We start from the raw sequence: 49,909 nt of genomic DNA, 5'->3' as shown, positions 1-49,909 counted from the left end.
CTATGACGCCGACTGGTTTCGCGCTGCCTTAGCCGAGCGCAAGATCGACGCCTGCATCCCTTCAAGGTCCAACCGGAAAGTGCCCGTCCCGCACGATCCTGTTCTCTACAGGAAACGCCACAAAATCGAGAACATGTTCGGCAAGCTAAAGGACTGGAGGCGCATCCACACACGTTACGATCGCTGCGCACATACCTTCTTCTCAAGCATTTGCATCGCCGCCGCTGTTATCTTCTGGCTCTGATTTTATGAGTCCTGAGCCTAGTATTGGCACCAGTCGCCACGAAAACGATATCATTGCCATTCTTGCCCGCCTTCAGCGCATCGGTCTTCCAGACAACCCGATCGCCTTATATGGCTCCTCCTCATTTCGGATCTGGAGCTCAGTCGCCGAGGATCTTGGCTCGCTGGATATCGTCAATCTCGGATTTGGCGGCGGCACGTACCTTTCTGCCAGCCACTACCTGCACCAAGTCCTTGTTCCACTGAAGCCAGCCAAAGTGCTGCTTTATTTCGGTGAGAACGATATTGCCAGCGACGGCCTCAAGGCTGAAACAACCCTTCGGCACCTGCAGGATTTGCGTGATCGCATCTCTCAAGCGTTACCACGCGCGGATGTGGTTGTTCTGGCGATCAAGCAAAGTCCAGCGCGCTGGATTTACCGCCATGAATTCGACCTCTTTAACCAAGAGGCGCGCGACTGGTGTAACAGTTGCGAACACACGATGTGGCTTGACCCGAACGCCGGCCTCATCGGAGAAAACGGACTGCCCATGTTCCGTTATTATTTGCCAGATCTGGTTCATCTAAATGGAGCAGGATATGCGGTTTGGTCGGAAGCGCTCAGAAAAACCTGGGGTTTGCTGAACTGAGGCAAGCGGCAAACCTATTGTAGGCTCTTGAAAGAATATGATCCCGTAGCCCTCTGGTGAGCGATGAACTTGTAATGGAATATGCCCATAATTTCTTCAGGTTAGAGAAAGAAATCGAACCGATTTTTCGATCATTTTGATATTTGTGGGTGAGAGTTGCACGGGTGCCTTGCGTGCATCATAGTTTGTTACTTTCACCTTGAGAGGAATCGAACCGGCGACCCGGCCAAGGTCGCTTCGCTCAACCAAAAACTATCTCACAAAAACAGTAATTTGAAACAACGTCAGCGACTGGTCTAAGTCACGGAGGCGAACGTGCGGTTTGGGGCCGCATTGACGGATATTGGACTGCGCCAGACGACCGCATGATCGGCTACTTCGACCAACCGTCGCTTGTTGTCTGACTAACCTTCGATCCCCAAAGGTGCTGTTCGCTAAATGGGGCAAGACGCTGCTTCCACGGCCAGTTATGGGCCAGCAAAACGCCTGAAGGATGGGTTCAAGCTTGAAGTGCTACCTGCGTTGAATACCGCGCAAAACTACCGCAGTTTTTCGTTTCTAACAAATCCGTCGTGTCGAGAAACAGGCTACCGAGATTGCGTAGTAAGGTGTCCGCTTTCTCGAAGTCAGCAAATGAGAAGATTTACGATTTACGTGCGTCGGCGTATGTAGGGTGCCATAGACTGCAAGTGAGTGTTTTAGGATGATTGGTAACCGTTTTAAAGAAGGACTTAGCAGGAGTGATCCGCAACTAGGCCTGTGGGTAAGCCTGTGCAACGCAGCCTCGGCGGAAATCGCGGCCGGTTCCGGGGCAGACTGGCTTCTAGTTGATATGGAGCACGCGCCGAACGAGATCTCGACTGTTGCGGATCAGTTACGAGCAGTTGGTGAAGCCGCCTCTGTCATAGTTCGCCCACCGACCTCAGAACCGGTAATTACAAAGCGTTTGTTAGATATCGGCGTTAAAACGTTGATGTTTCCTATGATAGATACCGCAGCGCAGGCCCGTGCAGCGGTAAGTTGGACTCGATATCCTCCGGAAGGGAAAAGGGGCATATCGAGTGTGGTCCGAGCCTCAAATTATGGTCGAGACACGGGCTATGTCGGGCGTACATCTACCGAAATATGCGTGATAGTGCAGGCTGAGACGCCGCTGGCCTTGGAAAACATTGAGGAGATTGCTGCGGTTGAGGGAATTGACGCGATCTTCATCGGACCCGGCGATTTGGCTGCATCAATGGGCTATCTCGGTCAGACTAATGCAGAGCCCGTCCAGCGCGCGATCGGCGAAGCGATAACGCGCATAAACAACGCAGGCAAAGGTTCTGGCGTGCTCGCCTACGGCCACGCGGCGACGACTAGAGCCATTGGCCAGGGGGCGGGTTTTGTCGCTGTAGGCGCGGACACATGGATACTCGCGCGCGAAACAAGTGCTCTGGTGGAGAGCTGCCGGTCGGGTTTTCCGGCCCGAAAGCCTAAGCCTTGACGTAGGGTATTTGCGGTGGAGGAGAACATGCCACGAAACTGTTAGTCTGCACATAGGAAGTACTGCTGGTCTTTTAGCCGTCCGTCACCTTTCGAATATTTGGATGGGACTTGCTCGATACTAACAGATGTGGAATCTGTTCCTTACATAAAATGATATGAAAGCATCACAGAAACGCGATGCCCCGCGCGATAGCTTCAAATGGCAATCTCTATATTTTTAGGCCACTAGATTAAACTGCGTAAACAGCAAGTGAGACGATGGCGGCAGCATATTTTTTCAGAAATTAGTTGGCTTATGATAGGGTAACGAAGGCCTGCAAGCGCAGTTGCCTATGTTTGCCTGAACAGTTTGTGGCATTTCGCCACGCCAAATTCCGCGTTGATTATGTCGCGATCGGCACTCATTCCAGCGCGTCGAAGCAGGCTCGATGGGACGCCTGCCGGTGAAGGATTGGTCCGATTTTCACTGCCAGCTATCCAATCAGAACAAAACAGAAAGATCTCGAGAGGTGTGGCTGTGGTAGAAGTGAATTTATTCTAAGAAGATAAACAGCCACTGTCGATCAGTGGCTGTTTGTGCAAAACATCACGCAGCGAACTTATGCCGTTGATTACCTTTGCTCGTCCGGAAACGGCGCATCATTTCGGATAGACTTTCCGTTTCCTGAGTCAAGTTTTGTGCCGCGGCTGTCGTCTCTTCCACCATCGCGGCGTTCTGTTGGGTTACCTTGTCCATTTGATCGGCGGCACCGGTGACCTCTTTCAGGCTCATTGCCTGCTCGCGGGCTGAGTCAGCGATTTCGGTGATTGTCGAACTCATCTTCACAACTTGGTCAACAATGTCGCTCAATGAAGAGCCAGTGGCGCTGACCAGATCAACACCTGTCTGTACCTGCGCACTTGACGTAGAGATCAATGTTTTGATCTCCTTGGCTGCGTTTGCGGAGCGTTGCGCCAGTTCGCGCACTTCCTGCGCGACAACCGCAAAGCCCTTGCCCGCCTCACCCGCACGCGCGGCCTCGACACCGGCGTTCAAAGCCAGAAGGTTGGTCTGGAAGGCGATTTCATCGATGACACCGATGATGTTGCCGATCTTCGTGGAAGAGTCCTGGATAGCGGTCATCGCCTGCACGGCACGTGCCACGATCTCGCCTCCCCTGGTGGCGTTGTCACGGGCAGCAGCGACTGTTTGTTGCGCAAGTCCAGCCCCCTCTGCTGTTACGTGGACGCGGTGCGATACGTCACCCAGAGCAGCGACAGTTTCTTCCAAAGACGCAGCCTGCTGTTCTGTACGACGAGCCAGATCGTTGGAGGCAGACGAGATTTCTTCAAGACCGGAACGGATCGTGCTGACGGCTGTCGCTACCGTACCGATGGTTTCTTCCAACGAGGCAACCGACGTATTGAAGTGGTCGCGTATTTGCTCGTACCGCTCGTCAACGGTTCCGATACGCACTGTAAGATCGCCGCGCGAGAGGGCATCGAGACCAAGCGATATCTGTTCGAACGCGTGTGCCATTCGCACAGCCTCTTCTGCCTTGTCACGCTCTTGCGCCAAGCGCTCGTTTTCAGCAGCAAGCCGCGTTCTTTCAGCCGCCAGCTCGGCTGCGACCTTGCCGCGCCCCGTTTCCTGGAACACGAGCAACGAACGCGCCATGGCGCCAAGCTCATGCCGATATTCGGTTCCTTGGATCGACACATTGTCATTCCCGTGGGCGAGTTGCTCCATGGTGACGGCCATCCGGCTTACGGCGGCGGATATAAGACGGCCGATAACATACGCTAGTACAAGGCCGATAACGATGAGAATTGCCGATATTATGAAGGTCTTGGACGCAGTGTCACTTGCGGTCGCCTTCGCTGTTTCACCCAAACTGTTCTGATTGCCCGTCACCTTGGCAAGCAGGGCATCGAATGACGATGCAATCTTCGGACCCAGAACGTCTATCTGTGTCGATCGTATCTCGTTGCTCTGAAGCCAAGCATCGCGAACTTCATCAAGGCGATTGGTGTAGTTGCGCATCAAACGTCGTGCGGCATCAGCACGCCCTGCCTGAGACTTATCGGAGCTGGACGCCACCACGGCATCCGCGCCCTTGAGCGCGTCATTCAGGGTAGTCTGGGCCGAGCCATATGCCGAGAGATCACCGGAGTGAACAAAGCGTTCGGAATAATACAGGCTCTGGTTCATAAGGTTGATGACCTCGCCGGTTTTATAAAGCGCGTTCGTGTCGTTCTTGCGCCACGCCGAACGCTGGATATCTTTCAGCGCGATGATGGTCCACGGGCCGAATTCGGTGACCTTGCCAAGAAGAACTTCTTTTTTCTTCTGGAGATCGACCAGCTTTCCGAAGGCAGTGTTGTAATCTGCAACATCGCGACGCACTACATTCAAACCAGACTGAAGGTCAGCGTCAGACGCCATGCGCGGATCGTCTATCGCAAACGCTTTCACGGCGTCCTGAAGCTGTGATGCGATTGAGTCGGACGGATTAGAGCGATAAGCCTCTGCCGCGAGACGGATACGTTGCAGCTGTACGTTATAGTCAAAAATGGCCAGGCTCTGCGCTGCTGTGTAGCGGAAGCTGGAGAACACGTTCGACAAGCGTCCCAGTCCATCATTTCCCACGAAGGTGAGAGCGCTCATAAGCAAGATGAGCGGAAGAAAGCCGAGGGTGATTTGCGTCCTGATTCCTGATTTTTTCCAGAAAGTCATCTTAGTCCCTTCCAATATCTTTGTTTGCGCGGATCACTGGCTTTTAACCAAGTAGGATTTCAGATTGACCGGAGTAACCAGCTCGAAAGGCACCTTAATAAAAGCAGGTACGGTTCCGCCATCCATAAGCTTAATGGCCGCCTCGACGCCCTTGGAACCCTGTTGAGGGGCATTTTGAAGGACACTGACATCGAGGTCGCCCGCAGCCATCGCGTCAAGCGCATCCGACGTCGCATCGATGCCGCTCACCACAACCTTATCCATTTGCATGTTGTTTCGCTTCATGGCCCGGATCGCACCAAGAGCCATTTCATCGTTATTTGCGATAACGGCATCGAACTTCACGCCAGCGGTCAGCCATTCTTGCATCAGATTGTCAGCCTGGTCACGTGACCAGTTCGCCGATTGCCTCTCTAGTATGGAAATTCCCTTGCATGCATCGGTGGACAAAACGCTATCGATGTCCTTAGTGCGTGTGCGTGCCGCAGGATGGAAATACTCTCCGATCAAAACGACAGCTTTGCCTTTGCCTCCTAGAAGGCGACAAACCTCCTGGGTTTCCATCGTTCCGCTTTCAACTTCATCTGAGGCGACCACGGTTTGATGAGCGGGAAGCTCGGCGGAATTGACTGGAACGTTGTTGACATAGACAACGGGTATGCTGGCGGTGGTGCCAATCTGCGAAATCTTTGCTCCAAGGTCGCCGTCCGAAAGGATGACGATCATTGCATCGACGCGGTCGGCCGCCAGCTTATTGATCTGCTCCATTTGACGCGAAGGATCGCCACCAGCGTCTTCGACATGCAATTTCATGTCTGGAATCTTATCGGCGGCATTCTTGATGCCACCTAGCAGGCTGTGAAGAAAAGCGTCATTCGCGTTTGCGATCGACACTCCGAGTGTCTTTGCCTGAACACAGCTCGTCCCCAACAATAGGATTGATGTAACAACTACAGATAATCGCATTTATGTAAGCCCCCTTTATTCAAGGGTAATTTAGGCTATGCATGGTTAATTTCCCCTTATAATTTCACGAGGATAATCATTACCAGGAACAATAAATTGAATATATAATGATGTTTCGGAATAATAATGCCGATATTTTATTTTGGAGAATTCTTATTCCGCCGAAGTGCCCAATAATAGATTTTGGTGACAAGTAATGAAGTCCTAATCTGCTCGGACGGCAAGCACGGTCTACTGTCCAGCAACATCTATAGGGATTTGGAGAATTGTGACGCACATTGATAAACGACGAAAACCGCACTTTAGCGATTTACTGTTTGCTCTCATTTAGAAAAATCGGCCGAGCAGACCGTCATTTTGGCGAGGTAGAAGAGAGGTCTTAGCGGTGTTGACCTGCACCTAAGTCAAGGTTTTTACCCTTAAACGAATGCCTCTAGCTGTTCTCAATCATATGTATCTGTATGGGAGTGATAAGGGACAGAAGGCACTTTTCCGATCTTCCAAAATAAGCGGCGAGCGCTTCTACCGCAGTCCGCACCTCAGTCTCTGGATCCTGATCGATGATTGCGTCAATCATTCCATTTCGCATCAAATGACGACGGTCTTTCGTGAGCTCATGGGTGATGAAAATCACGTCTTTGTTCTTGCCAAGCTTCGTCATGGCGTTGACCACCGTTTGAGCGCCCGCAGACGCATTATAGATGCCTCGTATAGCTGGATTTTTTCTCAACGCGTTGAAAACGAGGTCACCTGCCACATCTCCGCGCTCCATGCTTTCGAGCACCTCGGTCACCTTGCACTGGGGATAGCGCTCACGCAGAACGGTCCGGAACCCCATCTCGCGCTCCTCATGGCCTATCATGCTGATCAGACCCGCGATGACGACAATTTCCCCGCCGTCCCTGCCGAGCAAACGTCCCATTAAATCGCCCGCGACACGGCCCGCTTTCCTGTTGTCTGGTCCGACATAGGCATATCTTTCAGCATCGCGAAGATCGGTTACCATGGTGACGACGGGCTTTCCACCTTGACCAAATGCCCTCAACGCCGCCGCGACTGCCGCATTTTGCGGACTGATTATGGCAAGTGCATCGCAGCGTGAAGATAGGGAATTTATCAACTGTGCCGTCACAGCAGGACGGAGGGGGTTGATGTGATGCACTTGGAACTGAAGATTATAGAAAGCGAAATTCCGGTTTGCTGCCTCAAAATGATCTTGAACCAAGGCATGAAAAGGGTTTGATCTCGGCTGGAGCAGAACCGCGATGCGAAGGGTGCGTGCTGCCCGCTGGTTCAGCGCCCTGTCGATCTTGAGCTTGCGCGCATGCTCGAGCACACGGCGTTCTCTGTCCTCGCTCACGCCGCCACGATTGTTAAGAACACGGTCGACGGTCGACAGCGACACGCCTGCTGCAGATGCTAGATCCTGAGCAGTAGGCTTGCTCATCGTTCATCTCCATTTGAAGATATCTCTTCAAAAATTGACGTTTTCCATCAGTAACACCAGGCTAGTCTGCCCACAACCCGGATGAAGCCATAACAACACCGGGAAGGAATGGGAGGCTATCAATGATCAATCTCGCTGTCTTCGGCGCGGGTCGTATCGGGCATGTGCACGCGATAAATGCGAGCGGCCTGGGCTCGGTGCAGATCAAATATCTTGTCGACCCGATTGCTGGTGAGCATCAGGCACTTCTTGCGGCTCGGCTCGGTGCAGAAAGCGTTTCGGCAGACACGGTGTTCTCAGACTCTTCAATCGACGGTGTCATCATCGCCAGTTCGACCGATACACATGCCGAACTGCTACTGAAAGCGGCTAAATCCGGCAAGGCCATCTTTTGCGAAAAGCCTGTCAGCCTGAATTTTGCGACAGTGGAGGCGGTCACCAATGCTGTAGAGGTATCCGGCGTGGCCTGCTTTCTTGCTTTCCAGCGCCGCTATGACCCCGACTTTCGCTTTGTGCGTGATCGCGTCGTGAGTGGCGACGCAGGTACTCTCGAACATATCGTCATGCACACCCGCGATCCATCGCCACCAGCTGTAGCGTATATCAGCCATTCCGGCGGCATGTTCCGTGATCAGGCGATCCACGATTTCGACATGGCACGTTATCTTCTCGGCGAGGAGATCGTCACCGTTTATGCGGTCGGCAATTGCCTGATCGACAAGGAGATCGGCGATGCCGGAGATATCGATACGGCCATGGTGACGCTGACATCTGCATCTGGCCGGTTTGTGCAGATGATAAACTGCCGCCGCGCACCCTTCGGCTACGATCAGCGGCTAGAGGTGCTTTGCTCGAAAGAGGTGCTGTATGTGGAGAACCGCCCGCAGCGTGGCGTCACGATTGCAGACGTCAGCGGCTTTCGCGCCTCGCCACCGATGAATTATTTCATCGAACGTTTTGCGGCTGCCTACCGCGATGAGATGGTGGCCTTCGTTGATATGATCGAGACGGGGCGCGAACCTCTTGCCGGCATTCGAGACGGACTTGAAGCGCAGAGGATTGCAGAGGCGGCGATTGTTTCCATGCAGACCGAAATGCCCATTCACATCGGACCAGACTGGCGACCTTAGTTGCAGCGTTTTCCGCAGGAGATTATCATGAACGAAAAACTATCACACCTGCCGAAAGGCGTTCGTCTTGCGGTAAGCCCGCTTTCCTGGGCCAACGACGTGCTGGAAGATTTGGGTGCCGACATATCACTTGAAACCTGCCTGGATGATGCAACAAGTGTCGGTTATCAGGGCGTCGAACTCGGGCGCAAGCTGCCCCGCGACTCCAAGATATTGGCACCGCTTCTGAGTGACCGCGGACTGGCTTTGGCCTCCGGCTGGCACTCTGGAAGCCTGGCGGAACACGGTGTCGATGCAGAGATGGCAGCCGTGGCAGATCACGCCAAGTTGCTGCGCGACATGGGCTCGACAGTCATGGTCTATGGCGAAGTGGCCATGATGACGCCCGGTGCTCCTCTGGATGCACAGATGTCCGCGCGACGTTTGATGCCGAAGGAAGAAGTTGCTGCCTATGGAGCGCGGCTGACAGATTTCGGTATGCGACTGAGGGGGGAATATGGTCTGGCGCTGGCCTATCACCATCACCTGATGATGGTGGCCGAAACATTTGACGAGATTTCCTCCCTGTTTGACAAATCGGGCGCGTCCGTCGGACTTCTTCTCGACACTGGCCACGCCACTGCCGCAGGGTTCGACTACACCCGTCTGATTGAACGGTTTGACGACCGCATCGCTCATATTCACCTGAAAGATGTGCGTGGGCCAGTGATGGCCGAAGTCCGCAGCGGAGATCTGAGTTTTAATGCCGGCGTGCGGAAAGGCATGTTCACTGTGCCGGGCGACGGAATCATCGATTTTGCCCCGCTGGCCACCTTCGTTCGGCAAAGCGGCTATCGTGGATGGCTGGTCGTCGAAGCGGAACAGGATCCGGCACTTACCCCGCCACTCCCCGCCGTCACCGCTGCCTTCAACCACGTCCTTGACACTTTTGCCAATACCCCCGTTCATCAGGATGAAAATCATGAATAAGAAAACCCTCAATATTGGCCTGATCGGATCCGGCTTCATGGGTCAGGCGCACTCGGATGCCTATCGCCGTGCAGGTATGCTGTATCGCGATCTGCCTGCCGTTCCTCGCCTCTGCCTTCTGGCGGATGCGACGGAAGAGCTGGCCGCTGATGCCGCCGCTCGATTCGGCTTCGAGAGAAGCACGGGAGACTGGCGCAAGCTGGTCGAAGACCCGGAAATCGACGTTGTCGACATCACCTCGCCAAATTCCATGCACCATGAAATGGCAATGGCAGCAATCGCCGCCGGCAAACACGTCTATTGCGAAAAGCCCCTTTCGGTAACGCTGGAGGAGGCTGAAGAAATGGCCGCCGCCGCCAGAAGCAAGGGCGTTAAGACCATGGTGGCCTTCAACAACATCAAGACGCCTGCCGCTATGCTGGCCAAGCAGTTGATCAACAAGGGTGACATCGGCACGCCGATGCGCTTCCGTGGTTGGTTCGACCAGGGCTTCTTCTCCGATCCTGAGCTGCCGTTTTCCTGGCGTTGCACACGCAAGGACGCAGGCTCCGGCGCTCTTGGCGATCTCGGCAGCCATGTGATCTCCGTCGCACAATATTTGATGGGCGATTTTGAAAGCGTCATCGCTCAAACGCAGACGTTTTTCCCAACACGGCCCGTTCCACAGGGCGGATCGGGTTATGGTGCAAAGGCTGGCAGCGAAGCTCCGCGTGCGGTGGTCGAAAACGAGGACCAAATACAGACGCTTGTTCGCTTCGCAAACGGCGCTGGCGGAACAATCGAAGCATCACGCGTTGCCGCCGGAAAGGTCTTCGGCATTTACTGGGAGGTGTCTGGCACGGAAGGCACCATCCTGATGGACGGAGAGCGTTTCAACGAACTGAAAATCTCGCGCTTCAACGATCCCAAGCCGGACCGTGGCTTCAAGACGATCTATGCCGGAAGCCAGGTCTCGCAGTTCTCCGCTTTCTTCGGCTTCGATTTCGCGGGTGGTGGCCTTGGTTACTTCGACGTCAAGGTGATTGAGGTGCGAGATCTGATCGAAGGCATCGTCAACGACGAAGACTGCTTTCCAAATTTCGAATTCGGCCTTGCCAACGAGCGCATCATCGATGCCATGGAACTGTCTCTGGAAACAAAGACATGGCAGACGATCGCCCGTTAAGCGACGGGCATTCGCCCATCATGGAAGGATAAAAACTGATGTCGTTTCCCCAAACCCTGCCCGCCGCGCGAATCCGCCCCGTCATGGAAGCTCCGCCCCTGCGGTGGGGCATACTGGGTTCAGGCTGGATTGCTGACAAGTTCGTGGAATCCGTCAAGGCGCACACACGGCAGGACATCGCTGCCGTGGGGTCTAGATCCCGCGCATCGGCACACGCCTTTGCTGCACGTTGGAATATTTCGGGCGTCTACGATAGCTATGAAGCGCTTGTAACAGCAGACGACATCGACATCATCTATGTCGCATCGCCGCACAACATGCATTGCGATCACGCATTGCTCGCCATCGAGGCGGGCAAACATGTGCTTGTCGAAAAGCCGATGGCACTCAACCTCGCGCAAGCGCAGTCCATGGTGACGGCTGCCCGCCGCAAGGGCGTCTTTCTCGCGGAAGCGCTCTGGACCTATTTTTTGCCGAAATTCGATGTGCTCCAGCAGGTTCTGGATGCGGGCAGTATAGGTGAAGTACGGTCTGTCTACACAGAATATGGCGAATATCTGCCACGCGATCACCGAATTTTCGACGCCAGTCTTGCCGGTGGCCCGTTGCTCGATCTAGGCACTTATCCGGTTTCCCTCCTGGCAAAACTTCTTGGCGTGCCGGATAAGGTTGTCGGTCTCGGTGAAACTGATCCTGCTGGCGTGAATGGCCAGCTATCTGTCGTTCTCGCCAACGCCAGCGGAGCGCTTGGCACCATGTCGACAACGCTCTACGGTTTCACCTCCACAAATGCCGCCATCGTAGGAACGAAGGGGTCGATCCGTTTCGAGACGGAATTCCACCTGCCCGGTGCGTTTGAGGTCTGGTCACTGGATGGGTTAGTCCGGCTTCGCTACGAAGAACCGAGAGGCGCGCATTTCGAGGGACTGTTCTATGAGGCGGCGGACGTAGCCTTGGCGATTTTCGAAGGACGATTGGAAAGCACATGTCGGCCGCTACAGGAGACGCTTGCCACGATGGAGACGCTTGATTCCATCCGCACTGCGATCAATATTTCATTTGCGCAAGCAGGGCTAGTCGAATGAATGTGGGCATGCTGTCAATTAGGCGGCATTCATGCGTGCCTCTGCTTCAACCGTTTTACCAATACCTCGGTGAGTGCGATCGCCAGTGTCGGCATTAGGAAATTCGTATCATCCGGCCTACCAAGCTTGAAGCTGATCGATGCGACATCCGTATATGGGCTGAGACTGGAATCCACGATGGCGATGATCGGAACGCCCTTTGCCGCCAGAGGTAAGGCATGAAACACACGTTCGGCATCAGCGGATCGTGAGATGAAGATTACGGCATCGTCATTCGTTGCTAGCGCGAGAACGTCATCTCCGCCAGTGAGGTCCATCGATAACGTGCATCGAATACCTTTTCGCGTCAGTGCTTGCTGAAGCGCAACCGTCATCGGAAAGGTCGAACGTGATCCCTGAATAAACACGCAGCGGGCCCGTGACAGGATTTCGACAGCGCCGTCGATCTCTATCGTTGTAACCATGTTGGTCAGCCCAGACAGAGCGTTGCAGCAGGCGTTAATTGTCTGACTGAGCGGGTGACTTGGCGATGACCTCTCGGGAGATTTCCAGCCTGTCGCGTCGTCGTTTAAGGAGAGTTTTGCCCGAATGTTTCTTCGGAATATTTCCTGCAGCGCGGTAAAGCCGTCATAGCCGAGAAGCTGCGCGAACCGCATCACGGTTGAAGGAGTCACTTGCGCAGCTTCGGCTATAGAACCGACTGAGCCGAGGGCAGTTTCGTCCGGATTATCGATCAGATAGCGTGCCACCTGGGACAGGCGTTTGGGAAACGACGTGTGTTTCGCCTTGATCAGTGCGCGCAGGCTGTCGAAATCGACTGGAGGATCTGGCTGTTGGTGGACCATTTTATCGGCAGGCACCGTTCATTCGCTCGCGTTGCGCCTCACGTTCAAAGCTCACCCGTAACGAATTGGGCAACCCCTCCCCCAAAAGACCAATCATCGTCCGTATTTTCCACGAACGACACCATGATATCAGACGCTGCGATTGAACACTCCGACTCCAAACCCGCCGCAAGGTTTCGATAAAAAGCCAACTTCTCGCTTTGCTTCCTGGGGCGCGAGACGACCTCGATGAGCACAAATTTATCCGTTCGCTCGAAACCGAGACCCGTGTCCAGAGCATGCATGTGTGAAGACTTATGTTCATAGACGATCTGATATCGATCACGCTCTGGAACATTGAAAGCAGCCACCATGACCTCGTGTATCGTGTCGAGCAACGATCTCAGCTCGGCTTTTGAACGACCTTTCCTCAAATTAACTTTGATCAGCGGCATAGATAGTCTCCCATTTGAGCCAGGACAGCCATATTGTCACCCTGGTCTTCCATTTAGCGAGCATCGCGGTCCATGATCCACTGGACGACTGGATCGGCCACGAAACGCCATTTTCGCAAGGGACCTGCCATGACGTTGAGGTAATAAAGCTCGAACCCATGCGGTGCACCGCACGGGTGATGACCGCGCGGAACCAGCACCACATCGTGGTTCTTCACTGCGATCGTCTCGTTGAGCGAGGCATCATCCGTGTAGACCCGTTGCAAGGCAAAACCCTGCTCGGGATTGATGCGATGATAATAGGTTTCCTCCAAATAGGTGATCCGGGGGAAATCGTCCTCGTCGTGACGGTGGCTTGGATAGGAAGACCAATTGCCCGCGGGTGTGAACACCTCCGTGACCAACAGGCTGTCGCAATAATCCTCGTTCTCCATAGCGATATTATTGATGAACCGCTGATTGGAACCGATACCTCGCGGAGTCAGCGTAATACCGTCCGGGCCGATACGTCTTGCCTCATGCCCGCTGATACCTGGAGCGAGGCAGACACCGATGGTGCAATCGGTCGTCGCAGTTGCTTCCCACTGCTCACCATTGGGCACATAGAGGCAATGTGGCGGAGTTTTCTCGAAGACGTTCATCCGCTCGCCGAGTTCGCCCCAGTCCTTGCCAGCGGCATTGAATCGGGCTTTTCCCTCTACCATGACGATGATGACCTCCGAGTTCCCTGTCGGCTCGCCAATATTCTCGCCTTCACGCAAGCGATAAAGGCTGAAGCCGACATAACGCCAGCCAGCGGATTGCGGCGTGATCTCGTGAACCTTGCCGTGCGTGCCGAAGGGACTGCGCTTGAGAATGCTCATGACGACTTCCTATGCGGTTGTTTTAACGGTTGCTGTGTCAAGCCCGGCATCGCGCGCGCCAGACTTTAGCGCTTTCAGACCCATGTTTTGATAGTAGAACGGTTCGCGCACGGCACTGTCCTGCTCGGCCTCGATCACCAGCCAACCGGAATAGCGATGCTCGGCCGCAGTCTTGAGTACCGGCGCAAAATCCACGCAGCCTTCCGGGTCGCCAGGGACGGTGAATACGCCCAGGCGCACACCGTCGAGGAAGGACAAATTCTCCGCGCGAACACGTTTCATGATTTCTGGACGAATATTCTTGGCATGGATATGCGTCACGCGGTCCATGTATTTCGCAGCGACGCTTTCAGGGTTTGCGCCGCCAAATGTGCAGTGGCCCGTGTCCAGCAGAAGGCGGGTGTAAGGCCCGGCCATACGCATGAAACGGTCGATATCGTCAGCACTTTCGATAATCGTTCCCATGTGGTGGTGGTAGCCCATCTTGACGCCCTGATCGAAAGCGAACTTCGAGAGCACCTCGTAGCCTTCCGAAAAGCGCGTCCACTGTTCCTCGGTCATGATCGGCCGGTCGTTGACAGGCGTGCCCTCGCTTCCGTGAACGGTGTTGGAGCATTCGCAGGCATTGATATGATCGCCGCCAGCAGCCTTCGTCATGTCGATGAACGTCTGCAACGCGGCCTTCTCGGTCTCGATTTCATTGACGAGAAGGTTGGTGGAATGCCAACCGCCGACAAAACGCAGGCCGAATTCGCCAAGCTTGGCCTTCAACGCCGTGCCTTCGCTTGGCATCTTGTGGCCCTTCTCGATGCCATCGAAGCCGATCTTGCGGCAATCCGACAGGCAATCCTCGAGTGATAGATGCGCGCCGATCGTCTGATCGTCATCATTGGACCAGGCAATGGGGTTTGTTCCGTAGAGTATCATGGTCAATCCTTTCGGGCAGTCGAAGGGTATCAGTTGATGCGCTGTCGAGCGGCATTCGCCTCGTAGTGCTTTCGCGCCAGTTTAAGCTTTTCGGTATCACCGACTTCCGGCACGGCCACGTCCCACCAGGCACCACCGATCCCGGCTCCTGTTTCCGCCTCTGTATCGATGACGATCACCGATGGGATGGAGCGGTCCCGTGCCAGGACGATCTCGGCTTCAAGCTGGCGGATATCGCTCGCCTTGATCGCATAGGCACCCATCGAAGCCGCATGTGCCACAAAATCGATGTCCGGCTGGGTTTCGATGTTGCTGTCCTTGTACATGTTGTTGAACTCTGCACCGCCGCATTCCTGTTGAAGGCGGTTGATGCAGCCATAACCACGGTTGTCCGTGAGCACGATCGTGAAAGGAACGTGCATCATCACGGCTGTCGCGATTTCCGAGTTCGCCATCATGTAGGATCCATCGCCAACGAAGCACACCACCTCTTTTTCAGGTGCTGCGAGCTTGATGCCAAACGCGCCTGCGACCTCGTAGCCCATGCAGGAGTAGCCATATTCCATATGATAGCCGCCTGCGGCTGAGCGCCAGAGAACCTGCAAAGCACCGGGCATCGTTCCCGCCGCACACATGGCGACCGTCTGCGGTCCGGCAACTCTTTGCACGGCCCCTATTACTTGAGCGTCAGATGGCAGAAAATTGGGTGCCAGCGTAACAGGCGCGGCAGTGACGGTGTCGGATGCCTTGAACCAAGCCTCCCTTGATGCAAAGTCCGGGTCGGCAAAACGGTGCGAACCAAGTCCGGCGGAAATCCGCGACAATGCGACCTTGGCATCACAAACCAGCGGAATAGCGCCATGCTTGGCGGCGTCATAGCCGGTGAGATTGACCGAGACGAGCTTGCGGGTCGGATTGCCGAAGATGGCCCAACTACCGGTAGTAAAATCCTGAAAGCGGGTGCCGACACCGAGTATGAGATCGGCCTTTGCAGCAATCTGGTTACCGCAATCCGTACCGGTGACGCCCGGTGAGCCGAAGTTCAGCGTTTCCTGCCAGTCTATAGCGCCTTTGCCTGCCTGCGTTTCCACCACGGGAATATTATGCTTTTTCGCAAATGCGAGCAGATCGCCCTCAGCGCTAGAATAAAGCACGCCGCCACCTGCAACAATCACAGGATTGGTGGACGCCTCGAGTGCCGCGACGACATCATCTAACTCACGCGGGTCGGGTTCCGGCCGGCGAATACGCCATACCTTAGGCTCGAAGAACGATTGCGGATAATCATAGGCTTCAGCCTGTACATCTTGGCAAAAAGCGAGCGTCACCGGGCCGCAATTGGTCGGGTCCGTCATCACCTGCATGGCCCGAGGCAGCGCGGTCAGAAGATGTTCCGCGCGCGTAATGCGATCGAAGTAGCGGCTGACGGGTTTGAAGCAGTCCGTCACGCTCATGGTACCGTCGTCGAAATCCTCGATCTGCTGAAGAACCGGGTCCGGCCTGCGATTGGCGAAAACGTCTCCGGGAATGAAGAGAACCGGCAAGCGATTGACATGGGCAAGAGCTGCGGCGGTCAATAGGTTGGTTGAGCCGGGTCCGATGGACGACGTTACTGCCATCGCCTTCTGGCGTCGTTTTGTCTTGGCATAGGCGATTGCCGCGTGCGCCATCGTCTGTTCGTTTTGTCCGCGCCAGGTCGGCAGCGCGTCACCAATGCCGTGCAGCGCTTCTCCGATGCCGGCAACGTTGCCATGGCCGAAAATGGCCCATACACCCTCGATGAAACGCTCTCCATCTTCGGTCATCTGCACGGAAAGCCAGCGGAACATGGCTTGCGCGGCGGTGAGGCGAATGGTCTCCGTCATATCATACCCTTCCCTGCGACAGTAACGCCGCGTCATTGTCTTGGCTCGCTATGCGCGCTTCTTGCCATACGGTGCACAGCCGCTGGTAACGGCCCTGCATGTCTTTGATTGCCTCTTCGTCGGAAATCGTCCCGGCCAGCCAGTCGCAGGCGGCCTGAGCGAAGATAGTGCGCCCCACGGCAAAACCCTTTACAAGGGGAAAACCGGCAGCGACCCTGAAACTGGCAGCAAGATTGGCTTCTGGTGCCTCTAGCCCCAAAACGACGATACCCCGCGTGTTGGGATCATTGTCAGTGATTGCGTTGCATGCGTTTTCCCATGCCGTTTTGCTTGCCATCGGCTCCAGTTTCCACCAGTCCGGGTAGATGCCGATGTCATAGAACCAACGGATCAGCGTGGCGTTGGTGTCGTCATCGACAGCGCCAACCTTCGACGGGATGATTTCCAGCAGGAATTCAAGACGGTTGCGCCTTGCAGCAGCAAACAGCCTCTTGATTGTTTCCTCATGGGCGTCAAACATTTCAGGCGTATCGTCAGGATGGCAGAAGCACAGAACCTTGACGACATTTTCCAGCGGCCATTCATCCAATCCCCCAAAGTCAGGACCAATTTCGGGCTCAAGCGTCAGCGGACGGGAGCCTGGCCATTCGACGGGCCGACCGATCCACAGGCCGGTGCCAGATGCTGCATGCAAAGCACGGCGTCCCAGCCGGTTGTCGCACAAAATGCCGTAGCCGGGCTGTCCGTCCTGAACCTTAAGCGCAGCCTGAAGGCACAGTTCCTTGAAACGGCCGATCTTCTGCGGTGTGGCACCCTCCATGACTTCCAGTTGGACACGGTGATCGAATGCAAAGACCCGCATCGTCGACCAGTCATTATGACGGTTCGTTGCCCAGTGGATCTGCTCCAGTTCCGCATCGTGACGCAGCGCCTTGTTTTTCACGCCGCGCTTCAGGAAGAAATCGAGTTCCTGCAGCGAGGGATAGGCGGGCGTGCAGCCATGGCGGCTGACCGCAAATGCGCCGCAAGCATTGGCGTATTGCAGCGCCCGTGGCCATGGTGCGTTCTCCAGCCAGCCCTTGATAAGGCCGGACATGAAACCGTCGCCCGCGCCCAGCACATTGAAAACTTCGATGGGATAACCCGGACCGCTTTCCCATCGTCGAGCGTATCGGGAATAGCGCCACTAAATGCGACGGCTCCGTCAGCACCGCGTTTGCAGACAAGGGTTGCTTTCGACACGTTGCGCACCGCGCGCAGAGCCTTGATCGTGTCGGTCGAGCCGCCTGCAATGTGAAACTCTTCTTCGGTGCCAACGATGAGGTCAAACAGGTGAAGCGTCGCCTCTAGCTTGGCCGTGACCGAGCCGCTTTCAACGAAACGGCTTTCGCCATCGCCGTGGCCTGCCAGTCCCCAGAGGTTCGGTCGGTAGTCGATATCGAGCGCGGTCCGTGCGCCGTGCTTGCGCGCCAGCTCCAGAGCCTTCCGCACAGCCTTTTCGGTGCGCGGGTGACTGAGATGTGTGCCAGTCGCGACAACCGATAGCGAACGGGCTATCAGCGTCTCGTCAATATCGTCTTCGCAAAGCGCCATATCGGCACAATTTTCGCGGTAGAAAATGAGAGGGAATTTCTCTTCGTCACGAATACCGAGAAGAACCAGCGCCGTAAGTCGCTCAGGGTCAGTCTTCACACCCGTCACATCGACGCCTTCGCGCGCGAGTTCCTCGCGGATGAATCGCCCCATATGCTCGTCGCCGACGCGTGTAATTAAAGCAGAACGCAGACCAAGGCGGGCGGTGCCTGCAGCCATATTCGTCGGAGATCCGCCGATATATTTGTTGAAAGATCCCATGTCCTCCAAACGGCCGCCGATTTGAGCCCCGTAAAGGTCAACGGAGGATCGTCCGATCGTAATGACATCCAGTGACTTGTTCATATTATTCTCCGGCAACGCGGCAGTTCGTGAGTGTTTCCGTGCCTGCACGTCTCGCGCAGGCACGGTTTGGTGTTGGATCAAAGCCTGGACGACACGTAATCCATGCTCTCGCGAACGGACACTTCAGGATCGGAAAGTTCGTGGACCTCATCGGCAAACGGCTCGAAGCTGTAGGGGCCTTGGTAACCACCGGCGTTCATCGCCTTGATCTGAGCGATATTTTCCAATCGGTCCTTCGAATCTACAAGGACGCGATGCGCATCCAGCATATCGTTGACGTAGACATCCGGGTCCACAACACCCGAAATATGGACCAGACCAGTCCGGTCGGGAAAAAACTCGGTTTCGCCAGCCAGATGATGGTGAAACGTATCGTGCATCAGCTTGTAGACATCGCCGCCGTCCGCAGCATCGATGGCACGCAGTGCCTCCTTCTTGGTCCGAAGCGAGGAGATCGGGAAGCCGAGAGGCTCAACGAGACCGATCAGGCCGCGCTCCTGCAGGATGGGCTTCATGGCGATCAGTGCAACAGCGAGATCATCGAAGGACACCTCGGTGCCGTCGTTCAAGGGGCACATGACCAGTGCTTTTGCACCGCTGGCCGCGGCATAATCGGCGAGAGCGACAGCCTTTTTCGGCAAATCGCCGGACCAGACGTTGAAGGGATAGAGAGCATTGATGGAAATGATGTCCACCCCCGCCTTCTGCGCCGCTGCCTTGACTTCAGCAGCCGGTATTGTGTTGACGATATCGGGAAGATCGTTGCGGATCTCGACCTCGGTCAGCCCGAGATTACGGGCTGCCGCGAAGAAGTCCACAAGCGAGAGCTTTGGCGCTGTAATGTGGTTGATGGCGAAACGCATGACGGACCTCAGTTATAAAGAGCTGGACGAGCGGGAAGGTTGATGGCAATCGCCGCGCCTTCGGACTCCTGTGCCGTTACGCAGGCATCGGATGTGATGGCCGCGACATAACCGTCCCAGGAGTTTGGTCCGGACGCCGTACCCTTTGCAGCAGCCTTGATGAAATCTTGCAGTTCCACGTCATAGCTGGCGATGAAGCGATCTTTCCAGTCGGTCAGAATTTCGCTCTGCTTCTTGGCAGCGAGACGCAGCGGGATCGCCATAGGATCGGGAAGGTTTGCAATACCGTCTTCGCCGACGACTTGGCACTGGATGTCATAGCCATAATGGCAATTCACGAAAATCTCGACGTCGATGATCGTTCCCTTGGCGGTTTCCAAGATCACAATCTGCGGGTCGCGCAGTTTGGCGTGGCTACGCGCGGAAGACCGCGGAAAAAGCACTCTTGCCGAGACGTAGTCATCATCAAGCAACCAGCGAAGAACGTCGATTTCGTGGATCATCGTGTCATGGATGGCCATCGGCGTGACGTATTGCTCCGGCACGGCGGGATTACGGTGCGCAGCGTGAACCATGATCGGTGCACCGATCTGGGTGTCGACTGCGTGCTTGAGGGCAACATATCCCGCATCATAGCGGCGCATGAAGCCAACCTGCACAAGCCGTTTTCCATGAGCCACTTCCGCATCGACGATACGTTTTGCACCTTCGGCGGTCGTCGCTAAGGGCTTTTCGCAAAAGCATGGCTTGCCAGCTTCAATCGCGGCAAGAACATATTGTTCGTGCGTCGCGCCCCACGAGGTGACGAGAACCGCATCGACATCAGGCGAAGCAATGAGAGCCTCCCCTGTTTCGAAGACCGTTGCGTCTGGGGCTACGTCGTTCTTGACCGCCTCGGCCGAGGCTTTGTTGACGTCGCTGAGAGCAACGATGTTTGCGCCGCTAAGGACGTTATTGATGCGGCGAGCGTGGTCGCGCCCGATGGCACCCGTGCCGATGACACCGATTCTGACAGTCATTTCAAGCCTCATTCCAATATTTGGCGACGTAGCGCCGAGTTTCATCAAGCATAAAGCGCGCACTTTCATCGACGCGGTCTTCCCATGCGAAAACGCAGTTTGAGAGAACGCCGTCGAATTTCATGTCCGCGAGGGTCGCGAACAGTGTGTCGAAGTCGATCTCACCCTGGCCAAAATCGGTGTGCTGATGGACACGTACCTTCGAGCCTGGCGGATTGACGATGTAGCGGAGCTCAGACGACTTGTTATGGTCGTAAGTGTCAGCCAACCTCACATGCACCAGATGACCTTCGGTGGCGCGCAGATTGGCGACCATGTCTGGCCCGTAGAAGAACGTATGTGGCGCGATGAACGACGCTTTCACGGACGGCGAATCGATCGTCTTGATGATATCGATGGCAGGCGCGATCTGTTCTATCCAGTCCTCAGGATGTGCCTCGAGCGAAAGGATCAGCCCCTCCTTTTCGAGAAGGGGAACGAGGATGTCCATGGCGCGGAAGAACTGTGCTTCGCAGGTCTCGGGGCGATGCAGACCAGAACGGTCGTTCAAGCTTCGTTCCGGCGAGCCACCGCGTCCGAACTCCGAAACAAGCATCGGGCAATCCATCTCGACTGCGATTTCGATGACACGCTTCCAGTTGTCTATCGCGTTGTCCCATTCATCCTGATAGGGGCTGGCCCAACGGTACATCGGCTGGAGCGTTGCGAGACCGACGCCATGGTCTTTTAAAGCCTTTTTGAAGGAGGCAATGCGCGACGGATAGACCTTTGGTCTCGTCCACCAGGACAGAAAGTCGGGACGCGGTGACAGCTCGACGTAATCATATCCAAGATCTGCGACCTTCCGGCAGGTGTCTTCAAGCGACAGGTGCCGGAACATGTGTGGGTCAAGTGTATGTTTCATTGCAAACTCCCCTAGATAGGTCTGAACCCTGCCGCATTACTTGTAGGTCGACATGTTGTCGGGCGTGACGAGTTCGAATGGCACCCAGAGCGTCTTCTCGACATTTTCTCCGGACGCCATTTTGGCGGCAGCCTGTACTGCAACCTCGCCCTGTTTCGTGGCATTCTGGTAGACGGTAATGTCGATATCGCCTGCCTTCATCGCCGCCAGGCCATCTGGCGTCGCATCGATACCGGCTATGACGACGTCCTTCATATCGACGCCTGCAGTCTTCAAGGCCTGAACCGCGCCAATGGCCATCTCGTCATTGTTGGCAATCACCGCGTCGAACTTCACGCCAGCCGTGAGCCAGGAAGAAACCAGATCTTGCGCCTGTGTTCTGTTCCAGTTGGCGGTCTGCTTTTCGGCGACTTCAATCTTGCAGTCGGGAGCGGCAAAAACGTTTTCTACATCCTTGGTACGAACCAGAGCCGCATGATTTTCGAGTGGTCCCATCAGGATAACGGCCCGGCCCTTGCCGCCCATCAACTTACAGGCGGCCTGTGCCTGCATGGTGCCGGAATCCGTCTCGTTGGAGCCAACAAAGGCAGCTCCTGCGGGCAAACCGGAATCAAGTTCGGCCGGCGGGTGGTTCACATAAACGAGTGGGATCTTGGCGTCAGCCGCCGCCCGCGTAATCGCCGCCGTCGAGTCACCGTCAACGGCATTGACAATGATCGCGTCGACGCCGTTCGCTATGAAGTTCTGCACTTGGCTTAGCTGTTTTGCAGGGTCCAACTGCGCATCTTCCGCAACCAGATCGATGCTTCCGGCGTGCTCCGCTCCAGAGCGGATGCCGTTCAACAGGATCGTGAGGAACGGGTTGTCGAACGACGTCATGCTAACCGCGATACGGGTCTCGGCCATGGCAGGCAGACCGATCAGGCAAAGCGTTGCCGTCATGAAAAGCTTTTTCATTGAATTTACTCACATATCTGGTCTTCGATTCCCACGCGGCATCACAGCAACGTGGGATTGGTGCAAGTTACAGATTCAGGATTTCACCCGCTTGCGTTGCCTGTACATGTCAGCCACGACGGCTGCGACAATGATCACGCCCTTGAGCATTTCCTGGTAGTAGGCATCGAGGCGCAGGAATGTAAAACCGGAGATGATGACACCGAAGATGACCATCCCGATCAATGTTCCCACGACCGATCCCCGTCCGCCCGACAGCGACACACCCCCGATGACGGCCATTGCGATTGCATCGAGTTCGTAGCTGATGCCCATGCCTGCCTGGGCAGTAAGACCGCGTGAAGCCACGACGATCCCGGCCAGACCGGATAACAGACCAGCGACAGCATAGACTTTCACCGTATGACGCTCGACGTTAATACCGGACACGCGCGCGGCGTGCGAATTGGCTCCGATCGCATAGGTAAATTTACCATACCGCGTGTAGCGCAAGACAACGTGCATGACCGCTGCCACTGCCAGAAAAATCAGCACGGGCGCGAGACCCTTGCCGATCGCCGCAAAGCCATCGGTCGGAAAGCTGATGGGCTGGCCCTTGGTGTACCACTTGGCAAAGCCCCGCGCCGTAACCATCATGCCCAGTGTCGCAATAAACGCAGGAATTTTGGTATAGGCGATCAGCAGGCCATTGATCGCACCGCAAATGAGGCCGACAAGCAAACCGGCAGCAACCGGCACGACGACCGGGAGGTCGGTCAGGCCTGGATAAAGCGCTCTTTCATAAGTACCGACCTGCGCCAAACTCATGGAGATCATCGCTGTTGCGCCGACGATGGAACCGGAGCTTAGATCAATGCCGTCTGAAATGATGACTTGCGTTACCCCGATTGCAATGATCCCGATAACCGAGACCTGCAAAATCATAATCGACAGACGCTGCGTGTTCCCTAGAAAACTCTGTCCCTGGAGGATCCAGCCAAGAAGTTCGAACGTCAACGAGATGCCGACAAGGACAAGAAGGATTGTCAACTCGGACGGTAAGCGACGCCGTGCTGGCGCGTCTTGGGTACTGATCTGTGTCGTCGTATTCATAATGCAATATTCCTCCCACGGTGCACGATTAGCGCGCAGCTAGGTCCATTATCTTGACTTGAGTTGCTTCGGCGCGATCGAGAACACCAGCAACCCGACCTTCATGCATGACGACTATCCGGTCACTCATTCCCAAGACCTCCGGAAGTTCCGACGAGATCATAAGCACGGCGACCCCCTCAGCCGCCAAACCGGTGATCAGTCGATGTATTTCCGCTTTCGCTCCCACATCGATGCCGCGGGTCGGCTCGTCGAGAATGAGGATGCGCGGCTTGGTCAGCAGCCATCGTGCAATCAGCAACTTCTGCTGGTTGCCGCCTGAAAGGTTCTCGACCGCCTCATAGAGGTTTGGGGTTTTTACTCGAAGCGTTGCCGCCATATCCTCGGCTAACTTGGTGACCGTCGACTGGTCGACGAATCCCGCCTTCACATGGGAACGCGTTATCAAAGCGGACTGGATGTTTTCAAGGCAATTCAGGATAAGAAAACAACCCGTTTCCTTGCGATCCTCTGTCAGGAAAGCAAGTCCCTGTGCCATCGCAGCGCTAGGACTGCCGATGCTGACCGGCTTGCCTTCAATCAGGATTTCACCCGTTTTTGCGGGCGTGACACCAAAAATGGCTTCGGCGACGTTCGATCGCTTGGAACCCACCAAGCCCGCCAGACCCAGTATTTCGCCTCGCCTCAGCGTGAAGGAAATATCGTGGAAAACGCCAGGGATCGTGAGGTTCTTCACTTCAAGGATCACATCGCCAATAGGGCAATCGATCTTGGGGAACATATCGGTAATGTCTCGGCCAACCATCATGCGAATGATATCGTCGCGGTTAACATCCTTCGAAAAATGTGTGCCGACGTATTTGCCATCGCGGAAAACCGTAAACTCATCGGCAATCTCGAAGAGTTCATTCATTTTGTGTGTGATGTAAACGATACCAATACCGCGCTCGCGCAAGCTGCGGATGATGGAAAAAAGATGCTGTACTTCCCGATCGGTCAAAGCCGAGGTCGGTTCATCCATGATGAGGACAGACGACTCGTAGCTGACGGCGCGAGCAATCTCGACCATCTGCTTTTGAGCCACCGTCAACTCCGACACTTGCGAACGCGGATCGAGCGAGATGTTCAGGCGAGCGAAAAGCTCCTCCGTCATCTTTACCATTTTTGAATGGTCAATGAGACCGAAGCGGTTTTTGGGCTCTCGCCTTATCCAGATGTTTTCCGCCACGGTCATCCAGTTCATCAACTGAAGTTCCTGGTGGATCATCGCGATCCCCTGCTCGAGCGCATCGAGAGGCGATTGCAACACTGTCGGGACGCCTCGAATGCGGATTTCACCTGCGTCAGGCTGGTATATTCCAGCAATGATTTTCATGAGCGTCGATTTGCCCGCACCGTTTTCGCCCATGAGTGCATGCACCGTTCCGGGTCTAACACGCAGCTTGACGTTATCGAGTGCAACTACGCCTGGAAACTCTTTGCGAATTCCTTCGATCGAAAGCAGACCGTCGGCTTCGGTGGCATCGAGCACTTGCTTGATAGCCGCCGCTGTTGTGGGACTGACCATGGCTTATCCTCCGTCGCTCTGGCAAGGAAGAGAAGGCACAGCCTTCCCTCCGTTACGCAGAGTTATTTTAGTTCTTGGCCTGGTAGGTCTTGAGGTTTGCCGGAGTGACGAGTTCAAAAGGCACATAGCCCTTCTTCTCGATCGTCTCGCCGCCTGCAAGCTTAAGCGCAGCATCCACTGCGCCCTTGCCCTGCCCGGCAGCGTTCTGGAAGACGGTCACATCAAGATCGCCTGCAGCCACGGAAGCGAGGGCATCCTGTGTCGCGTCAATGCCTGCCACGACGACGGACTTCATATCCTTGCCCGCTGCTTTCAGCGACTGGATAGCGCCAATTGCCATCTCGTCGTTGTTGGCGATGACCGCATCGAACTGAACGCCAGCGGATAGCCAGTTGGTCATAAGATCGGCACCTTGGGTGCGCGACCAGTTAGCTGTCTGTTCTTCGACGATCTTGATGAAGTTGCAATCCGGCGTCGCAATCACGTCCTTGATGTCCTGGGTTCTCATGCGCGCTGCCTGGTTGGACAGTTCACCCATCATCACGACGGCTTTGGCTTCTTTCTTGCCGGCTTCCTTGAGAATGCGGCAGACTTCCTTGGTTTGAAGTGTTCCAGATTCCTTTTCGTCGGAAGCGACGAATGCCTGCTTTTCGGGAAGCTGGTCGACGTTGGCTGGCTGACGGTTGACGTAGACCAGTGGAATTCCAGCGGCGGCGGCGGCCTGCGAAATCGCAGCGGTTCCATCCGTGTCGACGGGGTTGACGACGATTGCGTCTACACCGGAGGCTACAAAATTCTGGACCTGGCTGAGCTGTTTGCCAACATCGTTTTGCGCATCTTCGACCTGAAGGGTAACACCCTGCTTTGTCTTTGCGTAATCCGTCATGCCATTTCGCAGCACGGTGAGAAAGTTATCGTCGAAAAGCGCCATGGAGACGCCGATTGTTTGCGCAGAAGCAGATGTCGCCAGCAGTGTTGCAAATGCCACGAGCATGAGATGTTTTTTCAATTTAAGTTCCTCCTCAAAAATACCAACGGTCACCATGGCTCTTCAGAAAGGCAGCACTCATCCTCCTCTCAACCGGTGGACCAGATGAAAATCGGGAACGAGAGCGATGCATTACTTATTGAGTTCTGGGCGACGGCCTCCTGTCTCCACCGTCGCAAGGCACAATTGTCTGAGAGAGCGGATATGGTCAACCGTTCCGTAACGGCTTTACCTTTCAGCCATGATAGAAATAGACCAATAATGCCTGATATTATCTATCAAACTATCATAGGCTTTCAGGAACCCACAAATGAGCGGGAAAAAACCTCTGTCCTGGACTTTCCGCCATACCGTGTTCGATTGTGTGGATCATAGTGGAGATCAAATCACCGCATAATTCGCGCAGCGGAGTTTGGAAAACACCGGAAATCCTGCGCTCAAGCAAGGCCTGCCTTGATTGCGGGGTCAGCTCATTGACCAAACACGCTATCTGGTCGGACCGCGGACTTTGATTGAGTGCTTCAATGACACCTTCCATACCGCCGCCAATGCAATAAACTCCGACGAGATCAGGATGACGTGAAAGCGTATCCATCATCATCTCGTAGGTGAGTTGTCGCGTCTCTAGATTGATAAGTGCGTCCAACACCTGAAATTCCGGGGCAAATTCACGCATGTAAGCCCGAAAACCCATTTCTCTTAGAGAATGCCCGTGAAAACGGTGACCTCCTAGAAACAGTAGAACTTTGCCGGGGTTCGGCGAAAGTTTCGATATCATCCATGCTGCACTGCGGCCGACTTTCATGTTGTTCGTACCTAAATAGGCTTCCCGAACGCCTTGAGCTAGGTCCGTCAGGAGAGAGAAAGTAGGGATGCCTTTCGACTTCAAAGCTGAAACGGCGGCGGTCACATCGTGATGATCAGGACCGGTTGCTGCGATAGCAGATATTTTTCCCGACATGCCCAACATCATCTCCGACAACTCCGTCGGCTCACCCGTTTTAAGATACTGTATCGTGAGTTGGATGTGGCGATCCTTGACCGCTGCGGCGGCGAGTTGAAGTTCAGAGGCAAAAGATTGATAGAACTCCTGCCTTTCTTTGCGCAATATGATACCGAAGGAATACACCGGTAGATCAGCGAGCATCCTTTGCCTAATTATGTTGGTCGCGTGAAAGCTCAGACGCTCCGCGGCAGCGAACACTTTCTTTGATGTCTCTTCGCGAACAGGCAAGCGACCATTTAAGACGCGATCAACTGTCGCGACGCTGACACCAGCGGCTTTGGCAACATCTGATATTGTCGGACGTTTCATTCAGACCTCACTGGAATCAACTTTTATATTCTGCAATAATTGCATCAGACGATGAGGGCAATCAAATCATCTCGATGGTTTTTGCCTGTCACGAGAAACTGACTCGCTGAATGACGAACCTGGTGGTTGTCCTGCACACCGTCGCTGCAATAGGGCGGGGTGCGCTACCCAATGCTGAAGTTGTCAATCAACGCCCGTCTGCACTTACGCACTGGACAGATCGCTCGACATCGGTGGCCGTTTCGGTCGATATAAGCTGTAGTATCTTTTCGGCGCCAGCAATGTGCTGCATGATCGTCATGCCAGCGAGAGTCGAGCGCTAGCGGTTGGTTATCGGCACTAACCGCAATGGGGCTCGAGTCGGTGGAATCAATACTGATACCCCTAATCGCAGCCGGGTCAAAACCCGGTCGCTGGCGTGCCTGCTTGAAGTCGGCTCTGACGGATGCAAGCCGAGCCAGAAATCGGCGGGGTTCTGACGCGCGATGTTGTGGTCGAGCGGATCGAGTAGGATGCCTGGGCTTCCTGTTTGATCCTCAATGACGCCTGCGCCGAATTCGTTTCGTAGTACACGCCTAAAGCGAACAGTCTAATTCCTCCATTCGTTGATCGCGCCCCTGTCGAAGCCGAACCCGTGCGTGTGCTTTTGACTAGCAAGCGCCATCACCGTCGCACCCATGCCTGGGGCAAGCCGATAGTGCGCTGATAGGTGTTCTCCGCGTATGTGAACAGATTCAACCGACCGCGCTACGGCATGCGGTTAGGTTTGCGCCGCGCGAGCCACCCGTCTGCCGCAACGATCGGGGCTGCACAGAGTTGGATAGTCTTGTGGAAGTTTACCGCTTATGCTGAGAGGGCGTTCGTCATTCAATTGCGCGCGAGACAACCTACCGCATCCAGAGCCCTGACGCGTCAAATATGTGCGTGTTTTGTGGGGACCAGGAGAGGTAGACGCGATGGGTCGGCTTTATGATGGTGGAAGAACGATACTCGACCGTCACCGCCTGGCCGTCCGCCAGCTGGCAGTACAGATATTGAGTGCCACCGAGAAACTCGAGAAAATCCACGGTAGCTGGAATTTGGCCGCCGTCTGACAACTCGGTCTGAACTGCGATATGTTCAGGTCGAATTCCCATCAAAATCTCGCCACCACTGTCACCAACTTCAGAAATAGGGAACGGCGTAGCAAAAGGAGTGTCCGCCAGCACGACCGTTTGGCGACCTGCATGTCTGGCCTTCAAAAGGTTCATGCGCGGCGAGCCGATGAAGCCCGCAACGAAGCTGTTGACCGGATTTTCATAGATCTCGCGAGGGCTTCCAACCTGCTCGATGCGACCGTCACGAAGGACAACGATCATATCCGCCAGCGTCATTGCTTCCGTCTGGTCGTGGGTTACGTAAATCATCGTATTGCCGAGCTCGCGATGGAGACGCGAGATCTCGATTCGCATCGAGACCCTCAATTCGGCATCGAGATTGGAAAGCGGCTCATCGAACAAGAAGACCTCTGGCTTTCGGACGATTGCACGCCCAATGGCAACGCGTTGACGCTGGCCTCCCGAAAGCTGCCCCGGCCGACGGTCGAGTAGATGGTCGGTCTTCAGGATAGCAGAGGCCGCAGCAACGCGACGATCAATATCTTCCTTCGGCGTTTTGGCCATCTTTAAGCCGAAGGCGAGGTTGTCGCGGACGCTCATATGCGGGTAGAGCGCATAGGACTGGAAAACCATGGCGATACCCCGGTCTGACGGATCGAGGTCGGTCACGTCGCGTCCCTTTATAGCGATTAGCCCGTCCGTGACCTCCTCAAGCCCTGCAATCATTCGTAGCAGGGTGGATTTGCCGCATCCGGACGGCCCGACGAATACAACGAACGCACCCTCCGGAATCGACAGGTCGATTCCGTGGATGATGTCGAGGCTGCCAAAGGACTTGCGGATCCCCGACAGAACGACGCCGCCGTCCGATGGCAGGGGTTGATCGACGTTAAGCGCCGAATCGCGTTCGATGGAGGGTGCGTTGCTGGCTGCAATCAAGGAGGGGATCATTCAGTGTCTCCCGAACCGTTCCTTACCCACACCAGCATCTCGCCAGGCTGCCTATTATCCCAGAGATGGTAGGGGACAAATCGCGCCGTGGCGGGCGACCTTACTGGAGCGGCCTCGCGATAGAGCGAGGCTCCCCAGTTGGCCTCGTCCTTTCCGGCGTCGACGTCGATCGCAACGGCACCGTTCAGCTCGGGCACCAACGTTTCCTTGGCAGAGGCGATGCTGCTACCGGTCAGCGTCAATCGGTTGAGCCCTGCGCCATTATCGGTCTCCTCGACGCAATAGACGAGCGGTCCGCGTACAACAGCCACACGGCCGGCATCCTGACGGATCAACGGATTGGCATGGAGAAGCCTGGTCTTCAGGGGCAGGTCGAGATTGATTTCATCGCCCTCGCTCCAGTCCCGTTCGATCCGTGCATAACCATCCACGACGACGGCCGCCAAATCGACGGGCGCACCGTTGAGGGACAGGATGGCACCGGTCGCCCATTCCGGGATCCGTAGCGAAACGGCGAAGCGCGTCGGAGCCGTCAGCGTCGCCGTGATGCAGATCGCGCCGTCCCATGGATAGCGTGTCTCTTGGCGCAGCGTCACCTGCGTTCCTCCCAGCTCGAAGCGCGCTTCGCTTTCACCATAGAGATGCACGGCGATCTCGTCCTCGGAGGCGGCGTACATATAGGAACCCACCGAGGCCAGCAGCCGGGCGATATTAGGCGGGCAGCATGGACACGGATGCCAGGACCAGCGATGATGCTTGCCAGCGCTTTCAAGCGGGTTATCGTAGAAGAACCGAGTTCCGTCGAGCGACAAGCCCACCATAGCGCCGTTGTAGAGGGCCTGCTCCATGATGTCTGCATAGCTGCGGTTCGGGCCGCGCCCGAGCATTCGAGCGGCCCAAAAGACGAGCCCGACCGAGGCGCAGGTCTCGTTATAGGCACTCTCGTTCGGCATGTCGTAATAGTCGGTGAAGCCCTCGTTTGCCGCCGACGGGCCGATACCACCAGTGACGTACATCTGCTTGGTAACGAGATCGCTCCAAAGCGTCTCGAGCGCCTCCGTCAGGCTGTCGTCGTTATACTCGGTGGCGATGTCGGCCATGCCGGAATACAGATACATGGCGCGCACGGCATGGCCAACGACCTTGGTCTGCTCCCGCACCGGCTGGTGTGCCTGATTGTATTCGAACGTGTGGAAGACAAACTTCTTGTTCGCGCGACCGTCCCTCCTCGCCTCATCGAGGAAAAAATGCGGCTCCCTTCCTCGCTCGTCGACGAAGTATTTGGAGAGGTCGAGATATTTCTGCGCCCCGGTGGCGCGCGCCAGCCGGACGAGGGCCAGCTCGATTTCCTCATGCCCATCATAACCTGGTATCTGCCCCTCGCCATGACCGAAAACCGTGATCATATAGTCGGCGAACCGTGCCATAATGTCGAGTAGCTTCCGCTTGCCCGTCGCCTGAAAGTAAGCGACTGCACCTTCGATTAAGTGGCCTGCGCAGTAGAGTTCGTGAAAGTCGCGCAGGTTCGTCCAGCGGCGGCCGGGCTGAACGCGCTGGAACCAGGCGTTTACGTACCCGTCTTCGTCTTGCAACTTCTCATAGAGGTCCACGATCGCATCCACGCGCGCCTCTAGCGCGGGATTGGGCGTGCGATAGAGCGAATAGGCCACCGTCTCGATCGACTTGCCAAAATCACTGTCCCAGAACATCTGGGTCGAGCCGTCCCAGGGTTGGATCGGAAGCACGACGCCAGGGCTTGGAACGCTGACGTCGATGGCGGCAAGCATGCCGGCCTCGACGCAACGGTCTAGCAGGGTTTCAGCTGTGGTGGCGCAGATCGCGTCCTGCCGCTCGCCGAACAGGCCTTGGAGCGAGACGCTTGGCACGGGCAAAGGGCGGAACTGGCGGTTTGTGCGGGTTTTGGTCGGAACGGTGCTGTCCATGGATCTCACTTTCATTTAACGGCGCCGGCCATGAGGCCGCGCATGTAGTAGCGTTGGAGAAGAAGAAATATGATGAGGCAGGGGATGGTCATGACGACCACGCCGGCCTGGACCGCCCCCCAGTTGATCGCGCCCAGTCGGCCGGCCCGCACCGCCATCATGAGGACGGGCATGGTGTAGTTGTCGTTGCTGGAAAGAAGCACGAGTGCCGCGAGAAACTCGTTCCAGGCATTGAGGAAGGCGAAGATCGCAACGGTGGCGGCACCCGGAAGGACAAGCGGGAGGAGCACGCGCACCAGCAACTTCAGGTCCCGCGCCCCGTCGATTCGCGCAGCCTCCTCAATCTCCTTTGGCACGGCGTCGAAGGCGTTGCGCATCATAAACACGGAGAAGGGCAGTTGCAGAGTGACATAGACCAGCACCAGCCCGAAGAGCGAATTGTTGAGCCCGAGCTTCGCCAGGATGATGAACAGCGGTGTGAGTATCGACTGAAACGGGATCATCAGCGTCGCGATGATCAGCACGAACAACGTGTTCTTCAGCGGGAAGCGATAGCGCGAGAAACCGTAGCCCGCGAGCAGGCTGATGGCGACGGTGAGGACGACGGTGGCGAGCGAGACGATGAGCGAGTTCAACGTGTGCTGCCAGACACCCGCACCGAACGTATCGAGCGAGCGATAGGAGTCGAGGCTGAAACCTGTCGTGGGCCACGGCGGCAGCGGCGGGGTCATCCCCTCCGCACCGTTGCGGAACGAGGCGAGGAACGCGACGGCGAAGGGTGCGAGGAAAAAGAGGACGATGGCGACGCCGGTCGTATGGTAGGCGACCGCATCGTCGCGTTTGCGGCGAGCACGGGCGAGCTTTGCGGCTTCGTTCACCGGGTTCGCTCGAGTCTCGGTTGCATGGCTGGAAGCTGTCATGGTCGGGGAGCGCGCTGTTTGCGTTATGGTCATGCCTTGTCGTCTCCGACCTTCAGCAGCCAGAGCTGAACGATGCTGATGGCGACGAGGATGGCGAGCAGCACGATCGAGAGCGATGCGCCGTAGCCAAGATTGAAGGACACGAAGGACTGGTTGAAGATGTAGTAGACGACCGAGATCATCCGGTTCTGGGGGCCGCCCGCCGTCATGATGTAGAACTGGTCGAAGGCGAGGATCGAACCGGTGACGGAGATGATAAGTGCCAACGCGATCGTGCGGCGCATCAAAGGAAGCGTCAGGTAGCGGAACCGTTGCCAGCGCTTCGCCCCGTCAATGCGGGCCGCCTCGACGATATCTGCTGGAATAGCCTGCAGGCCGGTGAGCAGGATGATCATAGTAAAGCCCGCGATCTTCCAGACGACCATGACGATGATTGTTAAGAACGCGCTGTCGAAGCTGGCAAGCAGATTGGGGCTACGCTCAACGAAGCCGAGCGCCTTGAGGAGTGGCGCGATGAAGCCACTGTCCACATTGGCAAGCCACACCCACAGGAGCGATGCGGTGGCCAACCCGACGACGACGGGCAGGAAGATGATGGTGCGATAGGCACCTACGAAATGCCGCTGCTTTTCGACGAAGAGCGCCAGTGGAAAGGCAACGACGAAGATCGCGATGGTGGCGACGACCGTGTAAAGGGACGTGAACCGAAGCGCCGACAGGAACCGCGTGTCATTGAACATGCGGATATAGTTGTTGAAGCCGATCCAGCGCTGAGCGCCCATCAGCGGCCAGGCATGCAGACTCATCCAGGCGGTCATCATCACCGGAATGACGAAGAACAGGATTACGAATGCCATGGCGGGCGCGATATAAAGATAGCCACGCCAAGTCGACAATCTTGACCTGGGCCGCCGAGGGCGGCGTGGAGAAGTGGAAAGACGGGTCATATGTAGATCTCACAGTTCACGGTCCGTCCGACGAGGCCGGACTAGGTCGCCAGGAGAACGGGCGGAGAAGAGCATCCCCACCGCCCGCGAGCGTCCAATGGGAAGGATCACTGGCCGCTGTCGATGATAGACTGCATTTCGGACTGCGCTGACGAGAATGCGCCATCCACGTCGTCGCCGAAGATCGCGGCGTTGAGGAAGGTCGCCCAGGGTCCGTTTGCACTATTGATGAGATCGTTAAACTGCAGGGTGTAGGGCGTCTTTGCGACTGAGATCGCCTTCATACCCACTTCCATGCGGGGATCGAGCCCCTTCAGCACCTCATCGGCAATATCGCCACGGGTCGGCAGGCTGCCGTACTTCGCCATGATCTTCTGGCCTTCTTCAGAATAGATGTACTGGATAAATGCCTTCACCGGCTCGAGCTTGGTCGTGCCTTTGGTCACTACCACATTGTCACCGCCGGCAAAGGACGAGGGTGAGCCGTTGACACCGGGGATGAGGGTGACTCCGAAGTCGATCGTCGGATGTTCGGTCACAAGCGTGCCGACGGCAAATGCGCCGAGGCTCTGCTGGCCGATTTTGCCACTGGTAAACGAGAGGAAGTTGGTGCCGTTGTCGCTGGCTGCCCCCGCAGGTACCAAATCCTTCTTGACCATGGTGCGGTAGACATCGACCGCCTTGCGCATCTCCGGCGTATCGAGCGTCGCCGTCTTGCCGTCGGCCGAGAGGATATCCGCGCCGGCACCCCAAGCGAGCGGGGTGAATGTGAAGATCATGCAGCCGCCGCAGCCACCGCCCGAGAAGTAGAAGCCGTAGGTGTCGTCGCCTAGAGTGCGGATCTTCTCGGCGTTCGCAGTGATCTCGTCCCAACTGGCGGGCGCCTTTTCCGGATCGAGGCCTGCCTTGCGGTATAGGCCCTTGTTCCAGGCGAAGACCGATGTTTCGACGGACAGTGGCAGTCCGTAAATCTTGTTCTCATATGTGCCGAGACGCACATGCGACGGCGACAGGGCATTGAAGTAAGGCAGGCTTTTCGCCCAGTCGGTGAGGTCTTCCAACTGACCCGCCGCTGCAAAGGCCGGAGTGTAGATCAGATCCATCGAAAGCGCGTCAGGTGCCTGACCGCCCGCGATCGAAGTCGCGTATTTCTGCACGAGTTCCGAGAAGGGAACTTCGGTCAGCTCGACCTCGTCCTCATGGCCGGCATTGTAGGCGGCAACGACATTCTTGAAGGCGTCGCCGACGCCGGTGCGCACCCACATATTGATGGTTTCGGCCGAGGCGAGGCCTGGGCTCAGAGACAGCGCGAGCAGGCTCGTCGCAGCAAGAAGCTGTTTCATCATGGTCATTCCTCCCTTGTGGCGCTCCTCAGCACCGTTGTTTCCGTCTCTTTAAGGCTTATGCCTCGCAGGGCTCCCTGCCCCGCATGATTGCCGAACCACCAATCGGCACGGCAAGGTTCTCACGCCCGGCTCCACCGCCTGCCCTTCCGCCAAGGCGAGGATGGTAAGACCCGCCTGACGCCCGAGCTCCTTCAACTCCATGTCTACAGACGTGAGTGGTGGACGCATCTGGCCTGCGACAATCTCCCAATTGTCGAAGCCAACGATTGCAACGTCCTGGGGCACGCGAATGCCGCGTTCTCGAAGTGCATCGACCGCACCGCGCGCGATTTGGTCGTTGCCGCAGAACAGCGCATCCGGTTTTTCGCCGGGCGAAGACCAGATTCCGTCGACGGCATCCCGCCCCCAGGTTTCCGACCATTCGCCGTAGAGAACGGTTGCTCCCTCCCCAATCACCGCGCGGAAGGCATCGCTTCTCTCGCGAACCGAGAAAAAGTCCTCAGGACCGGTCACATGCAGGATCCGTTGTCGGTCACTCGCCTTTAGGCACTCAACGGCAAGCGTTGCACCCTGTGCGTCGTCCGAGCGGAAGGATACGCTGCCAGGCTCGCCTTCAGTAAAGGCGTAAACCACGGGTACCGGCACATCAGAGAGGTCGATCGGCAATCGGCGATCGACGCGCTTCCCAGTGGCGATGATGCCGTCCACCTGCTTGTCGAGCATAGCATTCACATGCACTTGACCGAGCGCAGGATCGTCTTCGATAGCACACAGGAAGACGGACACGCCCCGATCGACCAGAGCTTCCGAGACGCCGGCCATGACCGGCAGAGTAAAGCGACCATATGTGTCGTTGGTCAGCAAGCCGATCGTAAAACTGCGCTTCGACAACAGCCCCTGTGCCAGGGCATTTGGCCGAAACCCAATTTCACGTGCCACGCGTTTTACCCGCTGGCGCGTCTCCTCCCCCATGCGGCCCGTGTCGTTCAGCGCCTTCGATGCCGTGGATATACTTACTCCCGCCATGGCGGCCAAATCGTGGATCGTCTGTCGACCGCCAGCCTTACGCATGATTTTCCTCCCAGCCGTCTTGAGAAAACCTTTTCTCGACATAATTGTCAAATGAGAAAACGTTTTCTCAATTTTTTTTTTGGCCCCCTTCGGGCGGTGGCGTTCACTTGACGGACGTGAGACGAGATACCAGGTAGGTTGAGTTCCTGTCGCACACTCCTAGTTCGACGGCGACTTGATTTTCAGCCCCTTGATCCACCATCGGATTTTTCGCACACGGCCTGATACGCGGTTAATGCTTCTGCTTCGGTTGGCGCGCTCGGTCTCGGAGGTAGCGGAGACGGAGGCACCAGCGATGGGCGTTGTTGTACAATTGAAAGGTTTTCGTCTTGCGTAGGCGCTCGCTCTTGGGCACACGCTCCGACGTGAGGTCGTAAGTCGCACCAGAGCCTACAGAAATGTCAGTTCCGGCAAAGAATTGGCTCAACTATAGGCGCGCTTCCTGCGGAATCCGAAGATCGCGCCAGAGCCAGGTGCCTCCTTGATCGCCGTCTCAACGAACGCCGACAGACCATCAATGTTACGCCGCATGCCGGCCACCTCTCAGGACAGATAGACCCTTACATTTCCCGAAAGGCCCGATCATGCTGCCTACGCAAGCAACCAGCGACGATGCACCTCGGCATTCATGTCCCCTGCGACTTAACAAGCGGTCGACGAGTCGGCCCTGCTTGGTGTTAAGGCTGACATCTGCAGAAGCGCCGTAACGTCTGCACGCGCCATTGGGCGCGACATCAGAAACCCTTGGATGTTATCGCAGCCCAAAGATTTCAGTGCATCTCGCTGCTGGTTGGTTTCAACCCCTTCGGCGGTTGTCTGTAACCCGTTGGCACGCGCCATCTTTATGATCGCTTCCACAATCGCGCTGTTACGACCCTCGCCCATCCCGGCGATAAACGACTTGTCGATCTTGAGCCTGTCGACAGTCACGTTCTGAACCCTTGAGAACGAAGAGTACCCGGTACCAAAATCGTCGATTGCAAACCTTACCCCTGCCGCTCTCAGCATCGCGATGTTTCGCTCGGTCTCCTGCTCGCTATTGATGACCAAGCTCTCTGTTATCTCGATTTCCAATCGAGCCGGTTCGATCCCCCATTTGGCCAGGGTAGAAAGAACCCGCAGTGGGTAACCAGCGGAAGCAAGTTCGGAGGCGGATGCATTCACGGCGACACTGATGGAAGGCAACCCGGCGATCAGGCTGCAGGCGTCCTCCAAGACATGAGCGCCAATCTTGTTGATCACACCGACCTCCTCTGCAAGCGGGATGAACATATCCGGAGCGATTGAGCCTAGCTCTGGGTGTTTCCACCGCGCCAGTGCCTCGACCGAGCAAGGTTGCGAGCTGTCAGCACCGTAGACCGGCTGGTAAACAACCTCAATCTGCGTTCCCGTTGACAACGCCTCGCGAAGGTCATGCTCCAGTTTTCGGCGGGTGCGGAGAAGTTCGTCCATATGATCGCCAAATAATGCATATGTATTCCGTCCCGCAGCTTTTGCGTGATAGAGCGCGATATCCGCCTTCCTCGTCAGCTCGACAGGATCCACGTTTACACCTGTTGCGATCGCCGCACCGACGCTCGCACCAATGGAGCCATATACTCCTTCGATCTCAAAAGGCTCGCGCAGGCACGCGACGATTTTGTCTGCGACGGCGACGACCTCGTCGGCGTTCGTCCTCTCGAGCAAGACGGTGAATTCGTCGCCTCCGATCCGTCCGATCAAAGCGTCCGGGAGAATTTCCCTCATTCGCGCAGCAACGAGAGAAATCAGCCTGTCACCGGTTGGATGTCCGTATGTGTCGTTGACCGCTTTGAACCGGTCGAGGTCAATGAAGAGCACGCTGAATACGTCCTCAGGCAATGATTGCCTCAACCGCCCCGCCAGCTCACTATTAAAATAACCCCTGTTCGCGAGGCCCGTCAAAGTGTCGCGAAGCGCCAAATGTTGAAGTTCCCGGCGATTGGAATTGAGTTTAACCGAGCGTCGCCAGATTCCATGCCCGGCCAGGCTGGCGGCGATGAATATGCCAATGACGGAAAGTCCGATAACCGGGAGGGTTGCCTGCAAAACGCTCCTGCCCGGTTCAAATGGATGCCAGTTAAAGTACCCTATCACCTTTCCAGACTTCGAGGTGAGGGCGATATGGGAGTGGCGCTTGTCGCGTGGCATCTCCGTTGTGAACTGCATCTCGGCGAACTGGTATTCGCTACCTATTTCAGACGGGAAGTCTCGATCCAAAAACCGTACCGCGACATGCTGGTTCTCTTCGCCCGCCTGCTGCTCGATCTCGCCTGTGTCAGACAGAATAGGTTTGACACTGACCACAGCAGGTCGTTCCCCTACATAGGTCAGATCACTCTCGCCGATTGACAGGACCTTGTCCGAAACACCCTCATGGTCTCCTGCAGCCAGCCTTTCACGCAGCCGTTTCGCCAGCGGACTATAAGCCAGGCGAAGGTCTTCCTGTGACACCTCGCTGGCTGATTTTGAAATATATTGGTAGATGGGCAGCCCATTGGCAGAAAGCACGACGGCGGCATCATGGCTGAAGTAGGTGTTCATCCACTGCCCAAGGTTCACGTCAAGCCAATCCTGATCACGGTCCTTCGTTCTGATGACGGCGTCGTCCCACACGGTGGCACTCTCTTGATCGTGAGCGACCGAAGATCGGATTTTTGAAACGATGAGGGTGGCCAAACCCTTCTGCCGTTCCGCGGCGACCTCGTCAATTTCGGCGGCAGACCAGTAAAGGGTGCCGAGTAACATCGCTCCAACCAAAGCGGACACGCTTGCCGGAAGGCCCCATTTCGCGAACCATTGTGACTGCCTAATCATGCGCCATCTGCCTTTTCGTTGGACAAACCCTACAGCATCTGGGTTAAGCCTGAGGGAATAGACAGAGTTAACGATCCTTTTTCCCTTTGCTCCAAATCACCAGGTTCCCTAGCGTGCAATGAGCGTCGTAATCGAGGTGCTGTCCACGTTTGTAGTTGAGGGTCAATGCGGCGCGAAACATCCTTCACCCCATGGGGATAGCGTCCACCGGCAAGATGAGTGCAGGCACCTTGCGCTATGATCTGCCAAAATCTGATCCAATTTACTGGCGTATCCAACCGGCTGAAACCACCCGAGGTCCGGCTCCAAGGGATTGATCATTTGGGAGACGACCTGATATCCGATCGACAGGTCAACAATTCCTGCATTGTCGGCTTGTACCACCTTGGACTTCTAGTTGTTTAAAGTGCCACCCAATCGGGGGCGGGCCCGTTTTAGAGGTAGAAAATGCCTGAGCTCATCTCAAAAGAAGATGCACGTCTGTGTGCCAATATCGTCAACGAGATCGCCCGTGCGCAGGGTCTCGTTCGAGAGCCGTCCGCGATTGGGAGGCTAACGGTATCAGTGGCCAAACTCTACAATAAAGGCCTGCGAGATCGCGACCAGCTTCTTGCTGCGGCGTTGCTTCTACCAAAGTGATGAAAAGTTAAAGGAGGAAACCCATTGATGGCAATATTCTCAATCCTTGCCAGTTAACGCAGGGGTTGCCGGGGCTTGCGGTATCATGCTGTTAACGCGGATCACATATTCTGTAGAGTGTCCGCTGTCCGCAGCAGCTACGGAAGACGCGCTGGACGGTTATCCTTCAGTCCGAGAAAGACCTATGTTTGGTATTGTCTATCTTATGGTTGTGACTGTCGCTTTAATCGTAGCGATGGCTTCAGGTGCCGTGATCAGTCTCCTGCTGGCCCTTGCAGCCTCCGTGGCGGGAGCCACATTTGCTGCGTGTCTGCGATGGCCAGAGCCGATGATTTGGTTAGCGCAGCTGGCCGCCCCCGTCGTTCTGCTGATTGGGTTGACGGCGGCGCGGCTCTTCGACCGGCTAGCTAGAGAAGCTAACTTTCGCCACCGCCGACGGTCAGCGGAAAATTTTTGGCCAGATGCGTAGTCAATTTGAGCAAGAGACGAAGTAGCGTCACCTTGGAGGGGATCGAACCGTTAGCCTCCTTCTGGCTCGGAGGTATGCAAAGGCCCAATGATCATCAGGTTTCGGCCCGAAGATACCGCTCTACCATTCTAGGCGCGATTTGCCTCATTTGGCTTAGCAGGCACGCAGCGCAGTGCGATAGGTCCCGTTGGGTCCGCATCAAACTTTCATTCGCCGTGCTGGCAGTCAGGCAACAAGCGTGCAGGCTGTTCTGAATCAGTTCAACATGGATTTCGCGATCTGTGCCGCCGATGCGATGGATCCGGCCGACATAGTCGCGCCCGTCGTCTAGGGTCTTTTTGCCCCGAATTCCGTGGCTCCTCCTTTGCGGATCCAGTAGTCAGGGCCCTTATCAAATTGACCAACGGGCATCTTGCCTCGGCAAAGGTGCTGTCGCATTTACCACGGTCAGGCGGATCTTCTTAACGCTCTGGAAAGGCGTTTACTGATGGCGCTAAAGATAGTTGCGATAGCTAAGTTGCAGGCAGAAGTGTCGGCCGTGAAGACAAAGGCTTATGAAACTGCTTGACGAGGTGACTTACCGCCAAGTCACGAGCGAGAAGGCATGCACCAAGTACCGTTGCTTCCGCTCCTTTTTGAGAGACATCAATTTTGGTATCTGGGTTTCGGGCTCGAAACTCATCGCCAATGATCTGCGCGAACACACGGTTCTGCGTCAACCCTCCTCCGATAACGATAATGCTTGGATCCAGAATTGTGCACGCGGCGGCGGCGATGCGCCCGAGAGCGACCCCATGTCGACGCATTAGGCTAATCGCCTTCTCGTTTCCGTCTGCCGCCCAAGAGAACAATTCTTCGGGCGACGAAGGCAACGGCTCTCCCGAAAATACCTCCAAAACCTGTTGCATTAGTCCAACCGAACCATAACGCCGTTCAATTGCATCAATGCCGGAAGGAACGGTATCACTCCACGAAACGGGAATCTGCGCAAGCTCCCCACTTCCTCCCTGGCCGCCTTTGATCAGTGCGCCGTCAGCAAAAAAACCGAGGCCTATTCCCACGCCGATCTGCATATAGGCAGCGTCGTCATATCCTTGCATCAGGCCGTCCTGATGTTCTGCCACGGCAGCGCAGTTGACATTGTTTTCGAGTAAGAAAGGAACAGAGCGCGACAGTTTCGAAGCATTTAGAAACATTTCCGCAATCTCAAGCGCAAGCGGACGTGAACCATCGTGGCGAAGCAGGCGGCGCGGCACGACTTGGTTCAGAGCAAGTGCCACAGCGAGCGGCGACTCACTTTTCAGTTTTCCCAACGCTTGTGATTCTGCAACAAGTTTTCCCGCCAAGGCTCCAAGCACCGCAGCGGCTCCTTCGTGCGTTCGGCTTTCCTGTGCCAAAATACGACCATTAAGCGAACGCGCGACAAAACTGACTTGTGTAGAACCTATATCGACACCCAGGATCCACCCGGCCGCGTCACTGACACCGTAGACGATCGTGGCGCGACCACGTGCTCCTTGCTCTCGACGCAGTTCCCAAACCATGTGGTTCGCCGCCAGTTCGGAAAGGGCAGCAGTCACCGTGGGAAAGCTCAAATTCGCGCATTCAGCCAGCTTCTTTCGCGTTGCCTCGCCGACATCCAGTAAGTGGGTGAAGACCACCTGTGCTGCATCCGACAGGGCGATGTTTGAGGCTAAGACCATAAATTTCTCCAACAAATCACACCCTTATGTAACCGAGCGAAGGAATTCATTAAAGTCCACTTGACGCATTTATTAAAGTCGATAACTTTAATAAATGCGGGTGATGGGAGAAGACATGGTGAGCGAGGCAATTGTTCCAAAACGCGATTGGATACCGGCGCAGGCTTCTTATGCCACGCAGGCCGGAAATCTTTTCACGATGGTGGATCGATTGCTGGATCAACTCGATCGCTTTCCCTCAAACAGACCTCAGCGCGTTGCTGTGGTCGGGATTGGTGCCAGCTACGCCGCTGCAGCCAGCGCCGTCTATGACATGCGAAACAATGGTCTGGACGCTCTTCGTTTCCTCCCAAGCGAGCTTCCGGCAGGACTGTCAGGCTTTAAGGGCCTGACAGTCCTCGTTTCGCAAAGCGGCCGCAGCGTGGAGATCGTCGATCTTGCCCGCAATGCCGATGGTGCAGATATGATCGCCATAACGAATTACATGCCCTCCCCGCTCGGCATGCTGTGTGAACAGGAACTGAACCTCGGCAATCTTTCTGACAGCTCTGTTTCGTTCGTCAGCTTTACCGGGACGTTACTGGTGCTCGCGATGCTGAACGACCACTGGAACGGCTATAACCGTGCTAACCACTGGAAGAACCTAATCGCCGAAGCTGCTGAAGCGCCTGATCGCCTTGACACCGATCTGCGCGAGATCGCCGCAATCCTTATGGGTAGCGCGAGCATTGATGTCGTCGCTCCTGCCGCTTTTATGTCTGTGGCGGAAGAGACGGCGCTGATGTTCCGCGAAGGGCCACGTGTATTTGCAACTGCTTTGGAGACACGCCAATATTTGCATGGATCGATGGATGCGGCCGGGTCAGGAGCGCATCTCATTTTCGGCGGCCAACGCGAGGCATTGTTGACTGACCAACTTTCGCAAAAGACACGACGGCTTGTCTTTGTGACAGGTCGTGACGGACCGGACGGAACTGGCACCGCAAAACATTTGGTTTTGCCAGCTTCGCTAGAGGACACGATGTCTTTCACTATCGCATCCACGCTCGTTGCCCAGAAACTCACGCTTCACATGGCGGCAATTGGCGGGGTCGACATCAACGAAGCCGCCTTCCAGCGTCTCGATACAAAAACCGACAGTTTGAAGACTATAACATGAGCAAACGAGACAATTCTCTTCTAGTCGCCATCGATGCGGGCGGAAGCAAAATGCACGTCCAGGTCGCCTCGGCGCTGGATAACAGTTTGCTGCATGATGAGATATATCCAAGCGCTGGCTGGGCCAATCTAGACGACATCACACGCGCAAGCATCCTCCTTTCGACAGTCGAGACAATCACAGCGCCACTTGGCCGCGTTGCTGTCGTCGTGGCCGGAGTGCATGGCAATGACAGCGCCGAACAGGGGGCTATTTTGAGCGCGCCCCTTGCTGGCCGTTACCCGATTGTGCGCGTGCTCAACGATTCCAACCTGCTGATCCTCGCTTATGGTGCCACATCGGGCACGGGCATCATCGCAGGCACCGGCTCCTCGGCCACGGCCACGGTTGGCGATGACGTGGTTACCGTTGGAGGCTGGGGCTGGATCTTCGGCGACGAAGGCGGCGCGGCCGGCATCGTTCGCGATGCGGCAAAGCAGGTTCTGGAGGCACACGACCTGGACGAGACCGACCTCCTCACCGAGGTCTTTCTGGAGTTTTTTGGCATCGATCACCCGCATAGACTGGTCCACGTGTTTGCAACCGTCGAGCCGCGCGAGTGGTCCAGAGCCGCGATCCTCATATTCGGCGCGGCCAAAAAAGGCTCCGCGCGGGCACAAAAGGTCATCGATGCGCACGCACTTGCGCTCGCCGAACTGATCGCACGGCTCAAGCAGCGCGGCGGCGATGTCTCTACCATTGTCTGCGCGGGCGGCGTTCTCACCGGCCAGCCTGCACTTTTCGACGCTTTTGCACACGAGGTCCGGCGTCTTGTCGGTGCCTCGACCAAAATCGCGCTCTTGCTGGACCCACCGGTCAAAGGCGCGCTCAACCTAGCCAGAAACATCCACATAACATCGCGAACGGGAACGACGACATCCGATCAGTTTTTGGCAGATCGGGTCACCATTTAACGGAGGGAATTTCATGAGACACTTCAGCTCGAAACTAATGACTGGCGTCACCTTTGCCATAGTGCTTTCGACGGCGCAGATGGCGCTAGCCGAAACCCCGAAGAACCAACTGGTCATCGGCACATCATTGGCGCAGGTCCTGTCAGTCGATCCCCAACAGGGGACGGAAAGCAAGACACAGGAAATCTTGGCAGCAACCTATGACCGCCTCGTCTATTCGGACGATGCCGACGGCAACACTGTCAAGCCGCAGCTTGCCGAGCGATGGGACGTAGACGCCACGGGCATCACCTTCCATTTGCGCGATGCGAAATTTGCGTCGGGCAACCCGGTTACCGCGAAAGACGTTGTGTTTTCGCTGGTGCGCCTCCTGAAGCTGAACCAGTCAGCATCACAGTATTTCAAGAGCGCCGGCTACACCGCAGACAACATCGAAACGCTGACTAAGGCGATCGACGACAAGACATTTCGCATCGATCTGACCGATCGTGTCATTCCGGAAGACCTGATCTACCGTCTTGCCATGGGCGTCTCGAGCATCGTGGACAGCGTCGAAGTGCAAAAACACGTCGCCAACGACGACTATGGCAACGAATGGCTGCGCACCAACACTGCCGGTTCCGGGCCGTTCGTTCTGCGCCGCTGGGTTCCAAATGAAACGGTCATACTCGAAGCCAGTAAGTCCTACTGGGGCAAGGCTCCAACGATGACCCGCGTTGTCATGCGCCATGTCCCGGAAAGCCAGACAGCGCGCCTGATGCTGGAACGTGGTGACGTGGATATCGCCAACGCACTGAGTGCACCGGACGTTAAGTCATTCACGACCAACTCCAAGTTCAAGATCGAGCAGGTGAAGATCGGCGGTTTTTACGTGCTTGCCATGAATGCTGGCAAGGAACCCCTGTCCAATCCGGCAGTGCGCGAAGCGCTTGCTTACGGAATCGACTACAAGGGTATCGCAGACACAATTCTCGGTCCCTACGGTCGCCAGCGCAACGTGCCAGTGCCGGAAGACTGGAAGGGTGCCATCGCCAATCCCGACTGGTCGTTCCAGCCTGAAAAGGCCAAGGAACTGCTCGCAAAAGCCGGATATCCAAATGGCTTCTCACTCACTTTGAAAACCATCGTACAGGCACCTCGTGTCGATATCGCGACCGCACTTCAGGCTAATTTCGCTCAGATCGGCGTCAAGGTCGAGATCAAGCAGGGTAATGGTGCCGATATTGTCGCATCGCACCGCGCCCGGGATTTCGATCTTCTGCTCCCGCTCGCAACAGCTGTCATGCCGAACGCACTTGGCTCAATGAACGATTTCGTCACCAATCCGGACAACCGCCTCGAAGCCAAGAATGCAGGCAATTTCGTTTGGCGCTCGGCTTGGGATATCCCCGAACTGAACGATCTTCGCAACAAGGCCAACAGCGAACGCGACGAAGCCAAGCGTGCCGACATGATCAAGCAGTTGCAGGATATGTTCGTTGCCCAGAAACCTGCAGTTTTGCCGATGTTCGAAGCTTTCACACCGATCGTGCTGCGCGCGGGTGTGCAGGGCTACACCACGAATCTCTGGTCGCTGAACCGACTTGAGAACGTCACAAAGACTGACGTGAAGTAAGAGAGACGGCTGGTCATGAAGGAATTTACTTTAACAGAAGTTGCACGTCGGCTTGGACAGCTGCTAGTCAGCCTGTTTGCTTTGCTTGTCGTGACCTTCGTGATCGGCCGGGTTCTCCCGACTGATCCAGTCGGCGCCATCGTGGGCGAGCTGGCGGACCCAGCCGCATTCGAAGCGATGCGGCAGAAGCTCGGCCTCGACCTGCCGATCTATCAGCAGTTCTGGATTTATCTGACGTCCCTGCTTCATGGTGACCTCGGCACTGCGATCCTGACTGGAAATCCAGTCACAAAGGATCTGGCGCAGGCCTTTCCAGCCACGCTGGAGCTTGCCACGCTTGCCGTCATCATCTCGACAGTGATCGGTATACCGCTGGGCATGGTTGCGGCTTTTAACCGCGACACCTGGATCGACCAGTTCGCCCGGATCATTTCGCTGGTGGGACATTCGATCCCGGTTTTCTGGTTCGGCGTCGTGGGTCTGGTGATCTTTTATGCGGGGCTTAACTGGGTTGGCGGTCCGGGTCGGGTGGATACCTATCTCGATGGCCTTATCGAACCCCGGACAGGCCTGCTTCTTGTCGACAGCCTACTCGCCGACGATACGGAAACTTTCTGGAACGCCGTTCACCATATTATCCTGCCGGCCTGCATTCTTGCTTATTCCGCGATGGCCTACATCACCCGAATGACCCGCAGTTTTACGCTCGAGCAGTTGAACCAGGATTACGTGACCGCTGCCCGCGCCAAGGGGGCATCCAGCGCCCGCATCGTCATCGGCCATCTGCTCCCAAACATCGCCGTGCAACTCGTCACTATTCTCGCCATCTCTTACGGTAATCTTCTTGAAGGTGCAGTCGTGACGGAAATCGTGTTCTCCTGGCCCGGCATCGGCCAGTACATGACCAATGCTTTGATGATCGGCGACATGAACGCCATCCTTGCCTCTACACTGATTATCGGTGCCATTTTCATGGCTTTGAATTTCATATCCGATCTTGCCTATCTGGTCCTTGATCCCCGCACACGTGAGGTGACGCAATGAGCGTGCAACTTCTCTCTTCCGAAAAGCCAAGTCGCCCGCGCTCGGCCATCTTGTCCGGCCTGGCACCGATATGGGAAAAGCTATCGCGTGAGCCTGTTGGCCTCTGCGGTTTTCTTGTTCTCTTTGTGTTGGTTTTGGTGGCCGTATTCGCACCGCTGATCGCACCTTATGATCCTGCAGTCCAAAACCTGCAGGCTGCTTTCCAGCCTCCAAGCTTCTCTCATCTCGTCGGAACCGATGAGTTTGGCCGCGACATCTTTTCTCGCTTGGTATACGGTGCCCGTATCACCCTTTCGACAATCTTTTCAGTCACGTTGATCGTCGGGCCGATCGGGCTGTTCGTTGGCGTCGTTTCCGGCTTTGTCGGCGGTCGCACCGACGCTATCTTGATGCGGTTAACCGATATCGTCCTGTCCTTCCCGTCACTTATCCTGGCACTCGCTTTCGCGGCAGCGCTTGGCGCAGGTCTTGGCACTGCCGTCATCGCAATCTCGTTGACAAGTTGGCCACCTATCGCCCGTCTTGCCCGCGCCGAAGCAATGATCGTCCGCAATACTGATTATGTTGCAGCAGCTCGCCTCTACGGTGCGTCGCCGATGCGTCTGCTGATGCTCTATATCGCGCCTATGTGCATTCCGTCCGTCGTCGTGCGCCTGACGCTCAATATGGCCGGCATAATTTTGACCGCAGCATCGCTAGGCTTTCTTGGCCTTGGCGCACAGCCGCCAGCGCCGGAATGGGGTGCAATGATTTCGAGTGGCCGCAAGTTCATGCTGGATCACTGGTGGATCGCAGTCATGCCCGGTGTCGCGATCCTGATCAGCAGCCTTGCCTTCAACCTCGTGGGCGATACGCTTCGCGACCTTCTGGATCCTCGCCATGCCCGCTCTTGATAACGACACAATCCTTTCGGTCAAAAACCTGTCGGTGAATTTCGGTCGGTACGGGAAACCCGCGCTCGATGATATTAGCTTTGACCTCAAAGCCGAGCGGCTCGGCATCGTCGGCGAAAGCGGTTCGGGCAAGTCGACGCTGGGCCGCGCCGTCATGCGTCTTCTGCCACCGATCGCCAGCGTCAGCGCCGATATGCTGACCTTCGATGACCTGAACCTGCTGAACGCCCGCGAAAAGCAGATGCGCTCGCTGCGTGGCAATCGCATGGCGCTGATCATGCAGGATCCGCGGTATTCGCTGAACCCTGTCCTGCCAATCGGCAAACAGGTGGCGGAAGCGGCAGTACTGCATCTCTCCGCCAGCAAGTCCGAAGCGTACAAGATGGCTGCTGCCATGTTGGAGCGCGTGCGCATCACCGATATCGAACGGACGATGAAGCTCTATCCGCACCAAGTTTCCGGCGGCATGGGCCAGCGCGTGATGATCGCCATGATGTTGCTGGCCAAACCACGGATCGTGATTGCGGATGAGCCAACTTCAGCACTCGACGTTTCAGTGCGCGGAGACGTCCTGAAACTGCTGGACGAGCTGGTGCGCGAAAACAATGCAGGCCTTATGCTGATCAGCCACGATATCCGTATGGTAGCAGCGTTCTGCGAACGCATCATGGTCATGTACAAGGGTCGCGTCGTTGAAACGCTGACAAGTCTTGAAGAGGCGCAGCATCCCTACACACGTGGGCTCATCGCAGCCATGCCAGATCTCCATACGCCTGTGAGGCGGCTCAAAACCCTTGACAGAAACGCGATCGACGCGGTGGAGGCACAGCCATGATTGATGTCCATGATCTTTCAGTCTCCTTCGGAACCGGCACATCCGCAAAACAGGTGGTCAAGGACGTATCCTTCTCTGTGGTCAAGGGCGAGACGCTCGGCATCGTCGGAGAATCCGGCTGCGGTAAATCGACAGTTCTGCGTTCACTGGCCGGTCTCGACCGACACTGGTCGGGAAGGATCAACCTTGCGGGCATCGACGTCCACAAGGATCGTACCAAGGAGCAGATGCTGCTGACGCAAATGGTGTTTCAGGACCCCTATGGCTCCATCCATCCCCGCCACCGCATCAACCGCGTTCTGGCGGAACCGATCCGCGCCATGGATCGCGGCAAGGGCTGGGATCGCGTTCAAGCCGCGCTGGAGCAGGTCGGGCTGCCGGCGGCTTTTGCCGATCGATTTCCACACCAGCTTTCCGGCGGACAGCGCCAGCGCGTGGCCATTGCCCGCGCCTTGATGCTGGAGCCGGAAATCCTTCTGCTCGACGAACCGACCTCGGCGCTCGACGTTTCCGTACAGGCGGAAGTCCTCAATCTGCTGGCAGACCTGAAGGAAAGCCGCAACTTGACCTATGTTCTTGTCAGTCACGATCTCGGTGTCATCGCCCATATGTGCGATCGCGTCCTGGTCATGAAAAGCGGCGTATTCGTCGACGAACTAACAAAGGACGATCTTTATCAGGGTCGGACACATGACGACTATTCGCGCATGCTTTTCGAAGCGAGCGCTCTGTAAGTCGGGCGGCTTCGTATCGGGAAGCCACTTTCAATTACTTAGACACACAGTATGAGGCCAATATGTATCTCGGAACACAGGTGGACGCCCGCGAAGACGATGATTTTCGCGTCTGGGCACAGCTCGGTATCAAGAATGTCTGTGCCGATCCACCGGGAAAGCCTGCAAGCTGGACATTGGATGACATCCAGCGTCACCGCGAAAAGGTCGAGAGTTTCGGCCTGACGCTGGACATGATCCAGTTGCCCATGTCGTCGCGCCCCATCGAGGAGGCACCGTATCAGGACATTCTGCTCGGCGGCCCCGACCGGGATCGCCAGATTGATGCTGTCTGCGCGATGATAGAGAACATCGCCGAGGCGGGCGTTCCAGCGGCAAAATACAATCTCAACATCATCGGCATTCCCCGCACCGAAATGGAACGTGGCCGCGGCGGCTCGCTGAACGAAGCCTGGCGCTGGGACAAGGCGGATCATGATGCGGCTCCGGGCCTTGCCGGAGTTCTGTCCGAAGACGAAAACTGGGAACGTATCGATTATTTTCTTGAACGTGTCGTGCCAGTTGCTGAAAGCAACAGAGTCCGCCTCGCCTGCCATCCGCATGATCCCTATACACCACCAGGCTACAAGGGGGTTACCCGCGTTCTCGGTACCGTCGAGGGTCTGAAAAAATTCGTTCAGATCCGCGAAAATCCCTATCACGGGCTGAATTTTTGCCAGGGTTCGATTGGCGAGATGCTCGACAACCCCCGTGAAGAAATCGATGAAGTCATCCGCTGGTTCGGTAGCCGCAACAAGATTTTCAACGTCCACTACCGCAACATCAGCGGTGGCAAGCTGTCTTTCATGGAAACCTTCCCTGATGAAGGCGACATGGACATGATCCGCTCGCTGAAAATCTACAAAGAGGTCGGCTACAAATACATGATCATGCCCGATCATGTCCCGACCATCTCGGGCCGAGATCCGATCGGCGTCGCGTTTAGCTTCTGCTACGGCTATATAGCAGCGCTCCTCGAAGCGATGGATCGCGGACATATTTAACTATTTGGCGGCCGGGCCACGTCTGGCCGCGAACTTCCGCACAGTTTTTAAAAGGTTTCCGTCTGATGGATCATCTTCACAGGGACGTGCACGGACGCGCGTTGAACGTCACAATTTTTCCGACGCCGGAAGACGCGAGTACTGCGGTTGCCGAGCGTATCCTATCGGTAGTTCGCGCCAAGCCTACTGCAGTGCTGGGACTGGCGACCGGCCAGACACCTCGCCAGGTCTATGCAAAGCTGCTGAATGCAGTAGAGAGCGGTCTATGCAAAGCTGCTGAATGCAGTAGAGAGCGGT

41 protein-coding genes and 1 pseudogene are annotated in these 49,909 nt (G+C 56.1%); 17 read left to right on the top strand and 25 right to left on the bottom strand.

Annotated elements, in window-relative coordinates; translation table 11 throughout:
* The 3 genes from DSM25558_RS22980 to DSM25558_RS22970 all read left to right on the top strand — a co-directional run.
* A partial coding sequence (locus tag DSM25558_RS22980; RefSeq protein ID WP_143240222.1) for a transposase occupies window positions 1-244 on the top strand: 244 nt, incomplete at its 5' end.
* 4 nt (window positions 245-248) lie between these two features.
* The gene (locus tag DSM25558_RS22975) at window positions 249-872 is read left to right on the top strand and encodes a GDSL-type esterase/lipase family protein (RefSeq protein WP_077106994.1); all 624 of its coding nucleotides are present in this window, start codon (window positions 249-251) and stop codon (window positions 870-872) included.
* A 703-nt stretch (window positions 873-1,575) separates the two neighbouring features.
* Complete coding sequence (locus DSM25558_RS22970; RefSeq protein WP_045232286.1) at window positions 1,576-2,358, top strand: HpcH/HpaI aldolase family protein; 783 nt, start codon at window positions 1,576-1,578, stop codon at window positions 2,356-2,358.
* Between the two features lie 588 nt (window positions 2,359-2,946).
* Here DSM25558_RS22970 and DSM25558_RS22965 read toward each other — a convergent pair.
* From DSM25558_RS22965 to DSM25558_RS22955, 3 genes are all read right to left on the bottom strand, one after another.
* Window positions 2,947-5,076, bottom strand: a complete 2,130-nt coding sequence (locus DSM25558_RS22965; RefSeq protein ID WP_077106993.1) for a methyl-accepting chemotaxis protein — start codon at window positions 5,074-5,076, stop codon at window positions 2,947-2,949.
* Between the two features lie 33 nt (window positions 5,077-5,109).
* Window positions 5,110-6,042 carry a substrate-binding domain-containing protein gene (locus DSM25558_RS22960; RefSeq protein WP_077106992.1) on the bottom strand — a complete coding sequence of 311 codons (933 nt, stop codon included), beginning with the start codon at window positions 6,040-6,042 and terminating at the stop codon, window positions 5,110-5,112.
* Window positions 6,043-6,475: 433 nt separating this feature from the next.
* Window positions 6,476-7,489: a LacI family DNA-binding transcriptional regulator gene (locus DSM25558_RS22955; protein ID WP_077106991.1), complete on the bottom strand. Its 1,014-nt coding sequence runs from the start codon at window positions 7,487-7,489 to the stop codon at window positions 6,476-6,478.
* A gap of 122 nt (window positions 7,490-7,611) precedes the next feature.
* Between DSM25558_RS22955 and iolG the strand changes: the two genes are divergently transcribed.
* From iolG to DSM25558_RS22935, 4 genes are read left to right on the top strand one after another with little or no spacing between them, the layout of a single operon-like run.
* Window positions 7,612-8,619: an inositol 2-dehydrogenase gene (gene iolG / locus DSM25558_RS22950; RefSeq protein ID WP_077106990.1), complete on the top strand. Its 1,008-nt coding sequence runs from the start codon at window positions 7,612-7,614 to the stop codon at window positions 8,617-8,619.
* A 27-nt stretch (window positions 8,620-8,646) separates the two neighbouring features.
* Window positions 8,647-9,588, top strand: a complete 942-nt coding sequence (gene iolE / locus DSM25558_RS22945; RefSeq protein WP_077106998.1) for a myo-inosose-2 dehydratase — start codon at window positions 8,647-8,649, stop codon at window positions 9,586-9,588.
* The gene (locus tag DSM25558_RS22940) at window positions 9,581-10,753 is read left to right on the top strand and encodes a Gfo/Idh/MocA family protein (protein WP_077106989.1); all 1,173 of its coding nucleotides are present in this window, start codon (window positions 9,581-9,583) and stop codon (window positions 10,751-10,753) included. The genes iolE (DSM25558_RS22945) and DSM25558_RS22940 overlap by 8 nt, the downstream gene beginning before the upstream one ends.
* A 38-nt stretch (window positions 10,754-10,791) precedes the next feature.
* Window positions 10,792-11,838 carry a Gfo/Idh/MocA family protein gene (locus tag DSM25558_RS22935; RefSeq protein WP_077106988.1) on the top strand — a complete coding sequence of 349 codons (1,047 nt, stop codon included), beginning with the start codon at window positions 10,792-10,794 and terminating at the stop codon, window positions 11,836-11,838.
* Window positions 11,839-11,867: 29 nt separating this feature from the next.
* Here the strand turns inward: DSM25558_RS22935 and DSM25558_RS22930 are convergent, their stop codons facing one another.
* From DSM25558_RS22930 to DSM25558_RS22830, 21 genes and pseudogenes are all read right to left on the bottom strand, one after another.
* Window positions 11,868-12,698, bottom strand: coding sequence for a MurR/RpiR family transcriptional regulator (locus DSM25558_RS22930; protein ID WP_143239428.1), 831 nt, complete (start codon window positions 12,696-12,698; stop codon window positions 11,868-11,870).
* Between the two features lie 29 nt (window positions 12,699-12,727).
* A complete protein-coding gene (locus DSM25558_RS22925; protein WP_077106986.1) occupies window positions 12,728-13,117 on the bottom strand; it encodes a tautomerase family protein in 390 nt (129 codons plus the stop codon).
* Window positions 13,118-13,170: 53 nt separating this feature from the next.
* Window positions 13,171-13,980 (bottom strand): 5-deoxy-glucuronate isomerase, encoded by an 810-nt coding sequence (iolB, locus tag DSM25558_RS22920; protein ID WP_077106985.1) that lies wholly within the window; start codon window positions 13,978-13,980, stop codon window positions 13,171-13,173.
* Window positions 13,981-13,989: 9 nt separating this feature from the next.
* Window positions 13,990-14,907 (bottom strand): myo-inosose-2 dehydratase, encoded by a 918-nt coding sequence (gene iolE, locus DSM25558_RS22915; protein WP_077106984.1) that lies wholly within the window; start codon window positions 14,905-14,907, stop codon window positions 13,990-13,992.
* Window positions 14,908-14,936: 29 nt separating this feature from the next.
* Window positions 14,937-16,772, bottom strand: coding sequence for a 3D-(3,5/4)-trihydroxycyclohexane-1,2-dione acylhydrolase (decyclizing) (gene iolD / locus DSM25558_RS22910; protein WP_077106983.1), 1,836 nt, complete (start codon window positions 16,770-16,772; stop codon window positions 14,937-14,939).
* 1 nt (window position 16,773) lies between these two features.
* Window positions 16,774-18,710 (bottom strand): annotated as a pseudogene (gene iolC / locus DSM25558_RS22905) (5-dehydro-2-deoxygluconokinase).
* Window positions 18,711-18,787: 77 nt separating this feature from the next.
* Complete coding sequence (locus DSM25558_RS22900) at window positions 18,788-19,573, bottom strand: TIM barrel protein (protein WP_077106982.1); 786 nt, start codon at window positions 19,571-19,573, stop codon at window positions 18,788-18,790.
* Window positions 19,574-19,581: 8 nt separating this feature from the next.
* Window positions 19,582-20,592, bottom strand: a complete 1,011-nt coding sequence (locus DSM25558_RS22895; protein ID WP_077106981.1) for a Gfo/Idh/MocA family protein — start codon at window positions 20,590-20,592, stop codon at window positions 19,582-19,584.
* A 1-nt stretch (window position 20,593) separates the two neighbouring features.
* The gene (locus DSM25558_RS22890) at window positions 20,594-21,496 is read right to left on the bottom strand and encodes a sugar phosphate isomerase/epimerase family protein (protein WP_077106980.1); all 903 of its coding nucleotides are present in this window, start codon (window positions 21,494-21,496) and stop codon (window positions 20,594-20,596) included.
* A 36-nt stretch (window positions 21,497-21,532) separates the two neighbouring features.
* Window positions 21,533-22,453 carry a substrate-binding domain-containing protein gene (locus DSM25558_RS22885; RefSeq protein WP_077106979.1) on the bottom strand — a complete coding sequence of 307 codons (921 nt, stop codon included), beginning with the start codon at window positions 22,451-22,453 and terminating at the stop codon, window positions 21,533-21,535.
* A 75-nt stretch (window positions 22,454-22,528) separates the two neighbouring features.
* Entirely contained in the window at window positions 22,529-23,545 is a 1,017-nt protein-coding gene (locus DSM25558_RS22880; protein ID WP_045232269.1) for an ABC transporter permease, read from the bottom strand.
* Between the two features lie 28 nt (window positions 23,546-23,573).
* Window positions 23,574-25,112, bottom strand: coding sequence for a sugar ABC transporter ATP-binding protein (locus tag DSM25558_RS22875; RefSeq protein WP_077106978.1), 1,539 nt, complete (start codon window positions 25,110-25,112; stop codon window positions 23,574-23,576).
* A gap of 67 nt (window positions 25,113-25,179) precedes the next feature.
* Window positions 25,180-26,106 (bottom strand): sugar ABC transporter substrate-binding protein, encoded by a 927-nt coding sequence (locus DSM25558_RS22870; RefSeq protein WP_371480437.1) that lies wholly within the window; start codon window positions 26,104-26,106, stop codon window positions 25,180-25,182.
* A gap of 280 nt (window positions 26,107-26,386) precedes the next feature.
* The gene (locus tag DSM25558_RS22865) at window positions 26,387-27,415 is read right to left on the bottom strand and encodes a substrate-binding domain-containing protein (protein WP_077106977.1); all 1,029 of its coding nucleotides are present in this window, start codon (window positions 27,413-27,415) and stop codon (window positions 26,387-26,389) included.
* 887 nt (window positions 27,416-28,302) lie between these two features.
* The gene (locus tag DSM25558_RS22860) at window positions 28,303-29,463 is read right to left on the bottom strand and encodes an ABC transporter ATP-binding protein (protein WP_083716628.1); all 1,161 of its coding nucleotides are present in this window, start codon (window positions 29,461-29,463) and stop codon (window positions 28,303-28,305) included.
* Window positions 29,460-31,421, bottom strand: coding sequence for a glycoside hydrolase family 127 protein (locus tag DSM25558_RS22855; protein WP_244554282.1), 1,962 nt, complete (start codon window positions 31,419-31,421; stop codon window positions 29,460-29,462). Before DSM25558_RS22855 ends, DSM25558_RS22860 begins: the two co-directional genes overlap by 4 nt.
* On the bottom strand, window positions 31,418-32,326 hold the full coding sequence (locus DSM25558_RS22850) for a carbohydrate ABC transporter permease (protein ID WP_077106995.1): 909 nt from the start codon (window positions 32,324-32,326) through the stop codon (window positions 31,418-31,420). Before DSM25558_RS22850 ends, DSM25558_RS22855 begins: the two co-directional genes overlap by 4 nt.
* Window positions 32,327-32,355: 29 nt before the next feature.
* Entirely contained in the window at window positions 32,356-33,273 is a 918-nt protein-coding gene (locus DSM25558_RS22845; protein ID WP_077106975.1) for a carbohydrate ABC transporter permease, read from the bottom strand.
* Window positions 33,274-33,380: 107 nt separating this feature from the next.
* Window positions 33,381-34,619: an ABC transporter substrate-binding protein gene (locus tag DSM25558_RS22840; RefSeq protein ID WP_077106974.1), complete on the bottom strand. Its 1,239-nt coding sequence runs from the start codon at window positions 34,617-34,619 to the stop codon at window positions 33,381-33,383.
* Window positions 34,620-34,667: 48 nt separating this feature from the next.
* Window positions 34,668-35,690 (bottom strand): LacI family DNA-binding transcriptional regulator, encoded by a 1,023-nt coding sequence (locus tag DSM25558_RS22835; RefSeq protein ID WP_077106973.1) that lies wholly within the window; start codon window positions 35,688-35,690, stop codon window positions 34,668-34,670.
* 642 nt (window positions 35,691-36,332) lie between these two features.
* Window positions 36,333-38,525 carry a putative bifunctional diguanylate cyclase/phosphodiesterase gene (locus DSM25558_RS22830; protein WP_077106972.1) on the bottom strand — a complete coding sequence of 731 codons (2,193 nt, stop codon included), beginning with the start codon at window positions 38,523-38,525 and terminating at the stop codon, window positions 36,333-36,335.
* Window positions 38,526-38,972: 447 nt separating this feature from the next.
* Here DSM25558_RS22830 and DSM25558_RS22825 point away from each other — a divergent pair, with 447 nt between their 5' ends.
* Window positions 38,973-39,164, top strand: a complete 192-nt coding sequence (locus tag DSM25558_RS22825) for a hypothetical protein (RefSeq protein ID WP_077106971.1) — start codon at window positions 38,973-38,975, stop codon at window positions 39,162-39,164.
* A gap of 981 nt (window positions 39,165-40,145) precedes the next feature.
* On the opposite strand, the gene DSM25558_RS22815 is transcribed toward DSM25558_RS22825, so the two are convergent.
* A complete protein-coding gene (locus DSM25558_RS22815; protein WP_077106969.1) occupies window positions 40,146-41,336 on the bottom strand; it encodes an ROK family protein in 1,191 nt (396 codons plus the stop codon).
* Window positions 41,337-41,451: 115 nt separating this feature from the next.
* Between DSM25558_RS22815 and DSM25558_RS22810 the strand changes: the two genes are divergently transcribed.
* The 9 genes from DSM25558_RS22810 to DSM25558_RS29125 all read left to right on the top strand — a co-directional run.
* Window positions 41,452-42,495, top strand: a complete 1,044-nt coding sequence (locus DSM25558_RS22810; protein ID WP_077106968.1) for a hypothetical protein — start codon at window positions 41,452-41,454, stop codon at window positions 42,493-42,495.
* Complete coding sequence (locus DSM25558_RS22805; protein ID WP_077106967.1) at window positions 42,492-43,448, top strand: N-acetylglucosamine kinase; 957 nt, start codon at window positions 42,492-42,494, stop codon at window positions 43,446-43,448. The genes DSM25558_RS22810 and DSM25558_RS22805 overlap by 4 nt, the downstream gene beginning before the upstream one ends.
* Window positions 43,449-43,461: 13 nt before the next feature.
* Complete coding sequence (locus tag DSM25558_RS22800; RefSeq protein ID WP_077106966.1) at window positions 43,462-45,063, top strand: ABC transporter substrate-binding protein; 1,602 nt, start codon at window positions 43,462-43,464, stop codon at window positions 45,061-45,063.
* 15 nt (window positions 45,064-45,078) lie between these two features.
* Window positions 45,079-46,107, top strand: a complete 1,029-nt coding sequence (locus DSM25558_RS22795; RefSeq protein WP_077106965.1) for an ABC transporter permease — start codon at window positions 45,079-45,081, stop codon at window positions 46,105-46,107.
* Window positions 46,104-47,000, top strand: coding sequence for an ABC transporter permease (locus DSM25558_RS22790; RefSeq protein ID WP_077106964.1), 897 nt, complete (start codon window positions 46,104-46,106; stop codon window positions 46,998-47,000). Before DSM25558_RS22795 ends, DSM25558_RS22790 begins: the two co-directional genes overlap by 4 nt.
* Window positions 46,987-47,835 (top strand): ABC transporter ATP-binding protein, encoded by an 849-nt coding sequence (locus tag DSM25558_RS22785; protein ID WP_077106963.1) that lies wholly within the window; start codon window positions 46,987-46,989, stop codon window positions 47,833-47,835. Before DSM25558_RS22790 ends, DSM25558_RS22785 begins: the two co-directional genes overlap by 14 nt.
* Window positions 47,832-48,569: an ABC transporter ATP-binding protein gene (locus DSM25558_RS22780; protein WP_077106962.1), complete on the top strand. Its 738-nt coding sequence runs from the start codon at window positions 47,832-47,834 to the stop codon at window positions 48,567-48,569. Before DSM25558_RS22785 ends, DSM25558_RS22780 begins: the two co-directional genes overlap by 4 nt.
* Window positions 48,570-48,631: 62 nt before the next feature.
* A complete protein-coding gene (locus DSM25558_RS22775) occupies window positions 48,632-49,612 on the top strand; it encodes a mannonate dehydratase (protein WP_077106960.1) in 981 nt (326 codons plus the stop codon).
* A 101-nt stretch (window positions 49,613-49,713) separates the two neighbouring features.
* Window positions 49,714-49,909: 6-phosphogluconolactonase (locus tag DSM25558_RS29125; RefSeq protein WP_371480425.1), on the top strand; the 196-nt coding region annotated here is incomplete at its 3' end.

Source organism: Agrobacterium sp. DSM 25558 (assembly GCF_900100825.1).
Taxonomy (GTDB): domain Bacteria; phylum Pseudomonadota; class Alphaproteobacteria; order Rhizobiales; family Rhizobiaceae; genus Agrobacterium.
This window is presented reverse-complemented; position numbering and strand designations above follow the sequence as displayed.

Bases quoted from the DNA above. Each gene is read 5' to 3' on its own strand.
- DSM25558_RS22825 (WP_077106971.1), top strand. From the start codon at position 38,973: ATGCCTGAGCTCATCTCAAAAGAAGATGCACGTCTGTGTGCCAATATC.
- DSM25558_RS22965 (WP_077106993.1), bottom strand. From the start codon at position 5,076: ATGACTTTCTGGAAAAAATCAGGAATCAGGACGCAAATCACCCTCGGC.
- DSM25558_RS22880 (WP_045232269.1), bottom strand. From the start codon at position 23,545: ATGAATACGACGACACAGATCAGTACCCAAGACGCGCCAGCACGGCGT.
- DSM25558_RS22895 (WP_077106981.1), bottom strand. From the start codon at position 20,592: ATGACTGTCAGAATCGGTGTCATCGGCACGGGTGCCATCGGGCGCGAC.
- DSM25558_RS22935 (WP_077106988.1), top strand. From the start codon at position 10,792: ATGTCGTTTCCCCAAACCCTGCCCGCCGCGCGAATCCGCCCCGTCATG.
- DSM25558_RS22780 (WP_077106962.1), top strand. From the start codon at position 47,832: ATGATTGATGTCCATGATCTTTCAGTCTCCTTCGGAACCGGCACATCC.
- DSM25558_RS22840 (WP_077106974.1), bottom strand. From the start codon at position 34,619: ATGATGAAACAGCTTCTTGCTGCGACGAGCCTGCTCGCGCTGTCTCTG.
- DSM25558_RS22975 (WP_077106994.1), top strand. From the start codon at position 249: ATGAGTCCTGAGCCTAGTATTGGCACCAGTCGCCACGAAAACGATATC.
- DSM25558_RS22925 (WP_077106986.1), bottom strand. From the start codon at position 13,117: ATGCCGCTGATCAAAGTTAATTTGAGGAAAGGTCGTTCAAAAGCCGAG.
- iolD (WP_077106983.1), bottom strand. From the start codon at position 16,772: ATGACGGAGACCATTCGCCTCACCGCCGCGCAAGCCATGTTCCGCTGG.
- DSM25558_RS22890 (WP_077106980.1), bottom strand. From the start codon at position 21,496: ATGAAACATACACTTGACCCACACATGTTCCGGCACCTGTCGCTTGAA.
- DSM25558_RS22830 (WP_077106972.1), bottom strand. From the start codon at position 38,525: ATGATTAGGCAGTCACAATGGTTCGCGAAATGGGGCCTTCCGGCAAGC.
- DSM25558_RS22790 (WP_077106964.1), top strand. From the start codon at position 46,104: ATGAGCGTGCAACTTCTCTCTTCCGAAAAGCCAAGTCGCCCGCGCTCG.
- DSM25558_RS22845 (WP_077106975.1), bottom strand. From the start codon at position 33,273: ATGACCCGTCTTTCCACTTCTCCACGCCGCCCTCGGCGGCCCAGGTCA.
- DSM25558_RS22815 (WP_077106969.1), bottom strand. From the start codon at position 41,336: ATGGTCTTAGCCTCAAACATCGCCCTGTCGGATGCAGCACAGGTGGTC.
- DSM25558_RS22810 (WP_077106968.1), top strand. From the start codon at position 41,452: ATGGTGAGCGAGGCAATTGTTCCAAAACGCGATTGGATACCGGCGCAG.
- iolE (WP_077106984.1), bottom strand. From the start codon at position 14,907: ATGATACTCTACGGAACAAACCCCATTGCCTGGTCCAATGATGACGAT.
- iolE (WP_077106998.1), top strand. From the start codon at position 8,647: ATGAACGAAAAACTATCACACCTGCCGAAAGGCGTTCGTCTTGCGGTA.
- DSM25558_RS22850 (WP_077106995.1), bottom strand. From the start codon at position 32,326: ATGACAGCTTCCAGCCATGCAACCGAGACTCGAGCGAACCCGGTGAAC.
- DSM25558_RS22775 (WP_077106960.1), top strand. From the start codon at position 48,632: ATGTATCTCGGAACACAGGTGGACGCCCGCGAAGACGATGATTTTCGC.
- DSM25558_RS22970 (WP_045232286.1), top strand. From the start codon at position 1,576: ATGATTGGTAACCGTTTTAAAGAAGGACTTAGCAGGAGTGATCCGCAA.
- DSM25558_RS22805 (WP_077106967.1), top strand. From the start codon at position 42,492: ATGAGCAAACGAGACAATTCTCTTCTAGTCGCCATCGATGCGGGCGGA.
- DSM25558_RS22885 (WP_077106979.1), bottom strand. From the start codon at position 22,453: ATGAAAAAGCTTTTCATGACGGCAACGCTTTGCCTGATCGGTCTGCCT.
- DSM25558_RS22835 (WP_077106973.1), bottom strand. From the start codon at position 35,690: ATGCGTAAGGCTGGCGGTCGACAGACGATCCACGATTTGGCCGCCATG.
- DSM25558_RS22800 (WP_077106966.1), top strand. From the start codon at position 43,462: ATGAGACACTTCAGCTCGAAACTAATGACTGGCGTCACCTTTGCCATA.
- DSM25558_RS22940 (WP_077106989.1), top strand. From the start codon at position 9,581: ATGAATAAGAAAACCCTCAATATTGGCCTGATCGGATCCGGCTTCATG.
- DSM25558_RS22900 (WP_077106982.1), bottom strand. From the start codon at position 19,573: ATGCGTTTCGCCATCAACCACATTACAGCGCCAAAGCTCTCGCTTGTG.
- DSM25558_RS22875 (WP_077106978.1), bottom strand. From the start codon at position 25,112: ATGGTCAGTCCCACAACAGCGGCGGCTATCAAGCAAGTGCTCGATGCC.
- iolG (WP_077106990.1), top strand. From the start codon at position 7,612: ATGATCAATCTCGCTGTCTTCGGCGCGGGTCGTATCGGGCATGTGCAC.
- DSM25558_RS22955 (WP_077106991.1), bottom strand. From the start codon at position 7,489: ATGAGCAAGCCTACTGCTCAGGATCTAGCATCTGCAGCAGGCGTGTCG.
- DSM25558_RS22785 (WP_077106963.1), top strand. From the start codon at position 46,987: ATGCCCGCTCTTGATAACGACACAATCCTTTCGGTCAAAAACCTGTCG.
- DSM25558_RS22795 (WP_077106965.1), top strand. From the start codon at position 45,079: ATGAAGGAATTTACTTTAACAGAAGTTGCACGTCGGCTTGGACAGCTG.
- DSM25558_RS22960 (WP_077106992.1), bottom strand. From the start codon at position 6,042: ATGCGATTATCTGTAGTTGTTACATCAATCCTATTGTTGGGGACGAGC.
- DSM25558_RS22865 (WP_077106977.1), bottom strand. From the start codon at position 27,415: ATGAAACGTCCGACAATATCAGATGTTGCCAAAGCCGCTGGTGTCAGC.
- iolB (WP_077106985.1), bottom strand. From the start codon at position 13,980: ATGAGCATTCTCAAGCGCAGTCCCTTCGGCACGCACGGCAAGGTTCAC.
- DSM25558_RS22855 (WP_244554282.1), bottom strand. From the start codon at position 31,421: ATGAAAGTGAGATCCATGGACAGCACCGTTCCGACCAAAACCCGCACA.
- DSM25558_RS22870 (WP_371480437.1), bottom strand. From the start codon at position 26,106: ATGCTCGTGGCATTTGCAACACTGCTGGCGACATCTGCTTCTGCGCAA.
- DSM25558_RS22860 (WP_083716628.1), bottom strand. From the start codon at position 29,463: ATGATCCCCTCCTTGATTGCAGCCAGCAACGCACCCTCCATCGAACGC.